General features: G+C 61.0%; 51 protein-coding genes, 3 tRNA genes and 3 rRNA genes (2 of these 57 only partly in view). 21 read left to right on the top strand and 36 right to left on the bottom strand.

The annotated features are described in order from the left end of the window. Nucleotides 1–60: the final stretch of an anhydro-N-acetylmuramic acid kinase gene (locus IEV38_RS12710; protein WP_188396632.1), read on the top strand. It extends 1,095 nt beyond the left edge of the window; 60 of the gene's 1,155 nt are visible here — the last part of the coding sequence; the start codon falls outside the window, past its left edge; it ends in the stop codon at nucleotides 58–60. A gap of 85 nt (nucleotides 61–145) precedes the next feature. Here IEV38_RS12710 and erpA read toward each other — a convergent pair whose 3' ends face one another. Genes erpA through argC form a run of 4 tightly spaced genes read right to left on the bottom strand, consistent with a single transcriptional unit; the run spans nucleotide 146 to nucleotide 2,774 of the window. Continuing rightward, nucleotides 146–496, bottom strand: a complete 351-nt coding sequence (gene erpA / locus IEV38_RS12705; RefSeq protein WP_188396630.1) for an iron-sulfur cluster insertion protein ErpA — start codon at nucleotides 494–496, stop codon at nucleotides 146–148. Nucleotides 497–546: 50 nt separating this feature from the next. After that, a complete protein-coding gene (locus IEV38_RS12700) occupies nucleotides 547–951 on the bottom strand; it encodes a bactofilin family protein (protein WP_188396628.1) in 405 nt (134 codons plus the stop codon). 10 nt (nucleotides 952–961) lie between these two features. Continuing rightward, nucleotides 962–1,717, bottom strand: a complete 756-nt coding sequence (locus IEV38_RS12695; protein WP_188396626.1) for a DUF6776 family protein — start codon at nucleotides 1,715–1,717, stop codon at nucleotides 962–964. 19 nt (nucleotides 1,718–1,736) lie between these two features. After that, nucleotides 1,737–2,774, bottom strand: a complete 1,038-nt coding sequence (gene argC / locus IEV38_RS12690) for an N-acetyl-gamma-glutamyl-phosphate reductase (RefSeq protein WP_188396624.1) — start codon at nucleotides 2,772–2,774, stop codon at nucleotides 1,737–1,739. On the opposite strand from argC, the gene IEV38_RS12685 reads away from it, so the two are divergent. Continuing rightward, on the top strand, nucleotides 2,767–2,949 hold the full coding sequence (locus tag IEV38_RS12685; protein WP_188396622.1) for a hypothetical protein: 183 nt from the start codon (nucleotides 2,767–2,769) through the stop codon (nucleotides 2,947–2,949). The two genes, argC and IEV38_RS12685, sit on opposite strands and share 8 nt — an antisense overlap. Here the strand turns inward: IEV38_RS12685 and rpsI are convergent. Further along, entirely contained in the window at nucleotides 2,946–3,338 is a 393-nt protein-coding gene (gene rpsI / locus IEV38_RS12680; protein ID WP_188396620.1) for a 30S ribosomal protein S9, read from the bottom strand. The genes IEV38_RS12685 and rpsI overlap by 4 nt on opposite strands. A gap of 9 nt (nucleotides 3,339–3,347) precedes the next feature. Continuing rightward, nucleotides 3,348–3,776, bottom strand: coding sequence for a 50S ribosomal protein L13 (gene rplM / locus IEV38_RS12675; RefSeq protein WP_188396618.1), 429 nt, complete (start codon nucleotides 3,774–3,776; stop codon nucleotides 3,348–3,350). A 297-nt stretch (nucleotides 3,777–4,073) separates the two neighbouring features. Here rplM and IEV38_RS12670 point away from each other — a divergent pair, with 297 nt between their 5' ends. After that, complete coding sequence (locus IEV38_RS12670) at nucleotides 4,074–4,511, top strand: OsmC family protein (protein ID WP_188396616.1); 438 nt, start codon at nucleotides 4,074–4,076, stop codon at nucleotides 4,509–4,511. 96 nt (nucleotides 4,512–4,607) lie between these two features. Here IEV38_RS12670 and coq7 read toward each other — a convergent pair whose 3' ends face one another. Next, entirely contained in the window at nucleotides 4,608–5,234 is a 627-nt protein-coding gene (coq7, locus tag IEV38_RS12665; RefSeq protein WP_188396614.1) for a 2-polyprenyl-3-methyl-6-methoxy-1,4-benzoquinone monooxygenase, read from the bottom strand. Between the two features lie 265 nt (nucleotides 5,235–5,499). On the opposite strand from coq7, the gene IEV38_RS12660 reads away from it, so the two are divergent. Both IEV38_RS12660 and IEV38_RS12655 read left to right on the top strand, forming a co-directional pair. Then, nucleotides 5,500–6,582 carry a porin gene (locus tag IEV38_RS12660; protein WP_229729037.1) on the top strand — a complete coding sequence of 361 codons (1,083 nt, stop codon included), beginning with the start codon at nucleotides 5,500–5,502 and terminating at the stop codon, nucleotides 6,580–6,582. Nucleotides 6,583–6,892: 310 nt separating this feature from the next. Next, entirely contained in the window at nucleotides 6,893–7,981 is a 1,089-nt protein-coding gene (locus IEV38_RS12655; protein WP_188396612.1) for a porin, read from the top strand. Between the two features lie 112 nt (nucleotides 7,982–8,093). Here the strand turns inward: IEV38_RS12655 and IEV38_RS12650 are convergent, their stop codons facing one another. The 7 genes from IEV38_RS12650 to IEV38_RS12620 form a co-directional block, all read right to left on the bottom strand. Then, nucleotides 8,094–8,906, bottom strand: a complete 813-nt coding sequence (locus tag IEV38_RS12650; RefSeq protein WP_188396610.1) for a DUF3025 domain-containing protein — start codon at nucleotides 8,904–8,906, stop codon at nucleotides 8,094–8,096. Between the two features lie 25 nt (nucleotides 8,907–8,931). Continuing rightward, entirely contained in the window at nucleotides 8,932–9,990 is a 1,059-nt protein-coding gene (gene pyrC, locus IEV38_RS12645; protein ID WP_188396608.1) for a dihydroorotase, read from the bottom strand. Between the two features lie 90 nt (nucleotides 9,991–10,080). Beyond that, the gene (locus tag IEV38_RS12640; protein WP_188396606.1) at nucleotides 10,081–10,806 is read right to left on the bottom strand and encodes an amino acid ABC transporter ATP-binding protein; all 726 of its coding nucleotides are present in this window, start codon (nucleotides 10,804–10,806) and stop codon (nucleotides 10,081–10,083) included. A gap of 30 nt (nucleotides 10,807–10,836) precedes the next feature. Further along, the gene (locus IEV38_RS12635; protein WP_188396604.1) at nucleotides 10,837–11,523 is read right to left on the bottom strand and encodes an amino acid ABC transporter permease; all 687 of its coding nucleotides are present in this window, start codon (nucleotides 11,521–11,523) and stop codon (nucleotides 10,837–10,839) included. Next, the gene (locus IEV38_RS12630; RefSeq protein ID WP_188396602.1) at nucleotides 11,516–12,259 is read right to left on the bottom strand and encodes an amino acid ABC transporter permease; all 744 of its coding nucleotides are present in this window, start codon (nucleotides 12,257–12,259) and stop codon (nucleotides 11,516–11,518) included. The genes IEV38_RS12635 and IEV38_RS12630 overlap by 8 nt, the downstream gene beginning before the upstream one ends. Before the next feature lie 57 nt (nucleotides 12,260–12,316). Next, the gene (locus IEV38_RS12625) at nucleotides 12,317–13,234 is read right to left on the bottom strand and encodes a transporter substrate-binding domain-containing protein (protein WP_371869883.1); all 918 of its coding nucleotides are present in this window, start codon (nucleotides 13,232–13,234) and stop codon (nucleotides 12,317–12,319) included. Between the two features lie 142 nt (nucleotides 13,235–13,376). After that, nucleotides 13,377–15,257 carry an ABCB family ABC transporter ATP-binding protein/permease gene (locus IEV38_RS12620; RefSeq protein WP_188396600.1) on the bottom strand — a complete coding sequence of 627 codons (1,881 nt, stop codon included), beginning with the start codon at nucleotides 15,255–15,257 and terminating at the stop codon, nucleotides 13,377–13,379. An 81-nt stretch (nucleotides 15,258–15,338) separates the two neighbouring features. Between IEV38_RS12620 and IEV38_RS12615 the strand changes: the two genes are divergently transcribed. After that, a complete protein-coding gene (locus IEV38_RS12615) occupies nucleotides 15,339–15,773 on the top strand; it encodes an acyl-CoA thioesterase (protein ID WP_188396598.1) in 435 nt (144 codons plus the stop codon). On the opposite strand, the gene IEV38_RS12610 is transcribed toward IEV38_RS12615, so the two are convergent. Further along, nucleotides 15,764–17,476, bottom strand: coding sequence for a long-chain-fatty-acid--CoA ligase (locus IEV38_RS12610; RefSeq protein WP_188397031.1), 1,713 nt, complete (start codon nucleotides 17,474–17,476; stop codon nucleotides 15,764–15,766). The two genes, IEV38_RS12615 and IEV38_RS12610, sit on opposite strands and share 10 nt — an antisense overlap. A gap of 256 nt (nucleotides 17,477–17,732) precedes the next feature. Between IEV38_RS12610 and IEV38_RS12605 the strand changes: the two genes are divergently transcribed. Next, nucleotides 17,733–18,926 carry a M20 aminoacylase family protein gene (locus IEV38_RS12605; RefSeq protein ID WP_188396597.1) on the top strand — a complete coding sequence of 398 codons (1,194 nt, stop codon included), beginning with the start codon at nucleotides 17,733–17,735 and terminating at the stop codon, nucleotides 18,924–18,926. Nucleotides 18,927–18,964: 38 nt separating this feature from the next. Here IEV38_RS12605 and IEV38_RS12600 read toward each other — a convergent pair whose 3' ends face one another. Both IEV38_RS12600 and IEV38_RS12595 read right to left on the bottom strand, forming a co-directional pair. After that, complete coding sequence (locus IEV38_RS12600) at nucleotides 18,965–19,426, bottom strand: hypothetical protein (RefSeq protein WP_229729036.1); 462 nt, start codon at nucleotides 19,424–19,426, stop codon at nucleotides 18,965–18,967. 154 nt (nucleotides 19,427–19,580) lie between these two features. Further along, nucleotides 19,581–20,492: an NAD(P)-dependent oxidoreductase gene (locus tag IEV38_RS12595; RefSeq protein WP_268234729.1), complete on the bottom strand. Its 912-nt coding sequence runs from the start codon at nucleotides 20,490–20,492 to the stop codon at nucleotides 19,581–19,583. 78 nt (nucleotides 20,493–20,570) lie between these two features. Between IEV38_RS12595 and IEV38_RS12590 the strand changes: the two genes are divergently transcribed. Both IEV38_RS12590 and glpK read left to right on the top strand, forming a co-directional pair. Next, on the top strand, nucleotides 20,571–21,455 hold the full coding sequence (locus IEV38_RS12590; protein WP_188396596.1) for an SMP-30/gluconolactonase/LRE family protein: 885 nt from the start codon (nucleotides 20,571–20,573) through the stop codon (nucleotides 21,453–21,455). A gap of 9 nt (nucleotides 21,456–21,464) precedes the next feature. Continuing rightward, on the top strand, nucleotides 21,465–22,979 hold the full coding sequence (gene glpK, locus IEV38_RS12585; protein ID WP_188396595.1) for a glycerol kinase GlpK: 1,515 nt from the start codon (nucleotides 21,465–21,467) through the stop codon (nucleotides 22,977–22,979). Between the two features lie 49 nt (nucleotides 22,980–23,028). Here glpK and IEV38_RS12580 read toward each other — a convergent pair whose 3' ends face one another. The 9 genes from IEV38_RS12580 to pepN all read right to left on the bottom strand — a co-directional run bounded on the left by IEV38_RS12580 (nucleotide 23,029) and on the right by pepN (nucleotide 33,810). Next, a complete protein-coding gene (locus IEV38_RS12580) occupies nucleotides 23,029–23,532 on the bottom strand; it encodes a universal stress protein (RefSeq protein WP_188396594.1) in 504 nt (167 codons plus the stop codon). A gap of 325 nt (nucleotides 23,533–23,857) precedes the next feature. Continuing rightward, nucleotides 23,858–23,933, bottom strand: a tRNA-Thr gene (locus IEV38_RS12575). A gap of 457 nt (nucleotides 23,934–24,390) precedes the next feature. Then, a 5S ribosomal RNA gene (gene rrf, locus IEV38_RS12570) occupies nucleotides 24,391–24,503 on the bottom strand. Nucleotides 24,504–24,638: 135 nt separating this feature from the next. Beyond that, nucleotides 24,639–27,515, bottom strand: a 23S ribosomal RNA gene (locus tag IEV38_RS12565). Nucleotides 27,516–27,795: 280 nt separating this feature from the next. Continuing rightward, nucleotides 27,796–27,871, bottom strand: a tRNA-Ala gene (locus IEV38_RS12560). Nucleotides 27,872–27,892: 21 nt separating this feature from the next. Further along, nucleotides 27,893–27,969: transfer RNA gene (locus IEV38_RS12555), tRNA-Ile, on the bottom strand. A 126-nt stretch (nucleotides 27,970–28,095) separates the two neighbouring features. After that, nucleotides 28,096–29,628 (bottom strand): 16S ribosomal RNA (locus IEV38_RS12550). The 16S, 23S and 5S rRNA genes sit together here with 3 tRNA genes alongside, the layout of an rRNA operon. Before the next feature lie 492 nt (nucleotides 29,629–30,120). Next, the gene (locus IEV38_RS12545; RefSeq protein WP_188396593.1) at nucleotides 30,121–31,122 is read right to left on the bottom strand and encodes a class 1 fructose-bisphosphatase; all 1,002 of its coding nucleotides are present in this window, start codon (nucleotides 31,120–31,122) and stop codon (nucleotides 30,121–30,123) included. Nucleotides 31,123–31,158: 36 nt separating this feature from the next. Continuing rightward, complete coding sequence (pepN, locus tag IEV38_RS12540) at nucleotides 31,159–33,810, bottom strand: aminopeptidase N (RefSeq protein WP_188396591.1); 2,652 nt, start codon at nucleotides 33,808–33,810, stop codon at nucleotides 31,159–31,161. 249 nt (nucleotides 33,811–34,059) lie between these two features. Between pepN and IEV38_RS12535 the strand changes: the two genes are divergently transcribed. Continuing rightward, nucleotides 34,060–34,689 carry a DUF4136 domain-containing protein gene (locus IEV38_RS12535; protein WP_188396589.1) on the top strand — a complete coding sequence of 210 codons (630 nt, stop codon included), beginning with the start codon at nucleotides 34,060–34,062 and terminating at the stop codon, nucleotides 34,687–34,689. Nucleotides 34,690–34,769: 80 nt separating this feature from the next. On the opposite strand, the gene IEV38_RS12530 is transcribed toward IEV38_RS12535, so the two are convergent. The 5 genes from IEV38_RS12530 to IEV38_RS12510 all read right to left on the bottom strand — a co-directional run bounded on the left by IEV38_RS12530 (nucleotide 34,770) and on the right by IEV38_RS12510 (nucleotide 38,366). Further along, entirely contained in the window at nucleotides 34,770–34,931 is a 162-nt protein-coding gene (locus IEV38_RS12530; protein WP_188396588.1) for a hypothetical protein, read from the bottom strand. Between the two features lie 7 nt (nucleotides 34,932–34,938). Then, on the bottom strand, nucleotides 34,939–35,913 hold the full coding sequence (locus IEV38_RS12525; RefSeq protein ID WP_188396586.1) for a quinone oxidoreductase family protein: 975 nt from the start codon (nucleotides 35,911–35,913) through the stop codon (nucleotides 34,939–34,941). A 128-nt stretch (nucleotides 35,914–36,041) separates the two neighbouring features. Beyond that, nucleotides 36,042–36,968: a DMT family transporter gene (locus IEV38_RS12520; RefSeq protein WP_188396584.1), complete on the bottom strand. Its 927-nt coding sequence runs from the start codon at nucleotides 36,966–36,968 to the stop codon at nucleotides 36,042–36,044. Between the two features lie 48 nt (nucleotides 36,969–37,016). Next, nucleotides 37,017–37,646 (bottom strand): GTP cyclohydrolase II, encoded by a 630-nt coding sequence (gene ribA, locus IEV38_RS12515; RefSeq protein ID WP_188396582.1) that lies wholly within the window; start codon nucleotides 37,644–37,646, stop codon nucleotides 37,017–37,019. Between the two features lie 105 nt (nucleotides 37,647–37,751). Then, entirely contained in the window at nucleotides 37,752–38,366 is a 615-nt protein-coding gene (locus IEV38_RS12510) for an FMN-dependent NADH-azoreductase (protein WP_188396581.1), read from the bottom strand. A 163-nt stretch (nucleotides 38,367–38,529) separates the two neighbouring features. On the opposite strand from IEV38_RS12510, the gene IEV38_RS12505 reads away from it, so the two are divergent. Continuing rightward, a complete protein-coding gene (locus tag IEV38_RS12505) occupies nucleotides 38,530–39,450 on the top strand; it encodes a LysR family transcriptional regulator (RefSeq protein ID WP_188396579.1) in 921 nt (306 codons plus the stop codon). 30 nt (nucleotides 39,451–39,480) lie between these two features. Here IEV38_RS12505 and IEV38_RS12500 read toward each other — a convergent pair whose 3' ends face one another. After that, nucleotides 39,481–40,995 (bottom strand): helicase HerA-like C-terminal domain-containing protein, encoded by a 1,515-nt coding sequence (locus tag IEV38_RS12500; RefSeq protein WP_188396577.1) that lies wholly within the window; start codon nucleotides 40,993–40,995, stop codon nucleotides 39,481–39,483. 211 nt (nucleotides 40,996–41,206) lie between these two features. On the opposite strand from IEV38_RS12500, the gene IEV38_RS12495 reads away from it, so the two are divergent. The 8 genes from IEV38_RS12495 (at nucleotide 41,207) to rng (ending at nucleotide 48,237) form a co-directional block, all read left to right on the top strand. Then, nucleotides 41,207–41,932, top strand: coding sequence for a YebC/PmpR family DNA-binding transcriptional regulator (locus IEV38_RS12495; RefSeq protein ID WP_188396575.1), 726 nt, complete (start codon nucleotides 41,207–41,209; stop codon nucleotides 41,930–41,932). A gap of 96 nt (nucleotides 41,933–42,028) precedes the next feature. Continuing rightward, nucleotides 42,029–43,300, top strand: coding sequence for a phosphoribosylamine--glycine ligase (purD, locus tag IEV38_RS12490; protein WP_188396573.1), 1,272 nt, complete (start codon nucleotides 42,029–42,031; stop codon nucleotides 43,298–43,300). A gap of 126 nt (nucleotides 43,301–43,426) precedes the next feature. Continuing rightward, nucleotides 43,427–44,338: an oxygen-dependent coproporphyrinogen oxidase gene (gene hemF, locus IEV38_RS12485; RefSeq protein WP_188396571.1), complete on the top strand. Its 912-nt coding sequence runs from the start codon at nucleotides 43,427–43,429 to the stop codon at nucleotides 44,336–44,338. A gap of 2 nt (nucleotides 44,339–44,340) precedes the next feature. After that, nucleotides 44,341–45,003, top strand: coding sequence for a nicotinate-nucleotide adenylyltransferase (locus IEV38_RS12480; protein ID WP_188396569.1), 663 nt, complete (start codon nucleotides 44,341–44,343; stop codon nucleotides 45,001–45,003). Next, the gene (gene rsfS, locus IEV38_RS12475; protein WP_188396567.1) at nucleotides 45,003–45,668 is read left to right on the top strand and encodes a ribosome silencing factor; all 666 of its coding nucleotides are present in this window, start codon (nucleotides 45,003–45,005) and stop codon (nucleotides 45,666–45,668) included. The genes IEV38_RS12480 and rsfS overlap by 1 nt, the downstream gene beginning before the upstream one ends. A 12-nt stretch (nucleotides 45,669–45,680) precedes the next feature. Beyond that, entirely contained in the window at nucleotides 45,681–46,151 is a 471-nt protein-coding gene (gene rlmH, locus IEV38_RS12470; protein WP_188396566.1) for a 23S rRNA (pseudouridine(1915)-N(3))-methyltransferase RlmH, read from the top strand. 5 nt (nucleotides 46,152–46,156) lie between these two features. After that, on the top strand, nucleotides 46,157–46,777 hold the full coding sequence (locus IEV38_RS12465; protein WP_188396564.1) for a Maf family protein: 621 nt from the start codon (nucleotides 46,157–46,159) through the stop codon (nucleotides 46,775–46,777). Further along, complete coding sequence (gene rng, locus IEV38_RS12460; RefSeq protein ID WP_188396562.1) at nucleotides 46,774–48,237, top strand: ribonuclease G; 1,464 nt, start codon at nucleotides 46,774–46,776, stop codon at nucleotides 48,235–48,237. Before IEV38_RS12465 ends, rng begins: the two co-directional genes overlap by 4 nt. Nucleotides 48,238–48,314: 77 nt before the next feature. Here the strand turns inward: rng and IEV38_RS12455 are convergent, their stop codons facing one another. From IEV38_RS12455 to dnaE, 3 genes are all read right to left on the bottom strand, one after another. Beyond that, complete coding sequence (locus tag IEV38_RS12455; RefSeq protein WP_371869882.1) at nucleotides 48,315–49,091, bottom strand: glycosyltransferase; 777 nt, start codon at nucleotides 49,089–49,091, stop codon at nucleotides 48,315–48,317. A gap of 62 nt (nucleotides 49,092–49,153) precedes the next feature. Next, the gene (msbA, locus tag IEV38_RS12450) at nucleotides 49,154–50,899 is read right to left on the bottom strand and encodes a lipid A export permease/ATP-binding protein MsbA (protein ID WP_188396558.1); all 1,746 of its coding nucleotides are present in this window, start codon (nucleotides 50,897–50,899) and stop codon (nucleotides 49,154–49,156) included. A 33-nt stretch (nucleotides 50,900–50,932) separates the two neighbouring features. Next, nucleotides 50,933–54,394, bottom strand: coding sequence for a DNA polymerase III subunit alpha (gene dnaE, locus IEV38_RS12445; protein ID WP_188396556.1), 3,462 nt, complete (start codon nucleotides 54,392–54,394; stop codon nucleotides 50,933–50,935). 142 nt (nucleotides 54,395–54,536) lie between these two features. Between dnaE and IEV38_RS12440 the strand changes: the two genes are divergently transcribed. After that, nucleotides 54,537–55,403 carry a sulfurtransferase gene (locus IEV38_RS12440; protein ID WP_371869881.1) on the top strand — a complete coding sequence of 289 codons (867 nt, stop codon included), beginning with the start codon at nucleotides 54,537–54,539 and terminating at the stop codon, nucleotides 55,401–55,403. 35 nt (nucleotides 55,404–55,438) lie between these two features. After that, a complete protein-coding gene (gene kdsA / locus IEV38_RS12435; protein ID WP_188396554.1) occupies nucleotides 55,439–56,281 on the top strand; it encodes a 3-deoxy-8-phosphooctulonate synthase in 843 nt (280 codons plus the stop codon). Between the two features lie 70 nt (nucleotides 56,282–56,351). Here kdsA and IEV38_RS12430 read toward each other — a convergent pair whose 3' ends face one another. Next, nucleotides 56,352–56,404 carry the end of a pirin family protein gene (locus tag IEV38_RS12430; RefSeq protein WP_188396552.1) on the bottom strand. Its footprint extends 646 nt past the window's final position, so the window shows 53 of its 699 coding nt (coding positions 647–699); its start codon lies off the right edge, out of view; the stop codon is at nucleotides 56,352–56,354.

Here is a 56,404-nt window from a genome sequence, read left to right as displayed (position 1 = left end):
ATGCCGGCCGTCACCGGCGCCGAAGGCCTGCGCATTCTGGGCGCGCTGTATCCGGCCTGATTTCTTCCCTATGCGCTCGCCGCTGCAGGCGAAGGACAAACAAAAAGCGCAGCCGAAGCTGCGCTTTTTTTATGGACGAAAAGACTTACGCGGAGAACGAGGAACCGCAACCGCAGGTCGTCGTCGCGTTCGGATTCTTGATCACGAACTGCGCGCCTTCCAGATCATCCTTGTAGTCGATCTCGGCACCGACCAGGTACTGATAGCTCATCGAATCGATGAGCAGCTGTACGCCGTTCTTGGTCATGGTGGTGTCGTCTTCGTTGGTGATCTCGTCGAAGGTGAAACCGTACTGGAAGCCCGAGCAACCGCCGCCCTGCACGAACACGCGCAGTTTCAGATCCGGGTTGCCCTCTTCCTCGATCAGCTCTGCGACCTTGGCTGCAGCGCTGTCGCTGAACTTGATCGGTGCTGGCATTTCGGCAATTGCATTCATTTCAGACTCCTGCTGGAAAACGTTGATCCATTATAGACCCAGTCGCGATTTCACGTGTTGTTTGCCGCGACGGCCGGGCTGGCCAGTTTCAGGACGGGTTGCTCCAGAACATCATGGGTCAGCTTGCCGGAGACGATCGCTCCGCCGTGCATCTCCAGCGCCTTGTAGGTCACATCCCCTGTTATGCGGGCTTTCGGCTGCAATTCAAGCAGCGCCGACGATATCACCGGTCCGACGATCTCGCCATTGACCAGCAGGTGCGCGACCCGCACCTCGCCCTCGACCCGCGCATGTTCGGAAATGACCAGCATGCTGACCTCGTCCGCCTCGGCGATCACGTCGCCCTTGACGATGCCGTCGATGCGCAGTCCGCCCTTGAAGTGGACGTCGCCGGTAATCGTGGTGGTGGCGCCGATCAGGCTGTCGATGGTGCTCTTGGCTTTCTTGCCGAACATGATGAACTCCTTACAGGTTTTCAGACTGTTGCGCGCGCACTGCACCACGCTCGAGGACCTTGATCTGCACGGACTTGACGACCGCGTCGGGCGGCACGTCCAGCACGCCCTCGACGCGCTGATAATGCTTGAATGACAAGCGATAGGCGCCGGCAGACTCGGGTTTGGGGAAGGTGATCATAGCACTTTTATCGTTCTGAACCAGCGTCACCACCAGTTGGTAACTGCCGTTGAACTCCCGCGTGCCGCGTCCGCCCTGCATCAGCAGCATGCGGTAGCGCAGGTGGGTGGGGTCTACCATCTCCGCCTTCAGGCGGCGGATCGTCAGGCCCGAGGAACCGGTCGCGGTCGGCAGCAGGCTGTCGAAAAAGGCCAGATCCTCCTTGAGCTTGCCGTTCTGCGCTTCCAGCGCACGCACCTGCTCGGCCAGTTGCGCCTGCATCGCCTTCTCGATGTTCAGGCGGCTTTCGGCGGCATTGACCGTGGCGCGGTAATCGTCGCGCTCCTTCTCGACCTGTTGCAATTCGCCCCGCAAAGCCTCGAACTGGCTTGCCGTCGGCCGGTCGCCAAACCCGGTGAAATTGCGTCCCGCGTCGTAGGCCCACATGGCCACCGCCCCGCCCAGGCCGACCACGATGGCGATGAAGATCGCGCGCAGCGGCCACGGCAGATGATTCCTGATCGTCATGCGCGGCGCGCCCACCGACCAGCGGCTCAGCCACAGCTTGCGCTTGAGGGATTTGAAAACCGGCTTGGGCGCGTTCATGCGTGGATGACCGCGCCGCTCACGGCAGCACGGGCACGTGCCGCAGGCCGGCGGTTTCTTCCAGGCCGAACATCAGGTTCATGCACTGCACCGCCTGGCCGGACGCGCCCTTGACCAAGTTGTCCTGCACCACCAGCACCACCACCGTGTCGCCATCGGCAGGACGGTGCAGCGCGATGCGCAGCATGTTGGAGGCGCGCGTCGAGCGCGTCTCGGGATGCGAACCGAAGGGCATGACATCGACGAACGGCTCGTCGGCATAGGCCTGCTCGAACAGCGCCTGCAGGCCGGCATTGTCGATGTCCGTGGTCAGGCGCGCATACAGCGTCGAATGCATGCCGCGGATCATCGGTGTCAGGTGCGGCGTGAAGATCAGGCCGACCTTGTCGCCGGTCAGCAGCGACAGGCGCTCCAGCGTTTCCGGCGAATGCCGATGGCCGGACACGCCATAGGCCTTGAAGTTGTCGCTCGCTTCCGAGAACAGCGTCGCCACCTCGGCCTTGCGGCCGGCGCCGGAAACACCCGACTTGCAGTCGGCGATCAGGTGCGAGGCATCGATCACGCCGGCCTTCAGCAGCGGCGCGAAGCCAAGCTGCATGGTGGTCGGATAGCAGCCGGGATTGCCGACGATGCGCGCCTTCCTGATCGCATCGCGGTTCAGCTCGACCAGGCCGTAGGCCGCTTCCTTCAACAGGTCGGGGCAGGTGTGCGGCTGCTTGTACCACTTCTCGAAGCTCGCCGTGTCCTGCAGGCGAAAATCCGCCGCCAGGTCGATCACCTTGACGCCGGCAGCCAGCAATTCCGGCGCCTGCGCCATCGCCACGCCATGCGGGGTGGCGAAGAACACCACGTCGCACTCGGTCAGCCTGGCCTTGTCCGGCGACGAGAACGCGAGATCGACACGGCCGCGCAGCGACGGGAACATGTCCGCCACCGGCATGCCATCTTCCTTGCGCGACGTGATGGCCGCCAGTTCGACTTCCGGATGCGTTGCCAGCAGACGCAGCAACTCCACCCCCGTGTATCCCGTACCGCCGACGATGCCGACCTTGATCATCTCGTTGATCCTCTCTTCTTCCAGCAAAAAATTGTCGATTATTTTAACAGGCGACGCCTTGCGTCTTCGTGACGCCTGTCCGGCGAAAAGCGCCGCTCGGCACAGGCCCCAAAAGAAAAAAGCCGCCGGGCGCAAACCCGACGGCTTTTCGATACTGCTGAAGACGGCAGATTAACGCTTGGAGAACTGCTTGGCGCGGCGCGCCTTGCGCAGACCAACCTTTTTACGTTCCACTTCGCGTGCATCGCGCGTGACGAAACCGGCTTTCGACAGTTCCGGCTTGAGCGCGGCATCGTAGTCGATCAGGGCGCGGGTGATGCCGTGGCGCACTGCACCTGCCTGGCCGGACTCGCCGCCGCCATGCACGTTGACCATGATGTCGAAGGTTTCGACGTTGTTCGTCAGTTCCAGCGGTTGACGGATGACCATCAGGCCGGTTTCGCGCGAGAAGTACTCGGCGGCCGGTTTGCCGTTGACGACGATCTGACCCGAACCCGATTTGATGAAGACGCGAGCCACTGCACTCTTGCGACGGCCGGTGCCGTAGTTGTAGTTACCGATCATGGCTGTTCCTTAGAAATCGAGTGCTTTGGGTTGCTGAGCGGCGTGCGGGTGCGAATCCTCTGCATACACTTTCAGCTTCTTGATCATCGCGTAACCGAGCGGGCCTTTCGGCAGCATGCCCTTGACGGCTTTCTCGAGTGCGCGGCCCGGAAAACGCTGTTGCATTTTCAGGAAGTTGGTTTCGTAGATGCCGCCCGGATAACCGCTGTGGCGATAGTAGGTCTTGTCGGTGGCCTTGGTGCCGGTCACGCGCAGCTTGCCTGCGTTGATCACGACAATGTAGTCGCCGGTATCGACGTGCGGAGTGAATTCGGGTTTGTGCTTGCCGCGCAGTCGGCGTGCCACTTCGCTGGCAACACGTCCGAGGACCTTGTCCGTCGCGTCAATCACGAACCAGTCGCGCTGGACTTCATGTCCTTTTGCGGAAAAAGTTTTCATGATGACTTTCCAAAAAATGAATCGCTCAAAAATGGCGGTTACGCGCAACCTTCCGCGTACACATCCTTGTTGTCTCTTCCTGAGCGAACGGAAGAACCGCAAATTATAGGCTTTTCAAGGACTTGGCGTCAAACATCACCGCATCCGGCCTGCGTTTGCGACGGTTTTTCGTCTCATCCGGGCGACATTTCCGTGCCGGCCGCTCCGGCAATGCGCTGCCCGTCGCACCGAGCACGGCGGCAAGGAGGATCCGCAGTTACAATGTCACAACTTTTCATCTGCAAGGAATCGATTCACATGGAATGCACCGTACGCTGGACCGGCCTCGCTGCCGGCATGACCTTTCTGGCTGAAACCGGCTCCGGCCACGTCGTCGCCATGGACGGCGCGCCCGAGGGAGGCGGCCGCAACCTCGCGCCGCGCCCGATGGAAGTCGTGCTGCTCGGCACCGGCGGCTGCACCGCCTACGACGTCGTCGTCATCCTGCGCAAGAGCGGCCAGGACGTGCGCGGCTGCGACGTCTCGCTCAAGTCCGAGCGCGCCGAGACCGATCCCAAGGTCTTCACCAAGGTGCATTTCCACTTCACCGTGACCGGCCGCAACCTCAAGCCCAACGTGGTCGAACGCGCGATCAAGCTGTCGCACGACAAGTACTGCTCGGCCTCCATCATGATGGAGAAAACCGCCGAGATCACCCACTCCTACGAGATCGTGGAAGACGCGCCGGCGGCCTGACGCACTGTTGTCTCATCAACAAAAAACGGGAGCATCGGCTCCCGTTTTTGCTTTGCCAACAACATGCCGGTGCCGACAGCAAGCCGGCAAAGTTCTCTATATATAGTAGGCAGTCGACGTCATGACTTTCGCCATGGCGCGCATGACGTGCTGCGCCGGCGTCGGCACCTCGCTGGCGCCCAGATCGCGCGCCGCGTTGCCGTGCTCGGCCTCGTCGACCGCCATCTGCGACACGATCGCGAGCGACTTCATATCCTGCGCCGGCAGGCGGCTCATGTGGTCGTTCAGATGCGCCTCCACCTGGCGTTCGGTTTCCACCACAAAGCCCAGACTGCGTGCATCGCCCAGCTTGGCCGCCACCACGCCCAGCGCATAGGCGCCCGCGTACCAGACCGGATTGAGCAGACTCGGTCGCGAACCCAGTTCGCGCAGACGCTGCGCGGTCCATGCCAGATGATCTTCTTCCTCTCGCCCGGCGTGTTCAAACTGTCTGCGCACCGATTCGGTATGCGCGAAACGCGACTGCGACTGATATAGAGCCTGCGCGCACACCTCCCCCACGTGATTGACCCGCATCAGCCCCGCGCTATGACGGCGCTCTGCACCGTCCATGGTCGCCTCTGCAATTCCGCCGGCAGGATTGGGACGCCCGGCAACGGACACGCCGCTGATGACGCGCAGCGCGCTGTCGAACTGCTGGATCAGGCGATCGGGAAACAACATGGGGAAATCCTCCGGGACAACAACAAAAGGTGAAAGACTGTGTCTTTTCCAAAATACTAACCGATATCAAATCATTTTTTTATTGCAGCATTTAATCTTCCGCCGCCCTGCCGTAACCGGAACATATCCGGGAAACCCGATCAATTGCGCCCCTGCCAAGGCGCCGTACCCCAAGACACCGGCCATTCGCCTCATGAAGAAGATTTGCCTGCTTTTCCTTCTCGCCAGCCTGTCATCGCTTTCGGCGCGAGCAGAACAACCGACCATGACCATTTACGGCACCTTCGATCCACAGGCGCCGAAAGGCCAGCCTCCCATCCTGGAAATCAAGCCAACCGAATCGTCGGTCAGCCTCTACGGCACCATCGACGCTGGCGTGCGTCACGTGACCAATGCCGCGTCCAATGGCGGCAGCCTGCTGTCGATGAGTTCCAACGGCAACTACTACAACAACCGTTTCGGCATCAAGGGAACGGAAGACATCGGCGGCGGCATGAATGCCCACTTCCATCTCGAAGCCGGCTTCAATTCCGGCACCGGCGAACTGGACAATACCCAAAACCGTCTGTTCAACCGCATTTCCTCGGTCGGCATCGCTGGAGCCTTCGGTTCGCTCGACTTCGGCCGTCAGCCATCGGTCGCCTGCAAGGTGGTGCACGCCTACGATCCGTTCTCCTATCGCTACGTGCAGTTGATCCCGCTGGCGGGCGCGGTCGCAGGTCATGCAGACCCGGACAATCCGTTCGGCAAGCTGGGCGGCACCCGCTTCAGCAACGCCGCGCAATACATCGGCAAGTTCGGCAACCTTTCGGTGCTGGGCGAATATGTCTTTGGCGAAGTCAGCGGCTCCAGCGAGGCCAACAGCGCCAAGGCGCTCGGCATCGTCTATCGCCCCGGCCCATACGCCTTCGGCATCGCCTATACCCGACAACAACCCAACGTCGCCAACAGCGGCACACCCGACTATGCCGACCAGGACCAGTTGACCTTCGGGGCCGCATATAAATCAGGCGCCTGGCGGATCGCCGGCGGGCACATCGGCGCCAACTCGGAAACAACAAGACCCGGCACCATGCGCCGGGCACGCAACAACTGGTTCGGTGGCAGCTACGACATTACTTCGGCCATCGGCATTACTGCTGCTCTTTACAAGACCAGCCTGGGTTCCGCCAGCGGCGCGACCGCCAAGCGGGACCTGTTCATCGTGGGTGCCACCTATGCGCTCTCGACCCGCACCAACCTCTATGCGGACGTGGATCGCGCCAAGACCACCGGCTTTGCCTCCGCCACACCCGGCAGGCCGAACCACCAAACCGGCATATCGTTGGGAATCAACCACATGTTCTAGTTTGACAACAAGCCCTTCTTCCAAGGCTTGCCCCCCTTCCTCCCTCTGAAGAACGGGTTTTTATCAAAAGCCGGCGACTCACCCACGCCCCTTTTTGATGCACTGCCGCACCGAGGTGTTGCAAATAAACGTCATTTTTTACTTTTTATAAGCAGGCGATTTGATATTTGGTTGTCACTGAACAGTTAATTTGTTTCAATCAACCCGTCGTCCTGTCGTTGTACAGGCAGGACAGGCAGCTCCGCATTGGACGTTGTGGTTGCTTGAAACAAGTAAGCACTTCCTAAAACAACATTTGAGGAACATTTAAATGAAAAAATCGCTTTTGGCTCTGGCCGTTCTGGGCGCATTTGCAGGTGCTGCATCGGCACAATCGTCGGTTACCGTCTACGGTATCGTTGATACCGGTATCGGCAGCGTTGACATCAACAACGGCGGTGAGCGCACCACCGGCCTGACTTCGGGCGCACAATCGCCTAGCCGTATCGGCTTCAAAGGCACGGAAGATCTGGGTGGCGGTCTGAAAGCCAACTTCCAATTGGAAGCTGGTTTCAACTCGGATAACGGCGGTAGCGCAGCTTCCAACCAAATCTTCAACCGTGTCGCTACCGTTGGCCTGAGCGGCGCATTCGGCAAGGTCGATCTGGGCCGTCAAACGACGATCCTGAAAGACGCACACGACCAAATCGATCCGTTCGGTGGTTCGGGTTCGATCGGTAACATCGCTCGCATCTTCTACAACGGCGGCGTTGCTACAAACGGTGCAGCAGTCGGCGATCGCGTTTCGAACACCATCAAGTACCAAACCAACAGCTACTCCGGCTTCAAAGCTGGTGCAGCTTACACCTTCGGCGAACAAGAAGGCGATAACGGTGCTCAACGTCAATACGGCGTCGGCCTGGGCTACGCAAATGGCCCGCTGAACGTTCAGTTTGCTTACAACAACGTCAACGCTGACACCGCAACCGGTGGCGTCGTTACCCCGGTTGGCGAAGCTAAGATCGCCTTCATCGGCGCAACCTACAACTTCGGCGCATTCAAACTGCACGGCGCTTATGCTGATGGCAAGTTTGAAAGCAACGCTGGTGGTACCGATGTCAAATACCGCAACGGCCTGATCGGTGTTTCGCTGCCACTGGGTCCTGGTTCGCTGGCTGCTTCGTACGCCATCAACGACAACCGCACGTTCGACGATGCTGATTCGCAACAAGTTGCGATCCAGTACAGCTACGATCTGTCGAAGCGTACCAACCTGTACGCTGGTTACGCTCGCACCAACAACGATATCGGTGCAGCACTCGGTGGCAGCCAACTGGGTAGCCTGAACGTTACCAACGCCAGCGTTGGTGGTGGTCAAGACGTTTCCATCATCGCAGTCGGTATCCGTCACAAGTTCTAATTTCTCGCAGGCTTTGCCTGCTTGATCTTGAACATCAAAAAGCGCCTCCGGGCGCTTTTTGTTTTTGGTATGGCCACTTCATTTAGATTAGAAGGCCCGCTATGCTGATCCCTCAGCGCTGTCGTGGCGGGCGGAATACAGAGGCATCAGCATAGAAGGTCTCGTCCTGATCGTGCCACCAGTCCGGCACACCGAGCACCGGCAACGGCGAAAAATCCGCGGTGCTCAAGCCGCCCGCCAGTTGCTGCGCAACGGCGGCGTCGATCTCTTCCAGACTTGCTGCGACGCCGTTTTCCACGCATGGCGCGACGATCCATGTATGGCCCGTGATCGCCTTGTAGGGTTGGACCAGCTTTTCCATCAACGCATGTCCGAACAGCAGCACGCGGCTTTGCGATTGCAGTGCGGCGCGGCGCGCGATGAACAGAGTATGCCAGTCATGCATGCGCAAGGCTTGGACCAGGGACGGATCGCTGGCGACGAACAGTACGGCATTCTCGTCGAAGATGGTGGCCGCATCACGTACCTTTCCGCGCACCTGCCCATGCGCCTGAGCGCGCGCTTCCTCGGCAGATGCAATACTGGCGCACCGTTCGATCTCGGCCGCCTGTATCGCGTTGAGCTGGACCTTGATGCGCGGGAAATGCAGCCACACCAGCGCGTTGAAGAAGTCGTGGAGATTGTCGCGCGTCGGCACGCCGCCAGTGTCGCTGATGAACTGTTCATAGGCGACGCCCGGCTGCAGAGCGGATTGCGGAACGAAGCGGATCGGGAGGCCACGATGATTGCGCACGCCGAGTGCTTCAACACATCGGTTCAGCGCGGCACGCCAGTCATCTGCATGCGCAATCACCTCGCCGCACTCGCGCACCTGCGCCAACCAGGGGCGTGTCCAGTCGATCTGCTGCAGGAATGCCGCGCTCATGCCAACTGCCGGCCCGCCATTGTCGTCAGGCGAACTTCCAGCCCAGCTTGGCGCCTGCGTCCAGCGGCACCACGGTCGCATTTCCCATCGGCAGTTCGGCCGGAATCTCCCACTCCTCGCGGTGCAGCGTCATCTTGTCGGTATTGCGCGGCAGGCTGTAGAAATCGGGACCGTTGAAGGCGGCGAACTGCTCGAGCTTGTCGAGCGCGCCGGCGCGCTCGAACGCCTCGGCATACAGTTCCATCGCATGCAGCGCGGTGTAGCAACCGGCACAGCCGCAGGCGTGTTCCTTCATGCCCTTGGGATGCGGCGCGGAATCGGTGCCGAGGAAGAACTTGCTGCTGCCGGAGGTGGCAGCCGCCACCAGCGCCTGGCGATGCAGCTCGCGCTTCAGGACCGGCAGGCAATAGTAGTGCGGCCGGATGCCGCCCGTGAAGATCGCATTGCGGTTGTAGAGCATGTGCTGCGGCGTGATGGTCGCCGCCACGTAGCGGTCGGCAGCGGCCACATAGTCGGCCGCATCCTTGGTCGTGATGTGTTCGAACACCACCTTCAGTTCCGGCATGTCGCGCCGCAGCGGCTGCATGACGCGCTCGATGAAGACTGCCTCGCGGTCGAAGACGTCGATGGCAGGATCGGTCACTTCGCCATGCACGAGGAAAGGCATATTGACCTTCTGCATCATCTCCAGCGTTTTCATGCACTTGGAGAGATTGCTGACGCCGGCATCCGAGTTGGTGGTGGCACCGGCCGGATACAGCTTGACCGCATGCACCACACCGCTGTCGCGCGCGCGCTGGATTTCCTCCGGCGGCGTGTTGTCGGTCAGATACAGCGTCATCAGGGGCTCGAAGCGCATGCCGGCCGGCAGCGCCGCCAGGATGCGTTCGCGGTAGGCGACGGCCTGCTCGGTGGTCGTCACCGGCGGCTTCAGGTTCGGCATGATGATGGCGCGCGCGAACTGGCGTGCCGTGTCGGGCAGGACGGAGGCGAGCGTTGCGCCGTCGCGCAGGTGCAAGTGCCAGTCGTCGGGGCGGGTGATGGTCAGGCTGGCGGGGTGCTGGCTGGCGTTTTGTGTGGTCATGGCAGTCTTTCGGTCAACCCTGCCATTTTACCTGTTCACAACGCAATGTCCCTGCATGCCGGCATGACCGGCTTGCACACGGAATTGTCGTCAGTGAATGATCTTGGCCAGGAAATCGCGTGCGCGCTCGGACTGCGCGCCGCCGAAGAACGCATCCTTGGCGCTGTCTTCGACGATCGCGCCCTTGTCCATGAAGATCACGCGGTTGGCGACCTTCTTCGCGAATCCCATCTCGTGCGTGACGACCATCATGGTCATGCCTTCCTGCGCCAGACCGACCATCACGTCCAGCACCTCGTTGATCATTTCCGGATCGAGCGCCGAGGTCGGCTCGTCGAACAGCATGGCGACCGGGTCCATGGACAGCGCACGCGCGATCGCGACGCGCTGTTGCTGGCCGCCGGAAAGCTGGCCCGGGAACTTCTCCTGGTGCGCGAGCAGACCGACGCGATCGAGATACTTGAGGCCACGCTCGGTCGCCTCTTCCTCGCTGCGGCCGAGCACCTTGACCTGGCCCAGCGTCAGGTTCTGGCGGATCGACAGATGCGGAAACAGTTCGAAGTTCTGGAACACCATGCCGATGCGCGAACGCAGCCTGGACATGTTGGTCCCCGGCGCGCCCACCGCGATGCCGTCAACCGTGATGCGCCCCTTCTGGAAAGGCTCGAGTCCGTTGACGGTCTTGATCAGCGTCGATTTGCCGGAACCCGACGGACCGCAAACCACCACCACGTCGCCTTTGGCTACCTGCGTCGTGCAGTCGGTCAGCACCTGGAAGCTGCCGTACCACTTGCTGACGTTGTCCATCTCGATCATGACTTGTTCTCCCGATTGATGTTCGTCCGCCTAGCGGATGATGGCGGTACGCTTGTGGATCTGCTTGACGATCAGCGACAGACCAAGGCTCAGCACGAAATAGACGACGGCGATGAACAGCGTCATCTCGACCACGCGGCTGTCGCGCTGCGCGATCTTGGTGGCGGCACCGACGAAGTCCGTCACGTTGAGCAGCGACACCAGCGACACGTCCTGGAACAGGATGATGGTCTGCGTCAGCAGCAACGGCAGCATGTTGCGCCATGCCTGTGGCAGGATCACGAGTCGCATCGACTGCCCGTAGGTCAAACCCAGCGCATAGCCCGCATTGACCTGCCCCCTCGGCACGCTCTGTATGCCGGCGCGCATGATCTCGCAGAAGTAGGCGGCTTCGAACAGGATGAAGGTGATATAGGCGGAGCGGTCGGCACCGACCGCGACCGGCCATTCCGACCCGCTGATCCATTGCAGGCCCAGCGGCAACAGGAAATAGAACCAGAAGATGACCAGCAGCAGCGGCACCGAGCGCATGACGTTCACGTAGCCGGCCGCCAGCATCGACAAGGTCTTGTTGCTCGACAGCCGCGCCATCGCGAGCAGCGTGCCGAAGATGACGCCGCCGATGGTGGCGACGATCGTCAGCTGTATCGTGTATTGCAGGCCAAGCAGCAGCAGCGGCCAGCTGTCGGTGATGACGGCGAAATCGAAATCAGACATGGCGCGCTCCCCCGCTTTGCCCCGTGCCTTGTCCCGGGATTGCCAGCCTGCGTTCGACCAGCGCCATCAACCTGTTGGCTGCCAACGCGATCAGCAGGTACATCAGCGTGGCGGCGGCAAATGCCTCGAAGTAGCGGAAGGTCATCTCGCCCATCTCGCGCGTGCGGAAGAACAGTTCGACCAGGCCGATCGAATAGGCAACCGCCGTGTTCTTGATCAGGTTCATGAGCTCCGAAGTCAGCGGCGGAATGATCATGCGGTAGGCCATCGGCAGCAGCACGTAGCGATAGGTCTGCATGGGCGTCAGTCCCAGCGCATAACCAGCATTGCGCTGACCGCGCGGCAATGCCCGTACGCCAGAACGCACTTGCTCGGCGATGCGCGCCGCCGTGAAGAAGCCGAGGCAGATGACGGCGGTGGCGAACTGGTGCTGGATCGGATCGAGCTCGATCACGATGGATTTGATGGGCGGGATCACGCTGGGTACCACGAAGTACCAGACGAAGAACTGCACCAGCAACGGGATATTGCGGAACACCTCGACATACGCGCCGCCCAGCATGACCAGCCAGCGTTTCTCGGTGGTGCGCGCGATGCCGATCAGCGAACCGAGCACGAAGGCCATGATCCACGAGAGTGCGGCGACCGCCAGCGTCCAGCCGAGTCCCGACAGCAGCATGGCGCCCCAGGTCGGATCGCCTTCAGCCATCGGCTCGAAGAATATGCTCAGGTCCATGTCGCACCGTCCTTCCTGTCGCGAGATGATGATCCGTTCGCCATGCGTACTCCCGTATCAGATGCCGTTGTCGTTCGGCTCGAGGAAGGCCTTGCGCAGGGATTCCTTGAGCGGGAAATGCAGATTCAAGCGGCGCGGCGGAATCGGCTGCACGAACCATTTGTCGTAGATCGCGTATATCTCGCCAGAACGCATCACGTCGCCCACGGCCTTGTCGACCAGTGTCTTGAATTGCGGATCGTCCTTGCGCAGCATCATGCTGTAGGGTTCCTCGCGCAGCGATTCCGGCAGGATCTTGTAGAGATCGGGCTTCTTGGCATTGGCGATCTGCCCGGCCAGCAGGATGTCGTCCATGACGAAGGCGGCAGCGCGATCCTCGGCCATCAGCAGGAAGGCTTCCGCATGGTCCTTGCCGTAGATTTCCTTGACGCGCACTTCCCTGCCGCGCTGGTGCGCGCGCAGCAACGGCACCGAGGTCGTGCCCGAGGTGGTGGAGACCGTGCGGCCATCGAGCTGGGCGATGCTGTCTATGCCGGAACTCTTCTTGACGGCGGCCGAAACATTGATGAGGAAATAGGTCGGGCCGAAAGCCACTTGCTGCTGGCGCCCCCTGGAATTGGTGGTCGAGCCGCATTCGAGATCGATGGTGCCGTTCTTCAGCAGCGGAATACGGTTGCTCGAGGTGACCGGCTGCACGCGCACCTCGAGATCGGGCATTGCCAGCTGCGTCTTCACCGCATCGACGATCTTCATGCAGAGGTCCATCGCGTAGCCGATGGGCTGCGCGCGATTGTCCAGATAGGAAAACGGAATCGACGATTCGCGATGGCCGAGCGTGATGGTGCCGGTCGCCTTGATCTTCTTCAGCGTGCCGGTCAATGGCTGTTCCGGCATCTGTCCGGCCTGCTGCGCCACTGCATTGCCGGCGACCAGCAACATGGCTGCCAGCGTCGTGCCAAGCCTGCTCCAGTTCATGCATTCTCCTTCAATGGAAAGTGCCGCGCTCCCGGCAACCATGGCAACTTTCAGGCCAGCAGGTGTCGTCCCATTTCTCAGGACGCGGCTCCCTGCATGGAGCCCTGGTTTTGCATTCGCGGTTCCGGCGATCGGATGGACTCTAGCGTAACGCAGAATCCGGTGAATCCGCCAGCGCGGCAAACAACTCGCCCGAACCCGGCTCCTCTTCCTGCACGACATGACGTTGCATCTGTTGGCGCTGCCACATCTGCGCATACAGCCCATTGGCATTCAGCAAGGCGGCATGCGTGCCGCGCTCGACGATGCGCCCCTGATCCATGACCAGAATCTGCGCAGCATCTGCAATCGTTGACAGCCGGTGCGCAATCACCAACGTGGTGCGGTCGCGCGCGATCTCCTTGAGCTGCGACTGGATAGCCTGTTCCGCATGCGTATCCAGTGCCGACGTTGCCTCATCGAAGATCAGGATGGCCGGATGCTTGAGCAGGGTGCGCGCAATCGCGACCCGCTGCTTTTCGCCACCCGACAGCTTGAGGCCGCGTTCACCAACCATGGTGTCATAGCCATCCGGCAGCGATTCGATGAAATCGTGAATATAGGCCGACTTTGCCGCCGCAACCACATCGGCACGCTGCGCGCCCGGCCGCCCATAGGCAATGTTGTACTCGATGGTGTCGTTGAACAGCACCGTGTCCTGCGGCACGATGCCAATGGCCTGCCGCAGCGAATGCTGCGTGACATGGCGAATATCCTGGCCGTCGATCAGGACCGCGCCGGCGCTCACGTCATAGAAGCGGAACAACAGTCTCGACAAGGTCGATTTACCGGCGCCGCTGTGTCCGACCACTGCCGTCGTGGTACCGGCCGCAATCGTGAAATCCACATCGAGCAGGATTTTCCGGTTCGCTTCGTAAGCGAAATCCACATGCGAGAAATGTACCTCGGCGCCACGTATCTGCAGCGGCACGGCATCCGGCGCATCGGCAATCTCGCGGTTTTCCTCGAGCAGCGAGAACAGGCGTTCCATGTCGGCCATGCTCTGCTTGATCTCGCGGTAGATCACGCCAAGGAAATTGAGCGGGATGTAGAGCTGGATCATGAAGGCATTGACCAGCACCAGGTCGCCCAGCGACATGCTGCCATCGATCACGCCCTGCGTGGCACGCCACAGGATCAGCGTGACGGCGACGGCGATGATGGCCGACTGGCCGGTATTGAGCAGCGACAGCGAGGTCTGCGACTTGACGGCGGCGCGCTCGTAGCGCTGCAGGCCTTCGTCGTAACGCCGCGCTTCCACCTCCTCGTTACCGAAGTATTTGACCGTCTCGTAATTGATCAGCGAATCGATGGCGCGCGTGCTGGCCTTCGATTCGAGATCGTTCATGGTGCGCCGGAAATGCGTGCGCCACTCGGTCACCACCACGGTGAAAACGATATAGCACAGCAAGGCGCCACCGGTGATCAGCGTGAACCAGATATCGTAGTGCAGCGCCAGATAGACCAGCACCAGTACGATCTCCACCAGCGTTGGCAGAATGCTGAACAGCGTATAGGACACCAGCGACGAAATGCCGCGCGTACCGCGTTCGATATCGCGCGTCATGCCACCGGTCTGGCGATTCAGATGAAAGCGCAGCGACAGCGCATGCAGGTGGCGGAACACCTTGAGCGCAATCGTGCGTACGGCCCGTTGCGTGACGCGTGCGAACAGATATTCGCGCAACTCGGTGAAGGCAGTCGTCGCCAGACGCAACGCACCATACGCCAGCAGGATACCGACCGGCAGCACCAGCATGGCCTGCACGCTGCCGGCCGGAATGGTGACGCCATCGATCAGTTCCTTGAGCACCAGTGGCACACCGACGTTCGCCATCTTGGCCGCGATCAGACACAGCAGTGCCACGCCAACCCGCCATTTGTAGGTCCATAGATAGGGAAGCAGCGTGGCCAGCGCAGCCCAGTCGTTGCGGCCGGCACGTGGCGGCATGGCTGGTTCGGAAGACGGAGAGGAACGACGCATGCGGCAGGATCGAGATGGATGGTTTATGCTGCGGAAGCAGAATTGTAGCGGTTAGCGCCGCTTTCCACCGGAGCCTCCCTCATGTCCAACGCGCCCAGCGAACATCACACCTGCCTGCCTTCAGGAAAAATCCCCCAGATGCGCGTGGTCGCCATGCCGCATGATGCCAACATGCATGGCGACGTGTTCGGCGGCTGGATCATGTCGCAGGTGGATCTGGCAGGCGCGGTCTGCGCCACGCGTCGTGCCAACGGCCGGGTGGCGACGGTGGCCGTCAATTCTTTTCTCTTCAAGCATCCGGTGTTCGTCGGCGACCTGCTGTCGATCTATGCCGACATCGTCCGGGTCGGCAATACCTCCATCACCGTCAATGTCGAGTGCTACGCAGAACGCAGCCAGCTGGAAACCGACATCGTCAAGGTGACCGAAGCCACGCTGACCTACGTGGCGACCGATGACCAGCGTCGTCCGCGCCCGCTGCCGCCGCTCATCGACGCAGTGGACGATCAGGCCTGAACTGCGGGCGCGGCCGGCTGCAACGCAGCCCTGGCCTCGTCGCGCAATTCGCGCCGCAGGATCTTGCCGACGTTCGACTTCGGCAACTCATCACGAAACTCGATGTGGCGCGGCTTCTTGTAGCCGGTGAACTGTTCGCGGCAATATTGCAGCAGCACTTCCTCGGTCAGCGCCGGGTCGCGTCGCACCACGAACAGCTTGACCGCCTCGCCCGTATGCGGATCGGGCACGCCGACGCAGGCGCATTCGAGCACGCCCGGATGCGCCGCCACCACGCCCTCGATTTCGCTCGGATAGACGTTGAAGCCCGACACCAGGATCATGTCCTTCTTGCGATCAACGATACGCACGTAGCCACGCTCATCCATGATGCCGATATCGCCCGACTTGAAGAAGCCGTCGGCCGTCATGGACAACGTCGTCTCCACCGGATTGTTCCAGTAACCGGCCATCACCTGCGGCCCCCGTATGGCGATCTCGCCCGGCTGCCCCGGCGAAACGTCGTTGTCATGATTGTCAATGATGCGGATCGCCGTCGAGGGTAGCGGCAGGCCGATCGTGCCGGAGAATTCGGTGGCGTCCACCGGATTGGAGGTCACCGCCGGCGAAGTCTCCGACAGGCCATAGCCTTCGATGATGGTCACCCCGGTGACTTCGCGCCAGCGGTCGCTGACCACTTTCTGCACCATCATGCCGCCGCCGTTGCACAGCAGCAGGCTGGAGAAATCGAGCTTGCCGAAGTCCGGATGATTGAGCAGACCGTTGTAGAGCGTATTGACGGCCGGAAGAAGATTGAACGGATACTTGCCGAGCTCCTTGATCATGCCGGCGATGTCGCGCGGATTGGGGATCAGGACGTTGATCGCACCAAGCCGCAAACCCGTCATGCAGCAGACCGTCAATGCAAAGATATGGTAGAGCGGCAGCGCGCAGACGAAGTTGAGCGCCTTGTCCGGCGGCTGACGGCGCAGCACCGGCATGATCCACGCCTCGTTCTGCAGGACATTGGCGATGATGTTCGCATGCGTGAGCACCGCGCCCTTGGCGGTGCCGGTAGTGCCTCCCGTATATTGCAGGAAGGCGATGTCTTCACGATGCAGCACCGGCTTTTGCAACGTCAGGCTGGCGCCCTGTCTGAGAATCTCCTTGAATGCAATCGCGCGCGGCAGCGAATATGCCGGCACCATCTTCTTGATGTGCCTGACTACCAGATTGACGATGCCGCCCTTCAGGCCACCCAGCATGTCGCCCATGGATGCCACCACCACATGCCTGACCTGGGTGCTGTCGATGATCTTCTCCAGCGTGGCGGCAAAGTTTTCCAGAATGACGATGGCTTCCGCACCGGAATCGATCAGTTGATGCTGCAGTTCACGCGGCTTGTAGAGCGGATTGACGTTGACCACCACATAACCGGCGCGCAGCACCGCAGCCAGCGCGATCGGATACTGCAGGACATTGGGCATCATCAGTGCCACGCGCGCGCCCTTCTGCAGGCCGGTGCTTTGCAGCCATGCGCCCACACATTGCGAATAGCGATCCAGCTCCCGATAGCTCAGGAACTTGTCCATGCAGACGAAGGCATGGCGATCGGCGTACTTGTCGAACGCCTCTTCCAGCAGCTGCACCAGCGAATCGTATTGGGTAAAGTCGATCTCTGCCGGCACGCCCTGCGGATACGATTGCAACCAGCCCTTGTCCATCTCCACCTCGCATCTGTGATTATTATCGGTGTCCCCACGCATGGGGGAAGCGATTCCTCATGGAGAAGATGCTATCGGTCGTACTTCTCCAGCGCAAGCATTATGCATGAGAAAGTCCGCCGGTCAGGCCTTGCGAACGGGACCTGGCGGCATGTCCCGTCCTCCTTTTTGACGTACCATAAAGGATCATTCACGCCTGTCGTCACGCGCCTTGCCGCGGTTTCCGACAGGCGGCATACGCTATCCGGAGTCACACATGAAACTGATCGATCCCATACTCCAGTTCCAGGCCGAACTGCAGGACATCCGGCGCGCCATTCATGCACGTCCCGAACTGTGCTTCGAGGAACACGACACCGCCGAACTGGTCGCTCGCAAACTCGGTGAATGGGATATTCCGGTCGTGCGCGGACTTGGCGTGACCGGCGTGGTCGGTATTCTCAAGCAGGGCAGCAGCGATCGCGCCATTGGCCTGCGCGCTGATATGGATGCGCTGCCCATGCAGGAACTCAACACCTTCCCGCACACTTCGCAGAACGAAGGGAAAATGCATGCCTGCGGCCATGACGGTCATACCGCGATGCTGCTGGGTGCGGCCCGCTATCTGTCGCAGCATCGTCATTTCGACGGCACGGTCTATCTGATCTTCCAGCCGGCCGAGGAAGGTGGCGGCGGCGCGAAGCGAATGATGGATGATGGCCTGTTCGAACGCTTCCCGATGGAAGCCGTGTTCGGCATGCACAACTGGCCCGGCATGCAGGCCGGCCAGTTCGGCGTGACGGCGGGGCCGATGATGGCCTCGAGCAACGAGTTCGAGGTGACCGTAACGGGCAAGGGCTGCCATGCCGCGCAACCGCACAAGGGCATCGATCCGGTCATGATCGCGGTACAGATCGCACAGAGCTGGCAGACCATCATCAGCCGCAACCGCAATCCGCTCGATGCCGCCGTGCTGTCGATCACGCAGATTCATGCCGGCAGCGCCACCAACGTGATTCCGGACGACGCCAGCCTGATCGGCACGGTGCGCACCTTCGATCTGAAGAATCTCGACCTGATAGAAGAACGCATGCGCGCGATTGCCGAACATACGGCACAGGCCTTCGATGCCAGCGTGGATTTTCGCTTCACGCGCAACTACCCGCCGTTGATCAACCACGCCAAGGAAACTGCCTTTGCCGCCAGGGTCATGCAGGATATTGTCGGCGTCGAGAACGTCGATACCCAAGTCGAGCCGACCATGGGCGCGGAAGACTTTGCCTTCATGCTGCAGGAAAAACCGGGCTGCTACGTCTTCATCGGCAATGGCGAGGGCGATCACCGCATGGCCGGCCACGGCCTGGGTCCGTGTAACCTGCACAATCCCAGTTACGACTTCAACGACGACCTGCTGCCGATCGGCGCCACCTACTGGGTCCGGCTGGCCGAAAGCTGGCTGGCACCCGCATAAAAAAGAGGCACGATCGGATCGTGCCTCTCTATGAATAGTCAGGCCAGAACGGCGACCATCTGCGTGCCATAGGCAACCAGATAGCCGCCATGCTCGCGCTGCCACGCCTGCGCGGTGGCGGCATCCGCAAACCAGTTGAGCTGATGATCGTTGAACATGCCGAGCTCGAGACGATAACCGTCCAGCAGGCTGTCCGGCCGATGCGCAATCTCCTGCTTGCACTTTTCCCACGCCGCAAAACCGAGTTCCCGCGCGAGCATGTGCAACACGTGCTTGAGCTGCAGCGAAGCGCGAATTTCAAGCAGTTCGCGCAACTGCAGTTCGGGCGTGACCCGCTGCGCAATCAATCGGCGCAGCACCGGCATGGCACGCGTCATGTCGTCGCCATGCACGTCGCGCAGCAATCGCCTCGCGTAGCGGCGCAGAAAAACAAGAGGATCGGGAGTGTTGCCGAGCGGGTTGCGGCCATCGGCAATGGCGGGAGCGTGTGTAGACCACATGACGTTTCCTTTCATCATTGTCGTTCTCGCGGCGACAGAAAAAAGGAGAGGTCGTGGATGAATCCAGGTACCACACGACAGGTGCATCGGCTTTTGCGAGAGCGGGCAGCCTGTCCTACCCGTGCAGCCATTCTAGCGCAAATGCGCGGTGCGTTCAGGGCAGTTGATCGGGAATGTCGCCCAGACGCAAGCCTGGATTGTCGTGCTCGAGCGCCAGCAGCACCGCCGACTGGTCGGCACGCGGCGCAGTCGGCATCAGCGACTGGTAGTGCTTCGTCACTAGCTCCGTCAATGGCAAGCGCAGACCTGCATCGGCAGCGGCAATCAATACGTTCTCGAGATCCTTGTGCTGGCTCATTACCTGTCCGCCAGGCAAGAAGTTGCGCTCCAGCATGCGCTGCCCATGGACTTCGAGAATACGGCTTTCGGCGAAGCCGCCGCGTATCGCCGTGCGCACGGCGGCAGGATCCGCACCGCCCGCCTGCGCCAGCAGCAATGCCTCGGCGACGATGTTCAATGTGCCACCGACAATCAACTGATTGCACAGCTTGGCCACCTGGCCGCAGCCGGCCGGCCCCACCAGCGTCGGCCTCCCCATCGCCTGCAACACCGGCTCGGCCTCGGCAAAGTCCTGCGCTTCGCCACCCGCCATGATCGCCAGCGTGCCGGCCTGCGCGCCCACCACGCCGCCAGAAACCGGAGCATCGATGAAGCGCACCCCTGCTGTTGCAAGCTGTGCATGACGTTCCTGCGCCTCGGACTGGCGCGTGGAACTCATGTCGATCACCAGAGCGCCGGTACGCAAGCCCGGTAACGCGGCATCGATGACCCGGGCAACAATGGGGCCCGCCTCCAGCATGGTGATGACGATATCGGCAGTACGCACGGCGTCGGCCACCTGCTCGGCAACCCGTGCGCCCAGCGGCGCCAGCTCGTCCGACTTGGCACGCGTACGGTTCCATACGGTTACGCCATAGCCGGCCTGCAAAAGACGGGTCGCCATGGGCTTGCCCATCAGACCGATTCCAAGAAAGGCGATGCGGGGCTGGGCTGGGGACTGCTTCACTTCTGACTCCTTGAACACATTTGTTAAGCAATATTTTGCCTGCATAATGGCCATTCCACCTTGAAAAGGCAACCGACGATGGAAAACTGCCAGCCCGCGCTCGACGTTCGCATGCAACTTGGCGAATGCCCCCTATGGCATCCGCACGAATCCGTTCTCTACTGGGTCGATATCGACGGATGTGCCGTTCATCGCCTTGCGCCATCCGACAACACGCATACCCGGTGGGACATGCCGAGCGAACCGGGCTGCATTGCCCTGCATGCGCAAGGCGGCCTGCTGGTGGCCCTGCGCTCGGGACTTGCGCATCTGCATACCGATAGCGGCGCGCTGACCATGCTCGACGAACCGCCGTACGACCAGAGCGTGATGCGCTTCAACGACGGCCGCACCGATGCGGCGGGACGTTTCTGGGTCGGCACGATCTATGAACCGCGCGACCATGCCGCCGCCGCGCTGTATTGCGTGGAGAACGACATTCTGCACGACAGCGGCAAGCGCGCCACGGTGTCGAACGGACTCGCCTTCAGTCCCGATCAGCGCACGCTCTATCACAGCGACACGACCACGCACCGCATCTTTGCGTACGACTATGATCCTGCCCATGGAGAAATAACGGGATCGCGCATATTGCGGCAATTCTCCACCGATCGCACCCATCACTACGGCGGCCGCCCCGACGGCGGCGCGGTCGATAGCGAGGGAGCATACTGGAGCGCCATGTACGAAGGCGGACGCCTGTTGCGTCTGTCACCACAAGGCGAGATCCTGCAGGAAGTTCCGCTACCGGTACGCTGCCCGACCATGATGGCATTCGGCGATGACGATCTGCGCACGCTGTACGTCACGACCGTGAGCAAGAATCGCCCGTCGGATGAACTCGCACGTTTCCCACACTCGGGATATCTGTTGAAACTGCGCGTCGAGGTTCCCGGCCTGCCCGAGCATCTGTACCGCTGCTAAGGAACATTGATGCAACGTTTCATCCTTGCGCTTGACCAGGGCACAACGAGTTCGCGCGCCATCCTGTTTGATCGGGCCGGACAGATAGTCGGTGCCGCCCAGCAGGATTTTCCTCAGCACTTCCCGCATCCCGGATGGGTGGAACACGATGCCGGCGTCATCTGGCAGAGCCAGCTTGCAGTCGCGCGACAGGTAATGCATGAGCAGAAGGTGAACGCCGCGGAAATCGCCGCCATCGGTATCGCCAATCAGCGCGAGACAACCGTCATCTGGGATCGCACAAGCGGCGAACCGATTGCCCCGGCCATCGTGTGGCAGGACAGGCGCACGGCCGGCCTCTGCGAGGAGCTGCGCCAGGCAGGGCACGAAGCGCTGTTCCGCGACAGGACCGGACTGGTGCTCGACGCCTATTTTTCGGGCACCAAGATCAAATGGCTGCTTGAACACGTGCCCGGCGCACGTGCTCGCGCGGAGCGCGGTGAACTGGCTTTCGGCACCATCGACAGCTGGCTGATCTTCAAACTGTGCGGTCGGCATGTGACCGACGTCAGCAACGCTTCTCGCACGCTGCTGTTCGACATCCATGCCCTGCGATGGGACGACGCACTACTCGAAGCGCTGTCTATTCCGCACAGCCTGCTGCCGGAAATCGTGCCCAGCAGCGGCATCGTGGCCGGTACCGATGCCGATCTGTTCGGCCTCTCGATTCCGATTGCCGGCATCGCAGGCGACCAGCAGGCCGCCACATTCGGACAGAACTGCTTTCAGCCGGGCATGGCGAAGAACACATACGGCACCGGCTGCTTCATGCTGCTCAATACCGGAACGCAACCGACCCGCTCGCGCAACAACCTGCTGACCACCGTCGGCTGGCATTGTGAACATGAAGCTGATGCCAGCTACATGCTGGAAGGCAGCGTCTTCATGGCCGGCGCCATCGTCCAGTGGTTGCGCGATGGCCTGGGCATGATTGCGCGTTCCGACGATATCGAGGCATTGGCACGCACGGAACCCGACAGCGCGGGCATCGTACTCGTCCCGGCCTTCAACGGCCTCGGCGCGCCCTACTGGGATCCCTATGCACGCGGCATGCTGATCGGCATGACGCGCGGCACCAACAAGGCACATATCGCGCGTGCCGCGCTCGAAAGCATTGCGTACCAGAGCGCCGATTTGATGCAAGCCATGCAGCGAGACGCCACCACGCCGTTGCTTGAGTTGCGGGTGGATGGCGGTGCCGCGCGCAACGATCTGCTGATGCAATTCCAGGCTGACATTCTCGACACGGCCGTGATTCGTCCGGTCGTCACGGAGACCACGGCGCTTGGTGCCGCCTATCTGGCCGGACTGGGAGTCGGCTTCTGGAAAAGCCGCGATGAAGTTGCCGCGCTATGGCAGATCGAACGCCGCTTCGAACCGGACATGAGCGCCAGCGAGCGTGAGGCCCGTCTGGAGCAGTGGCATCGCGCAGTACAACGCGCGAGTGATTGGGAACAGCCCGTTCTCCAGGACATGTCCACTTGACCATGAAAAAAGGCCGCCATCATGGCGGCCTTCAAGGTCGGACTATCAATCATTCGACAGCCAGCCACAGGAATGTCAACCCGATGCCTACCGGGATGCCAAAACGCTCGAGCCTGCTCGCTTCACCGCGTGCCACGACCTCCACCGGCGTATCGGTCAGGGCCATGACCTTGTTGACGATCGATCCCTGGAAGAACCGGGTCAATGCATTTTTTCTCGTCGTTCCCATGACGATCTTGTCCACCTGCGTTTGCAACGCGCTTTGCGCAAGTTGTTCGGCGACATCGCCCTTGCGCACGCTCACTTCATAATCGATACCAGCTTTCGACAGCAATGACATCGCATCCTTCATTGCGGCCTCGGCTCGTTCGGCCTGCAGCTGCCTGACAGCCGTTGCAGTCGCAAATCGTGTGATATGGCGCGGCAGGCGCGGCTGTACGTTTGCCAAAGTGACGCGCACGGGTTCGGCATGCAGCGCACGTTGCTGCATCACATGCTCTACCGCATGCAACGCACTGCGCGAACCATCGACCGGAATCATGATATTGAGCATGGTTGTCTCCTCCATGTTGTTATGCGTAGGGTGATCGGTATGTCCGCATCGTTTTCCCTGCTTTCAACATAGGCGACCGATCAATGAGCGTCAATGCATTTCTCAATTTTTTGTGAAGACTGCATTTCGATAAAATGGCGCTTTCCTTTTCAATGCCTGCCACGAAAGTAAGTACTCATTTTTATCGGTATTACAGGCCCGTCTTGCTGATGTCCATGCGCGTCATTTTTGAAAGATGCCACCATCGATTTGCATGGTACCCCGGAATCTGCAGCATCAGATATGAAAAAAGGGCAGTCCAATATGGACTGCCCTTTTTATTTTCTGGTGCCGCTTGCCGGATTCGAACTGGCGACCTTTTCATTACGAATGAACTGCTCTACCAACTGAGCTAAAGCGGCGAACAAGACTTCAGACATCTTGCGAAGCCGCATATTCTAGCAGCAAAAATGTTTTTTGTAACGCCCATTCTCCTTTGCGCGGCCGCTAACACCACCGATGATTAGCCGATGAACAGCAGCCTACATCAGTAACTGACACTTGCAAGACGTCTTGCACGATGTCGGGCCTGATTGCCCCAGCCCAGACAACTCGCGAGGTAACTACGTACGTTCATCGAGCAGCTGGAGGAAAGGCCAAACGAAGCACAAGGCAAACCGAGGCGTCCGTCGGTGTGTAGAGGAAGAAGAATCCAAAGGAAGGAGTGAGAGATTGGGCCGCAGCGGAAGAATGGGGAGGCCTGAAGCCCGAGCCAGAGTCCGCCCCCCAAGCTTGAATCTAAAAGCCCAAAGCCCCGAAGCTTAAGCCTCAAAGCAAAAACCCCCACCAACGCATGTTGATGGGGGTTTTCTAATAAAAGCCTGACGATGACCTACTTTCACACTGGTTGCAGCACTATCATCGGCGCAAAGTCGTTTCACGGTCCTGTTCGGGATGGGAAGGGGTGGTACCAACTCGCTATGGTCATCAGGCATAACTTGTAAAGCTGCCTGCGTCACCGCTGAACCTGGTGAATCGCAAACAACCCAATCTGGAAGAAGTAAATATGGGTAATGATCGTGTCGCACCTGGCGAACACTATACTGAACTATAACTGTCAATGTTATAGGGACAAGCCTTACGGGCAATTAGTACTGGTTAGCTTAATGCATTACTGCACTTCCACACCCAGCCTATCAACGTCCTGGTCTCGAACGACCCTTCAAGGAGCTCAAGGCTCCGGGAAATCTCATCTTAAGGCAAGTTTCCCGCTTAGATGCTTTCAGCGGTTATCTCTTCCGAACTTAGCTACCCGGCAATGCCACTGGCGTGACAACCGGTACACCAGAGGTTCGTCCACTCCGGTCCTCTCGTACTAGGAGCAGCCCCCTTCAAATTTCCAACGCCCACGGCAGATAGGGACCAAACTGTCTCACGACGTTTTAAACCCAGCTCACGTACCACTTTAAATGGCGAACAGCCATACCCTTGGGACCGGCTACAGCCCCAGGATGTGATGAGCCGACATCGAGGTGCCAAACTCCCCCGTCGATATGAACTCTTGGGAGGAATCAGCCTGTTATCCCCAGAGTACCTTTTATCCGTTGAGCGATGGCCCTTCCATACAGAACCACCGGATCACTATGTCCTACTTTCGTACCTGCTCGACTTGTCAGTCTCGCAGTTAAGCACGCTTATGCCATTGCACTATTAGCACGATGTCCGACCGTACCTAGCGTACCTTCGAACTCCTCCGTTACACTTTGGGAGGAGACCGCCCCAGTCAAACTGCCTACCATGCACTGTCCCCGATCCGGATAACGGACCAAGGTTAGAACCTCAAACAAACCAGGGTGGTATTTCAAGGATGGCTCCACGAGAACTGGCGTCCCCGCTTCAAAGCCTCCCACCTATCCTACACAGATTGGTTCAAAGTCCAATGCAAAGCTACAGTAAAGGTTCATGGGGTCTTTCCGTCTAGCCGCGGGTAGATTGCATCATCACAAACACTTCAACTTCGCTGAGTCTCGGGAGGAGACAGTGTGGCCATCGTTACTCCATTCGTGCAGGTCGGAACTTACCCGACAAGGAATTTCGCTACCTTAGGACCGTTATAGTTACGGCCGCCGTTTACTGGGACTTCAATCAAGAGCTTGCACCCCATCATTTAATCTTCCAGCACCGGGCAGGAGTCACACCCTATACGTCCACTTTCGTGTTTGCAGAGTGCTGTGTTTTTATTAAACAGTCGCAGCCACCAATTTTTTGCAACCTCTTCGTCCTTCTGGCGCAGGCCAGTCAAACTACAAAGGCGTACCTTATCCCGAAGTTACGGTACCAATTTGCCGAGTTCCTTCTCCCGAGTTCTCTCAAGCGCCTTAGAATACTCATCTCGCCCACCTGTGTCGGTTTGCGGTACGGTCTCGTTAGACTGAAGCTTAGAGGCTTTTCTTGGAACCACTTCCAATTGCTTCGCGGCACAAGGCCACTCGTCACATACCCTTGAATTGCGCTGCCGGATTTGCCTAACAGCCTTCTTCGATACATGAACCGGGACATCCAACACCCGGACAACCTTCCGCGATCCGTCCCCCCATCGCATCTAACGACGGTGCAGGAATATTAACCTGCTTCCCATCAGCTACGCATCTCTGCCTCGCCTTAGGGGCCGACTCACCCTGCTCCGATGAACGTTGAACAGGAAACCTTGGGCTTACGGCGTGGAGGCTTTTCACCCCCATTATCGCTACTCATGTCAGCATTCGCACTTCTGATACCTCCAGCATCCTTTACAAGACACCTTCGCAGGCTTACAGAACGCTCTCCTACCATATGCATAAATGCATATCCGCAGCTTCGGTGACTGGCTTAGCCCCGTTACATCTTCCGCGCAGGACGACTCGATCAGTGAGCTATTACGCTTTCTTTAAAGGATGGCTGCTTCTAAGCCAACCTCCTGACTGTTTTAGCCTTCCCACTTCGTTTTCCACTTAGCCAATCTTTGGGACCTTAGCTGGCGGTCTGGGTTGTTTCCCTCTTGACGCCGGACGTTAGCACCCGACGTCTGTCTCCCAAGCTCGCACTCATCGGTATTCGGAGTTTGCAATGGTTTGGTAAGTCGCGATGACCCCCTAGCCATAACAGTGCTCTACCCCCGATGGTGATACTTGAGGCACTACCTAAATAGTTTTCGGAGAGAACCAGCTATTTCCAAGTTTGTTTAGCCTTTCACCCCTACCCACAGCTCATCCCCTAATTTTTCAACATTAGTGGGTTCGGTCCTCCAGTGCGTGTTACCGCACCTTCAACCTGGCCATGAGTAGATCACTTGGTTTCGGGTCTACACCCAGCGACTGAACGCCCTATTCGGACTCGATTTCTCTACGGCTTCCCTATACGGTTAACCTTGCCACTGAATGTAAGTCGCTGACCCATTATACAAAAGGTACGCAGTCACCCCACAAGGAGGCTCCTACTGTTTGTATGCACACGGTTTCAGGTTCTATTTCACTCCCCTCCCGGGGTTCTTTTCGCCTTTCCCTCACGGTACTGGTTCACTATCGGTCGATATCGAGTATTTAGCCTTGGAGGATGGTCCCCCCATGTTCAGACAGGATTTCACGTGTCCCGCCCTACTTGTCGCAAGCCTAGTTCCACACTACTGATTTCGCATAAGGGGCTATCACCCTCTATGGCCGCACTTTCCAGAGCGTTCTGCTATCAATAATGCTAAATCTTGCAGGCTGTTCCCATTTCGCTCGCCACTACTTTGGGAATCTCGGTTGATTTCTTTTCCTGCAGCTACTTAGATGTTTCAGTTCGCCGCGTTCGCTTCACATACCTATGTATTCAGTATGTGATGACCTAAAAGGCCGGGTTTCCCCATTCGGAAATCTGCGGATCAAAGCTCGTTTGCCAGCTCCCCGCAGCTTATCGCAAGCTACTACGTCCTTCATCGCCTGATATCGCCAAGGCATCCACCATGTGCACTTATTCACTTGTCCCTATAACGTTGACCTCTGTTGCCAGAGACGTCATAGAGTCTTTGAGTTTAGCGTTTGCCGTATTTCCAAAGCGAATCTTCTAAAACTTAAGATCACTTCGTAATACTTGGTTGATACAATCATTACCCATCGACGCCACCAACAATGCTTGCGCATCATCGATCACATCGATCAATAATCTTTACTTCTTCCAGATTGTTAAAGAACAAAAACAGCCAATGATCGTTAAACGATCAAACCTAAATCCAATCGCATCGCGATCGACTTAGGTTTGATGTCTTGGTGGAGGTTGACGGGATCGAACCGACGACCCCCTGCTTGCAAAGCAGGTGCTCTCCCAGCTGAGCTAAACCCCCAAATCCTGTACCACACATTCTTGGTGGGTCTGGTTGGGCTCGAACCAACGACCCCCGCGTTATCAACACGGTGCTCTAACCAACTGAGCTACAGACCCGTTCGGATCAGTACCAACCAGCATGCACAGACTTCACTGCTTGCCTGCACACTGCCGACATTCACTGTTCTTCTTCTACTCAACAGACCGATAAGTGTGAACGCTTGACTTTCGTGCGTACTCTAGAAAGGAGGTGATCCAGCCGCACCTTCCGATACGGCTACCTTGTTACGACTTCACCCCAGTCACGAATCCCACCGTGGTGAGCGCCCTCCTTGCGGTTAGGCTACCCACTTCTGGTGAAACCCGCTCCCATGGTGTGACGGGCGGTGTGTACAAGACCCGGGAACGTATTCACCGCGACATGCTGATCCGCGATTACTAGCGATTCCAACTTCATGCAGTCGAGTTGCAGACTGCAATCCGGACTACGATACACTTTCTGGGATTAGCTCCCCCTCGCGGGTTGGCGGCCCTCTGTATGTACCATTGTATGACGTGTGAAGCCCTACCCATAAGGGCCATGAGGACTTGACGTCATCCCCACCTTCCTCCGGTTTGTCACCGGCAGTCTCATTAGAGTGCCCTTTCGTAGCAACTAATGACAAGGGTTGCGCTCGTTGCGGGACTTAACCCAACATCTCACGACACGAGCTGACGACAGCCATGCAGCACCTGTGTTCCGATTCTCTTTCGAGCACTCCCTGATCTCTCAGGGATTCCGGACATGTCAAGGGTAGGTAAGGTTTTTCGCGTTGCATCGAATTAATCCACATCATCCACCGCTTGTGCGGGTCCCCGTCAATTCCTTTGAGTTTTAATCTTGCGACCGTACTCCCCAGGCGGTCAACTTCACGCGTTAGCTGCGTTACCAAGTCAATTAAGACCCGACAACTAGTTGACATCGTTTAGGGCGTGGACTACCAGGGTATCTAATCCTGTTTGCTCCCCACGCTTTCGTGCATGAGCGTCAGTGTTATCCCAGGGGGCTGCCTTCGCCATCGGTATTCCTCCACATCTCTACGCATTTCACTGCTACACGTGGAATTCTACCCCCCTCTGACACACTCTAGCCGTGCAGTCACAAATGCAATTCCCAGGTTAAGCCCGGGGATTTCACATCTGTCTTGCACAACCGCCTGCGCACGCTTTACGCCCAGTAATTCCGATTAACGCTCGCACCCTACGTATTACCGCGGCTGCTGGCACGTAGTTAGCCGGTGCTTATTCTTCAGGTACCGTCATTAGCAAGCGATATTAGCGCTCGCCGTTTCTTCCCTGACAAAAGAGCTTTACAACCCGAAGGCCTTCTTCACTCACGCGGCATTGCTGGATCAGGGTTGCCCCCATTGTCCAAAATTCCCCACTGCTGCCTCCCGTAGGAGTCTGGACCGTGTCTCAGTTCCAGTGTGGCTGGTCGTCCTCTCAGACCAGCTACTGATCGTCGCCTTGGTGAGCTCTTACCTCACCAACTAGCTAATCAGATATCGGCCGCTCCAATAGCGCGAGGTCCGAAGATCCCCCGCTTTCATCCGTAGATCGTATGCGGTATTAATCCGGCTTTCGCCGGGCTATCCCCCACTACTGGGTACGTTCCGATATATTACTCACCCGTTCGCCACTCGCCACCAGGAGCAAGCTCCCGTGCTGCCGTTCGACTTGCATGTGTAAGGCATGCCGCCAGCGTTCAATCTGAGCCAGGATCAAACTCTTCAGTTCAATCTCTGTTTTGTGGCTTTCGCCAGCTTCTTTCGAAGCGTCGCTCACTCAAAATACTGACAGATAATTTCTTACCTATATTCTTCGTGAGCATTTAATGTTTTGAGCTTCGGCAAAACTGCACCGCGCACTTCCATCAAACGCCCACACTTATCGGCTGTTAGTTTTTAAAGAACCTGTCTGCCAGACCTTCCGGCCTTCGCTGCGAAGCGTTGTGTTCGTCAGCAGCAGAGAAACGAGATTATGCGGTAGGTTTCGGTTCTCGTCAACATCTTTTTTAAAAGATTCGCTTCAAATTTCCTTCAAAGCGCCGCTGACCCAAAACCCCAACCACCCATCGAAAAAAGCCGCCCTCCTCTCGGAAAACCACCTCTTTCAACCCCCGTCTCGCAACGGGAGGCGAACTATATCAAACACCTTTGAAACTTGGCAAGCGCTTTTCAGAAAATACTTTAAGTTTTCCGAAAAGCGCCGTGCAGAGCCCGGCTTCTCTTATTGAAGGTGATAGCCAGTAACGCGCTCGACCTCGTTCTTGGAGCCGAGGAAGACCGCCACGCGCTGATGCAGCTTCTGCGGCTGGATGTCGAGGATGCGCTGCTTGCCGTCTGTTGCGGCACCGCCGGCCTGCTCGACCAGGAAGGCCATCGGGTTGGCCTCATACATGAGACGCAGCTTGCCCGGCTTGTCCGGATCGCGTGCATCGGCCGGATACATGAAGATGCCGCCGCGCGTGAGGATGCGATGCACATCAGCCACCATGGATGCGATCCAGCGCATGTTGAAGTCCTTGTCGCGCGGGCCGGTGCTGCCCTGCTGCAGTTCGTCCACGTAGCGCTTGACCGGAGGAAACCAGTGGCGCGCATTCGAGGCATTGATTGCGTATTCCTTGGTATCAGCCGGAATCTGCATGTTCTTCTGCGTCATGACCCAGGCGCCCATCTCGCGATCGAGCGTAAATGCCTGCACGCCGTTGCCGGTGGTCAGCACCAGCAGCGTTTGCGGGCCATAGACCGCATAGCCGGCCAGCACCTGCTTGCTGCCGGGCTGCAGGAAATCGGCCTCGGTCGGATTCTTCATGCCGGCCGGTGCCTTCAATACCGAGAAGATGGTGCCGATCGAGACGTTGACGTCGATATTGCTGGAGCCGTCGAGCGGATCGAACAGCAGCAGGTATTCGCCCATCGGGTAGCGGTTGGGGATCGGATGGATCTCTTCCATCTCTTCCGATGCCATGGCTGCCAAGTGACCGCCCCATTCGTTGGCTTCGAGCAGGATCTCGTTGGAGATGATGTCGAGCTTCTTCTGCACCTCGCCCTGGACGTTCTCGCTTTCGGCGCTGCCGAGCACCTCGCCGAGCGCGCCCTTGCCGACCGCGTGGCTGATGGTCTTGCAGGCGCGGCCGACGACCTCGGTCAGCAGGCGCAGCGATTCGGGGATGTTGTTGTGCTGGCGCTGCTCTTCGATCAAGTACTGCGTAAGGCTGATGCGTTTCATGAGATCCCTTGTTTGTTTATTCGTAATTGACGAAATTCATTCTGCCGCCAGCGACTTGCCGACGACTTCCTTGGTGTCCTTGGAAAGCGCAGGCGCCGCAGCGACGCGCTCGAGCGCGCTGCGCATGCGGTCGCGCAGCGCCGGCGCGTACTTGCGCCAGCGGTCGAGGCTGCGCGCGAGGCGTGCCGCGACCTGCGGATTGAGCGCATCCAGCGCGATCACCTGCTCGGCCCAGAAATCGTAGCCGCTACCGTCGGCCGCGTGGAACTGCGAGGGATTGCCGTTGCAGAAGCTGAAGATCAGGCTGCGGGCGCGATTCGGGTTCTTGAGCGAGAACGCCGGATGCTGCATCAGCTTGCGCACGGCAGCGACGTCAGTGGTGCGGGCTGAGGCCTGCAGGCTGAACCATTTGTCGATCACCAGCGGCTCGTCTTCGAAATCCTGATAGAAGCGTGCCAGCGCCGCCGCCCGGCCGGGTGCGCTGCCATTGGCGAGCGCGGCCAGCGCGGCGAAGCGATCGGTCATGTTGTCGGCACCGTCGCACTGGGTCTGCGCCAGCGCGTGCGCCGCGGCGTCGTCGAGTTCGCCTATATAAGAGAGTGCCAGGTTCTTCAGGGCGCGCTTGCCGGCCGATACCGCGTCCGGACTGTAGGCGCCGGGCGTCTGGTTGTTCCTGTAGGCGTCAACCAGATCGGCACGCAGGGCCTGCGCCAGCGCATGCCGCAGGAAGCGGCGCGCCTGGTGGATCGCCTGCGGATCGATGACGTCCATCTGCTCGGCGATCACCGTTTCCGACGGCAGCGTCAACGCGATCTCGCGGAAGGCCGGGTCGAGCGCATCGTCGGTCAGTGTCAGGCGCAGGCTTTCGCCCAGCGCGGGATCCACTGCCATCCCGCCGCCCGCCCGGACCGCGGCCGTCAATGCCAGCAGGCGGCGCAGCGCCAGGCGCTGGCCGGCTTCCCAGCGGTTGAAGGGATCGCTGTCGTGCGCCATCAGGAAGGCGAGCTCGTCGTCGCGATAGTCATATTCCAGCACGACTGGTGCCGAGAAATTGCGCAGCAGTGAAGGCACGGGCAGGTCAGCCACGCCGTCGAAGACGAAAGTCTGCTGCGCCTCGGTCAGCTCCAGCACCACGGTCGTGCCCTGCAGGTCGCTGCCGCGCAGCTTGAGCGGCAGGTCCTTGCCGTCCTGGCCCAGCAGGCCGACCGCGACCGGAATATGGAAAGGCTGCTTGGTCTTCTGTCCGGGCGTCGATGGGCACGACTGCTGCAAGGTGATCGCATAGGTGCGGGCCGCGGCGTCATGAGCCACGCTGGCGACCACGCGCGGCGTGCCGGCCTGGCTGTACCAGCGTTCGAACTGCGTGAGGTCGCGGCCGTTGGCATCCGCCATGGCGGCGCGGAAGTCGTCACATTCGACCGCCTGCCCGTCGTGCCGCTCGAAATAGAGGTCCATGCCCTTGCGGAAGCCGTCGCGGCCCAGCAGGGTCTGGTACATGCGCACGACCTCGGCGCCCTTCTCATAGATGGTGACCGTGTAGAAGTTGCTGATCTCGACGAAGGAATCGGGGCGCACCGGATGTGCCATCGGCCCCGCATCCTCCGGGAACTGCGCCTGGCGCAGCACACGCACGTCGTCGATGCGCTTGACGGCGCGACCGCTGTCGGTGCCGATCATGTCGGCCGAGAATTCCTGGTCGCGGAAAACCGTCAGGCCTTCCTTCAGCGAGAGCTGGAACCAGTCGCGGCAGGTCACGCGGTTGCCGGTCCAGTTGTGGAAGTATTCGTGGCCCACCACGGCTTCGATGTTGCCGTAATCGACGTCGGTGGCAATGCGCGGATTGGCGAGCACGAACTTGGTGTTGAAGATGTTGAGGCCCTTGTTCTCCATCGCGCCCATGTTGAAGTCGCCGACGGCGACGATCATGAAGCGGTCGAGATCGAGCTCGAGGCCGAAGCGCTCCTCGTCCCAGCGGATGCTGTTGATCAGCGAATCCATCGCGTGCTGGGTCTTGTCGAGATTGCCTTCCTCGACCCATACCTGCAACAGCGCCTCGCGGCCCGACTTGAGCTTGATCTTCTCTTCCTGGCACACCAGTTGACCGGCGACCAGCGCGAACAGGTAGGACGGCTTCTTGAACGGGTCTTCCCACAGCGCGTAATGGCGGCCGTCGCCGAGATCGCCCTGTTCGATCAGGTTGCCGTTCGACAGCAGCACCGGGTATTTCTTCTTGTCGGCGCGCAGCATGACCTTGTAGGTCGCCATGACGTCGGGCCGGTCCGGGAAATAGGTGATCTTGCGGAAGCCTTCGGCCTCGCACTGCGTGAAGAAATTGCCGTTGGAAACGTACAAACCCATCAGCGATGTATTCCGATCGGGCCGCAGCAGCGTTTCTATCTCCAGCGTGACCCGCTCCGGCGCGTCGGCGATGCGCAGCACACCGTCCTTCAGCGCATAGGCGTTCTTGCCCAGCGCCTTGCCGTTGAGCCGAATCTGCACCAGTTCGAGCTCTTCGCCGTAGAGCGTCAGCGTGCGGTCGCGGCCGGCGCGGTTGCGCTCGAGCGTCATGCGGGTCGCCACGCGGGTGGCGGACGGCTCGAGATCGAAACCCATCTCGACGGTGCGCACCCAGTAGGCTGGCGGCGTGTAATCCTTGCGGTAGATGGTGGGGGAAGTGTCGGTGCGCATAAGAATAGGAGGGCCGGGAGCAAAGTGCCATTTTACCAATCATGGCATTGAAATTGGAAAGTGGCCGCCACATCTGGAACGGACCTGGATGCGCGGCAGGACTGCATGCAGGACCGTATATGACAGCGCCGACCCGCTGCGGTTCTAGACCCTTATCGTCACAGGGTTTTATTGCCGCGGAGTTACAAAATGTAACGGCTCTTTTTACGAATACGTCTATGCTGTGAGCATGGATCAAGGAGAACAACAATGCGCCGTACCCTACTGATATTGATTGCGCTGTCGAGCGTGCTGCTGAGCGGCTGCGCCTCGTTCATCCGCAGCGACGTGATCGCCTTCCACGACTGGCCGGCGGACATGCCCAACAAGGTCTATGCCTTCGACCGCAAGCCCGACCAGCAGAACAACCTCGAACACCAGAACTACGAAAACCTGGTGCGTGCCGAGCTGAATCGCCTCGGTTTCGTCGAGGCACAGAATCCGCGCGGCGCGATCCTGAAGGTGGCACTGGATTACCGCGTCGATGCGCGTGACGTGCGCGTGGTCGAGCCGGTCGCCGATCCGTACTGGCCCTATTACTATGGTCATCCCTATTACGGCCCCTACTGGCGCGGTTATTACGGCCCGTTCTACGACCCGTTCTGGTATGGCGCACCGGTGCGCTACCGCGAAGCCTATTACGAAGTCTTCAAGCGCCAGCTGAATGTGCAGATCACGCAGATACGCGACGGCAAGAAGCTTTACGACGTGACCGTCGATAGCGATGGCGGCAACGGCTCGCTGGCCTTTGCAATGCCCTACATGGTCAAGAGCGCGTTCGAGGATTTCCCCGGTCGCAACGGCATTCCGCGCCGTGTGAAGCTCGAGATCAAGGAATGACTGCGGCAGACATTCAAACGAAACGGCGGCCCGCAAGGCCGCCGTTTTTTATTTGCGCATCACACGCAGATATCCACAGGTCAGGTGTACCACGCCAGCGACCCGAAGGTCAGCGCCACCACGATGCCAACGCCGGCAGCCAGTACCAGCAGCAGGCGGCCGAATTTGGGCTGGCCGTCGGCGCCGGACGGCAATTCCTCGGGATGCTGCATCGGATTGCGCGCGCGATCGTCGTCGGACATGGGCGCCTCACGGAATCAGGATCGACGAGCCGGTCGTCAGGCGCGCCTCGAGGTCGCGGTGCGCCTGCTGCGCATTGTCGAGCTCGTAGCGCTGGCGGATCCTGATCTTGATCTTGCCGCTTTCGACCATGCCGAACAGCTCGGCTGCCATCAGTTCCAGCTCGTCGCGCTTGGCCGTGTAATGGAACAGCGTGGGCCGCGTGATGAACAGCGAGCCGCGCGACGACAGCTCCTTCAGCTCGAAGGCCGGCACCGGTCCCGATGCATTGCCGTAACTGACCATCATGCCCAGCGGCGACAGGCAGTCGAGCGAATCGAAGAAGGTTTCCTTGCCGACCGAGTCATACACCACCGGCACGCCCTGGCCGTCGGTCAGTTCGCGCACACGCTCGACGAAGTTTTCCTTGCGGTAGTTGATGACGTGCGCGCAGCCGTGCGCCTTCGCCAGTTCGGCCTTTTCGTCGGAACTGACGGTGCCGATCATGGTGACGCCGAGCGCACGCGCCCACTGGCAGGCGATCAGGCCGACGCCGCCGGCGGCCGCGTGGAACAGGATGGTCTCGCCGCCCTGCAGACGATAGGTGCGACGGAACAGGTATTGCACCGTCATGCCCTGTAGCATCATGGCGGCGGCGGTGTCGAACTCGATGGAACGCGGCAGCTTGACCAGCACATGCGCCGGCAGCACGCGTGCCGATGCGTAGGCGCCCGGCGGGCCGCCGGCATAGGCCACACGCTCGCCGACATGGATGTGCGTGACGCCGGGACCGACCGCCTCGACCACGCCCGCGCCCTCGAGTCCGAGTCCGCCGGGCAGCGGCTGCGGATACAGGCCGCTGCGGTAATAGACGTCGATGTAGTTGAGGCCGCAGGCCATCTGCCGGATGCGCGCCTCGCCCGGACCGGGCGTCGGCAGATCGACGTCGAGATACTCCATTACTTCCGGACCGCCGGTAGCGGCAATCCTGATTGCTTTCGTCATGCTGCCTCACCTCCAAGGATCGGGTTCTTCTGTTGTTGCAAGGATAGAACCACGAAATGCCGATAAGTGCCGTGCTCAACTGTTCTTTTCGTAATGTACCTGCCTGCCGTACTACGTGCCGCTTCCCGTCACGCCTTTTTCCGCGACAGCAGATAGATTCCGCACAGCACCAGCGCGGTACCGGCGAGCTGAATGCCGGTGATCGGCTCGTCCAGCAGCATGGCACCGAGGAACAGCGTAGAAACCGGTCCGATCATGCCGGCCTGCGAAGCGCTCGCCGCGCCGATGCGCTGCACCGCGATCATGGTCAGGAACACCGGCAGCACGGTGCAGAAAAAGGCATTGACCAGCGACAGGCCATAGACCGCCTGGGGCTGCACCAGGAAGGATAGCGGACGCAGCAGAAAGAACTGCACAATGCAGGCCACGCTCGACACGCACATCGCATACGCGACCAGGCGCAGCGAACCGACGCGCTTGACCAGTTCACCCGAAGCCAGCAGATAGACCGCGTAACAGACTGCGCTACCCAGCACCAGCAGTCCGCCGAGCGTGACGTTACTGCCGCCCAGACGCACGTCGTGCACGAACACCAGCACCGTGCCCAGATAGGAAATGCCGAGCGCCGACCACTCGACCAGCGTGATCCGGCGTTTCATCAGGAACACCGACAACAGCAGTACGAAGGATGGCGTGAGAAACAGGATCAGGCGCTCGAGCCCGGCCGAGATGTATTGCAGGCCGAGGAAATCCAGAAAACTCGACAGGTAATAGCCGAGCAAGCCCAGTATCACGATCTGCCCTTTCTCCTTGCCGGAGAGTGACGCCGCCTTGCGCGCCTGCCAGACCGCCATGACGGCGAAGAATGGCAGCGAGAACAGCATGCGGAAGGCGATCAGCGTGACCGCATCGACCTGGTAGCGATAGATCAGCTTGGCGACGATCGCCTTGGCGGAAAACAGGATGGCGCCGACGATGGCGATGGCGAGTCCGATCAGCAGTTGCCGGCGCGCGGCAAGGGAGGCATCGTCTGCGGAAGAGGCGGGATCGGGCATCCACCGATTGTAGCGGCTGCGCGCAAAGTCTGCCGGCCGCACAACAGATCAGAACAGGTGGCCGAGCTTGACCGCCTTGGTCGTCAGGTAGCGTTCGTTGTGCGGGTTGCGCGAAATGATGAGCGGCACGCGCTCGGAGATCTGGATGCCGATCTGTTCCATCGCTGCGATCTTGCGCGGATTGTTGGTCATCAGCCGCAAGGTCGAGATCCCCAGGTGCCGCAGCATCGGCAGGCACAGGCGGTAGTTGCGCTGATCGGCCTTGAAGCCGAGCTGCTCGTTGGCTTCCACCGTGTCGGCGCCGGCGTCCTGCAACTGATAGGCGCGGATCTTGTTGACGAGACCGATGCCGCGCCCTTCCTGGCGCAGGTAGAACAGCGCGCCGCGTCCTTCCTCGGCGATGCTGCGCAGCGCCGCCTCGAGCTGCGGACCGCAGTCGCAGCGCAGGCTGAACAGGCCGTCGCCGGTCAGGCATTCGGAATGGATGCGCGACAACACCGGCTTGCCGTCGGCCACATCGCCCAGCGTCAGCGCCACGTGTTCCTTGCCGGTTGACGGTTCGACGAAGGCATGCAGGCGAAAGGTCGCCCACGGCGTCGGCAAATCGCACGAGGCGACGTGGTCGAGATCGGAATCGGGAACGGCGACCACTCCGGCCGCGCTGGGACTTGTATTCATGAACGATGTACTTCCAGTCAACGGGAAAGGCGAAAACATGCGAAAAACGCAGCGGGCGCCGACCATCGGCACCCGCTGCCATTTATTCCCGAAAGACGAAGGATATCAGGCCGGCAGCAATTCGTTGATGGTTGCCCCGGTTTGCGCCAGCGCCTTCTCGACGCCGGCCTCGCCCATCGCCAGTCCTTCGCTGTGCACGAAGGTGACGTCGGTCAGGCCGATGAAGCCCAGCACCGCGCGCAGATAGGTGCCGAGGAAATCCATGCCCTGCGCGGGGCCCGAGGTATAGACGCCGCCGGTCGCCGTGAAGATATAGACCTTCTTGCCGGTCAGCAGGCCGACCGGGCCCGACTCCGCATACTTGAAGGTCACGCCGGCGCGCGCCACGTGGTCGATCCATGCCTTCAGGCCCGAGGTGATCGAGAAGTTGTACATCGGCGCGCCGATCACGATGACGTCGGCGTCGAACAGTTCCTGCACCAGCGTTTCCGACAGCCTGGCGATCTCTGCCTGCTCGGGCGTGCGCTGCTCGGGCGGCGTGAAGAAAGCGCCCAGCGTCTGTTCGTTCAGGTGCGGCAGGGGTTGCGCGGCGACGTCGCGCTCGACGACCACGGTGCCGGGTTCGCGCGCCTTCCACTTGGCGACGAACTCGCCGGTCACCTTGCGGGAAACGGAATCGGTACGACGCACGCTGCTGTTGACGAGAAGAATCTTGGTCATGATGCACTCACTTTCTGTTGGATGCGCCGGACGCCCATGGCGGCCGGCAGTTGTTCAGGAAACACGATGAAAAGCAGTCATCGCGTTGTTGAAAGCATCGTAGAACAGGTTTAGCATCAATAAAACCCACTTTATTTATCTTAATTTAATCGAAAATATCGATATGAGAGATCCCGGCCTGCCTACCCTGGACCAGTTGCGCGTCTTCGTCGCCGTCATCGATTGCGGCAGTTTCTCGCGCGCTGCGGAAGAACTGCATCGCACGCAGTCGGTCGTCAGCTACACGATTGCCAACCTGGAGGCGCAACTGAACGTCGCGCTGTTCGACCGCAGCAAGCGCAAGCCGGTGCTCACGGAAGCCGGCAAGGCGCTGCTGGCCGATGCGCGCAGCGTCGGCATGAAGGTCGATGCGATGCGGGCGCGCGCCAAGATGATGTCGCTGGGACTGGAAGCCGAGGTCTCGCTGGCGGTCGATGTCATGTATCCGAACTGCTCGCTGGTGATGGCGTTGAAGGCCTTTCAGGAGCAGTTTCCGACCGTGGCGCTGCGCCTGCGCATCGAGGCGCTGGGCGCCGTCAAGCATCTGGTCGGCGAGCGCATCTGCCAGATCGGCATCACCGGACCGATGCTCGACTTCCCCGACACCTACCAACACCTGCAGCTCGGCCACATCACCATGATCCCGGTGGCCGCGCCCTCGCATCCGCTGGCGCGCATGGATGGCGTGATCCCGACCGAAGCGGCGCGCGACCACACCCAGCTGGTGCTGACCGACCGCAGCCAGCTGACCGCCGGCCAGAACTTCGGCGTGATCGCCCTGCGCGACTGGCGGCTCGGCGACCTCGGTGCCAAGCACATGCTGCTGCTCAATGGACTGGGTTGGGGTTCGATGCCCGAGCACATGGTGCGCGACGACCTGGCCGCAGGGCGGCTCGTGCATCTGCACCTGGCGCATCTGAACAGCGGCCAGTACAGCCTGCACATGATCAACCGCGCCGACGATGCGCCGGGACCGGCCGGCAGATGGCTGATGCAGTATCTGGCCGATCAGGCACTGACGTTCGCGCCGCCGGCAACGGCGTGAATCATTGGCGGCCGCGATGAGGGCAGCGTCTTATTTCTTCTTCAGGATGGAACCGAGGATGCCGCGAATGATTTCGCGGCCGACCGTGGAGCCCATGGTGCGCACGGTGGATTTGACCATGGCCTCGACCACCGTGTCGCTGCGGCGCGCGGCCGGCTTCTTGCCGTTGCCGGTCTTGCTGCCGCCGTTGCCGAAGATGCCGCCCAGCATGTCCGAAAAGCCGCCCTGTTCCTCGGCCGTTGCTTCGTCTGCTTGCTTGGCTTGCGCGGCGGTGCGGGCCTTGAGTTTTTCGTAGGCCGATTCGCGGTCCACCGCCTTTTCATACACACCGGCCACCACCGAGCGCGCGATCAGCGTCGTGCGTTCGGCCTCGCTGATCGGGCCGATCTGCGAGGCGGGCGGCAGGATGAAGGCACGCTCGACAATGTTGGGGCGGCCCTTCTCGTCGAGGAAGGACACCAGCGCCTCGCCGACGCCGAGTTCGGTGATGGTCTGCGCGGTATCGAGCGCCGGATTCGGGCGGAAGGTCTGCGCCGCCGCCTGCACCGCCTTCTGGTCGCGCGGCGTGTAGGCGCGCAGCGCGTGCTGCACACGGTTGCCGAGCTGGCCGAGCACGGTGTCCGGAATGTCGAGCGGATTCTGCGTGACGAAATAGACGCCGACGCCCTTGGAGCGGATCAGGCGCACCACCTGCTCGATCTTCTGCAGCAGCACCTTGGGCGCTTCGGCAAACAGCAGGTGCGCTTCGTCGAAGAAGAAGGCGAGCTTGGGCTTGTCGAGATCGCCGACCTCCGGCAGCTTCTCGAACAGTTCCGACAACATCCACAGCAGGAAGGTCGAATACAGGCGCGGCGCGTTCATCAACCTGTCGGCGGCGAGGATGTTGACCACGCCCTTGCCGCCGGCATCGGTTTGCAGCAGATCCTCGATGTTGAACATGGGTTCGCCGAAGAAGAGGTCGCCGCCCTGCTCGTCAATCGCGATCAGGCCGCGCTGGATGGCGCCGATGCTGGCGGCCGAAATATTGCCGTATTCGGTCTTGAAGTCGGCCGCGTTGTCGCCGACGTATTGCAGCATCGCGCGCAGATCCTTGCTGTCGAGCAGCAGCATGCCCTGGTCGTCGGCGATCTTGAACACCAGTTGCAGCACGCCCTGCTGGGTGTCGTTGAGGTTGAGCATGCGCGACAGGAGCAAGGGGCCGAGATCCGAGATCGTGGCGCGCACCGGATGGCCCTTCTCGCCATACACATCCCAGAACGTGACCGGCGCGCCGCTCCATACCGGCTCTTCCATGCCGAGCGAGGCGAAACGCTCCTTGACCTTGCCGGCGCTGACGCCGGGCATCGCAATGCCGGACAGGTCGCCCTTGATGTCGGCCATGAAAACCGGCACGCCGATGTCGGACAGCGCCTGCGCCATCGCCTGCAGCGTGACCGTCTTGCCGGTGCCGGTGGCACCCGTGATGCAGCCGTGCCGATTAGCGAGCGCCGGCAGCAGCGTCAGGTCGTGTTCCGGGTTCTTGGCGATCAGCAAGGGATTCGGCATGGTTTTGTCCGTAAAAGAAGGGAGATGGCGCCAATCAGATAGGCAAGGCGATATGTTAAAATCCGCGCCTCATTATAGCCAAGAGTGGCTGGCAAAAATCGTCGATGACAAGGCGCGTCAGCGCAGACAGCAGGCTTGGTCGGCAGGCTGGCGCAACGCCGCAAGCGGCGATTTTTACCCGCCACGCAACTCATCTGGAAAGAAATTCGGCATGGCAGGACACAGTAAATGGGCCAATATCCAGCATCGCAAGGGCCGTCAGGATGAAAAGCGCGGCAAGATCTGGACCCGTCTGATCAAGGAAATCACTGTGGCGGCCCGCATGGGCGGCGGCGACCCCGACGCCAATCCGCGCCTGCGCCTGGCCGTCGACAAGGCAGCCGACGCCAACATGCCCAAGGACAACGTCACGCGCGCGATCCAGCGCGGCACTGGCACCCTGGACGGCGTGGACTACGAGGAAATCCGCTACGAAGGCTACGGCATCAACGGCGCCGCCATCATTGTCGATTGCATGACCGACAACCGCGTGCGCACCGTGGCCGAAGTGCGCCATGCCTTTTCCAAGTTCGGCGGCAACATGGGCACCGAAGGTTCGGTGGCCTTCCTGTTCAAGCACTGCGGCCAGTTCTTCTTTGCGCCGGGCACCGACGAGGACAAGCTGATGGAAGCCGCGCTCGAAGCCGGCGCCGAGGATGTCGTCACCGATGACGAAGGCGGCATCGAGGTGCTGTGCGCGCCCAACGATTTCACCGCCGTCAAGAATGCGCTGGAAGCCGCCGGCTTCAAGGCCGAACTGGCCGAAGTCGTCATGAAGCCGGCCACCGAAACCGTGTTCGAGGGCGACGATGCGGTCAAGATGCAGAAACTGCTCGACGCGCTCGAAAACCTCGACGACGTGCAGGAGATCTATACCAACGCGGTCATCCAGGGCTGATGCACGGCGACGCATCCGCGTCGCACATCGTGTCCCGACCGCACCCGATTCCGTCCGCTGTCATGCGGCCACTCAATCAAGCAATCATATAAATCGATGAAAATTCTGGTAGTCGGCTCAGGCGGCCGCGAACATGCCCTGGCTTGGAAACTGGCGCAATCCGAACGGATTCAGAAGGTATTCGTGGCACCCGGCAACGGCGGCACCGCGCTCGACGACCGGCTCGAGAACGTCGCCATCAACGATCCGCAGGCGCTGGCCGAATTCGCGCAGAAGGAAAACGTCGCGCTGACCGTGGTCGGCCCCGAAGTGCCGCTGGCGGCAGGCATCGTCAACATCTTCCGCAGCCACAACCTCAAGATCTTCGGCCCCAGCAAGGAAGCCGCGCAGCTCGAAAGCTCCAAGGATTTCGCCAAGGCCTTCATGCAGCGCCACGCGATCCCGACCGCCGCATACCAGACCTTCGCCGATCTGCAGGGCGCGCACGATTACATCGATCAGAAAGGCGCACCGATCGTCATCAAGGCCGACGGCCTGGCTGCCGGCAAGGGTGTGGTGGTCGCCATGACGGCCGAGGACGCGCATGCGGCGGTCGATATGATGTTGTCCGACAACAAGCTCGGCGATGCCGGCGCGCGCGTCGTGATCGAGGAATTCCTGGCCGGCGAGGAAGCCAGCTTCATCGTCATGGTCGACGGCAAGAACGTTCTGCCGCTGGCCACCAGCCAGGATCACAAGCGCCTGCTCGACAACGACGAAGGCCCGAACACCGGCGGCATGGGCGCCTATTCGCCCGCGCCCATCGTTACGCCTGCGCTGCATGCGCGCGTGATGCGCGAGATCATCCTGCCAACCGTGCAGGGCATGGCCAAGGACGGCATCGTCTTCACCGGCTTCCTCTACGCAGGCCTGATGATCGACGACAAGGGCAATCCGCGCACGCTGGAATTCAACTGCCGCATGGGCGATCCCGAAACGCAGCCGATCATGGCGCGCCTGAAGACCGATCTGACGGTCGTGATGGAACACGCGATCAACGGCACGCTGGACGCGATCGAACTCGAATGGGACCGCCGCACCGCGCTCGGCGTGGTGCTGGCCGCCGCCGGTTATCCGGATGCACCGCGCAAGGGCGATACCATCACCGGCATCCCGGCCGCCACGCCCGACAGCGTGACCTTCCACGCCGGCACCACGCTCGACGGCACGCAACTGAAGACCTCGGGCGGCCGCGTGCTGTGCGTGGTCGGCCTTGGCGACAACGTCAAGATGGCGCAGAAGAAAGCCTACGACGTCGCCGACCAGATTCATTTCGACGGCGTGCAGTTCCGTCGCGACATCGGCTGGCGCGCCCTCAAGCGTCCATAATCGGCATCACCCTCTCCGCCGCGCCAGCCTGACAGGCGCGGCGGATTGCAGCAACCCGCGATGCCGGCATCGGCATCATCGAAGCACCGTCATTCGCGACCGGAGCGCCTCGACAAACTGGAAACCATGCCTGTGACTTCCCTCCCGTCCGCCGCCGTCAAGCAGTATCTGCAAGACCTGCAACAGCGCATCGTGAGCGCGCTCCAGCAGGCCGACGGCAAGGAATTCCTTGCCGACGAATGGCAACGCCCAGAAGGCGGAGGCGGTATCTCGCGCATCATCGAGAACGGCAATCTGTTCGAGCGCGGCGGCGTCGGCTTTTCGCATGTGACCGGCAGCAACCTGCCGCCGTCGGCGGCAGCCAACCGTCCCGGCATTGCCGGTCGCCAATGGGAAGCGATGGGCGTGTCGCTGGTGCTGCATCCGCACAACCCCTATGTGCCGACCGTGCACATGAACGTGCGCTTCTTCATCGCCACCGCCGACGGCCAGGAACCGATCTGGTGGTTCGGCGGCGGCATGGACCTCACACCCTACTACGGCTTCGAGGAAGATGCGCAGCATTTCCACCGCACCTGCCGCGATGCCTTGCAGCCTTTCGGAAGCGGTCTGCATGCGCGCTACAAGACATGGTGCGACGAATACTTCTATCTCAAGCACCGCAAGGAACCACGCGGCGTCGGCGGCATCTTCTTCGACGATCTCAACGAAGGCGGCTTCGAACATTGCTTCGCCCTGCAACGCAGCGTCGGCGACCATTTTCTCGATGCCTATCTGCCCATCGTGGCACGCCGTCGCGACATCGCCTTCGGCCAACGCGAACGCGACTTCCAGACCTACCGGCGCGGCCGCTACGTGGAATTCAATCTCGTGTTCGATCGCGGCACGCTGTTCGGCCTGCAATCGGGCGGACGCACCGAATCGATCCTGATGTCGATGCCGCCGGTGGTGACCTGGCGCTATGACTGGCAGCCCGAGCCCGGATCGCCGGAAGCGCGACTCCATTCCGACTTCCTGATCCACAGGGACTGGCTCTGACCATGCACGGCGAACCACGGCAATGCATCCTGCTGCTGGGCGGCAGCTTCGATCCTGTGCACCGCGCCCACGTTGCCTTGGCGCAGCACTTCATCGATCTGTTGCGACCCGACCTGCTGCGCATCATTCCGGCCGGCAATCCATGGCAGAAGAATGGCCTGCAGGCCTCGGCCGAGGATCGCGTCGCCATGCTCGAACGCGCATTCGCCGATTGCCCTATACCGGTCGCCATCGATCGCCAGGAAATTCTGCGCGACCGGCCCAGCTACAGCGTCGAGACCCTGCGCGCGATCCGCGCCGAACTGGGTCCCGAGGTTTCCCTGGTGTTTCTGATCGGCGCCGACCAGTTGCAGCATCTGGATACCTGGCAACACTGGCGAGAACTGTTCGAGCACGCCCATGTCTGCGCCGCGTCGCGGCCGGGCTTTGCCACGGATGCCGCACACATACCTGCCGCGGTGACGGAAGAGTTCGCCCGACGCGCCGCCTCCGCCGAACGCATCCGGCAAACCGCCGCCGGACTGGCCCTGCTGGCAACCGACCTCTCGCTCGACATTTCCGCCACCGCCATTCGCACCGCACTACAGGGCGGCCACCACGCGATTCCTCAGCTCCCTTCCGGGGTGCTAGACTATATCGAACAACATCACCTCTACCGACATTAATGGATATCAAAAAACTGCAAGCCCTCGTCATCGACGCGCTGGAAGACGTCAAGGCACAAGACATTCAGGTCTTCAACACCGAGCACCTGACCAGTCTGTTCGATCGCATCGCGATCGCCTCCGGCACCTCGAACCGCCAGACCAAGGCGCTTGCGTCGTCGGTACGCGACAAGGTCAAGGCGAACGGCGGCAACATCGTCAGCATCGAAGGCGAAGACACCGGCGAATGGGTGCTGGTCGATCTGGGCGACATGATCGTCCACATCATGCAGCCGGCAATCCGCGCCTACTATCGCCTCGAGGAAATCTGGGGTGAAAAGGAAGTGAAGTTCGGCGCAGCCAAGCGCACGTCGAAACGCACCGCCGCCGAAGACACCGATGCGCCGAAGAAAACCAGCCGCCATCTGGCTGCCAGCCAGACCACGCTGGACGACGATGCACCGAAGAAGCCGGCACGCAAGACAGCCGCCACCAAAACCGCGGCGAAGAAGGCACCGGCCAAGAAAGCCGTCGGCAAGACCGTGAAGGTCGCCGCCAGCAAGACGGCAGAAGCCTACAAGAAGGAAAAAGCGCCTGCGCGCAAGACTCCTGCGAAAAAGGTGGCTGCCAAGGCACCGGCCAAAAAGGTTGTCGCCAAGCGCGCTGCCAAGAAATCCGCCGAGTAAGCGGCGCGCGGCATGCAGTTCGTCATCGCTGCGGTCGGGCACAAGATGCCTGCCTGGATCGAAAGCGGCTTCGGCGAATATGCCAAACGCATGCCGCATGACTGCCGCATCGTCCTCAAGGAAATCAAGCCCGTCGAACGTTCCGGCAGCAAGACCGCCGAGACGGCGATGGCGCTCGAGCGCGGCAAGATCGAGGCCGCCATTCCCAAGGGGGCGCGCATCGTCGCCCTCGACGAGCACGGCAAGGATCTGACCAGCGTGCAGCTGTCGCAATCGCTGACGCAATGGCAACAGGACGGACGCGACGTCGTCTTTGTCATCGGCGGTGCCGACGGCCTCGATCCCGAATTCAAGCGCAACGCCGACATGCTGATACGCCTGTCGAGCATGACGCTGCCGCACGGCATGGTGCGCGTGATGCTGGCCGAGCAGTTGTACCGTGCCTGGTCGATCACGCAGAACCATCCCTACCATCGCGTCTGATCAGCATGAAGACGCCCGTCCGGAAAATCTATCTCGCTTCCAAGAGCCCGCGCCGCCGCGAATTGCTGCGCCAGATCGGCGTCGAATTCGAGCTGCTGATCCTGCGTGACCACGCCGCGCGCGGTCCCGACGTCAGCGAAGAGGTGTTGCCCGACGAACGTGCCGAAGACTACGTGGCGCGCGTCACGCTGGAAAAGGCGCAGTTTGCGCGGCAGACCATGCAGTGGCGCAAGCTGCCGCCGCGTCCGGTGCTGGCGGCCGACACTACCGTGGTGCTCGACGGCCGCATTCTCGGCAAGCCGGCCGACGAGGCCGAGGCGATCGCGATGATGCAGGCGCTTTCCGGCCGCACGCATCAGGTGCTCACCCATGTGGTCGTGCTGCATGGAGAAGCCACCTACCAAGTCACGCAACGCTCGGACGTCGCCTTCGCAAGCCTGTCGGAACAAACCATTCGTCGCTACTGCGCGACCACCGAACCCTACGACAAGGCCGGCGGCTATGGCATCCAGGGCCAGGCTGCGCTGTTCATCGAAGACATCGCCGGCAGCCATTCGGGCATCATGGGCCTGCCCTTGTACGAAACCGGACAATTACTGAAACAGGCAGGCATGCAGATCCTATGAGCGAAGTCATTCTGGTCAACGTCACCCCGCAGGAAACCCGCGTCGCCCTGGTGTTGCAGGGCGCGGTACAGGAACTGCACGTCGAACGTACGCTGTCGCGCGGCATGGCAGGCAACATCTATCTGGGCAAGGTCGTACGCGTGCTGCCCGGCATGCAGTCGGCCTTCGTCGATATCGGACTCGAACGCGCGGCCTTCCTGCACGTGGCCGACATCTGGAGCGCACGCACGCAGGACGGACAGCCCGCTTCGCCGATACCGATCGAACGCATGCTGCACGATGGCCAGTCGATCACGGTGCAGGTCATCAAGGACCCGATCGGCACCAAGGGCGCGCGGCTGTCGACGCAGATCTCGATCGCCGGCCGCATGCTGGTCTATCTGCCGCAGGAATCGCACATCGGCATCTCGCAGCGCATCGAGAACGAGGCCGAACGCGAGAGCCTGCGCGAGAAGGTGCAGAAGCTCACGCAGCCCGGCGAGAAAGGCGGCTTCATCATCCGCACCATGGCCGAGGATGCGTCCGAAGAAGACCTCAAATCCGACATCGACTACCTGCGCAAGACCTGGAGCAACATCACGCAGCAGGCGCAGACCAGACCTGCGCCGAGTCTGCTGTACCAGGACCTCGATCTCGCACAGCGCGTGCTGCGCGACTTCGTCAACGAGAACACGCCGCGCATCCAGGTCGATTCGCGCGAGAACTACCAGAAGCTGGTCGTCTTCGCCGAGCAATATACGCCGTCCATCCTGCCCAAGCTCCAGCATTATCCGGGCGAGCGGCCGCTATTCGACCTGTACGGCGTGGAAGAGGAAATCCAGCGCGCGCTCGGCCGCCGCGTCGATCTCAAGTCCGGCGGCTACCTGATCGTTGACCAGACCGAGGCGATGACCACCATCGACGTCAACACCGGCAGCTTCGTCAACGGCCGCAATTTCGACGACACGATCTTCAAGACCAATCTCGAAGCCTCGCATGCGATCGCGCGCCAGCTGCGGCTGCGCAATCTCGGCGGCATCGTGATCCTCGATTTCATCGACATGGAAAACGATGATCACAAGGCGGCGGTGCTCAACGAACTCAAGCGCGCGCTGGCGCGCGACCGGACCAAGGTGTCGGTCTCGGGATTTTCCGCACTGGGGCTGGTGGAAATGACACGCAAGCGCACGCGCGAATCGCTCGCGCACATCCTGTGCGAACCTTGCCCGGCCTGCAGCGGCAAGGGACAGGTCAAGACCGCGCGCACCATCTGCTACGAAATCCTGCGCGAACTCACGCGCGAGGCCAAGCAGTTCAACCCGCGCGAGTTCCGCATCCTTGCCTCGCAGGTCGTGATCGACATGTTCCTCGAGGAGGAATCGCAGCATCTGGCGATGCTCAGCGCCTTCATCGGCAAGCCGGTCTCGCTGCAGGTGGAAACCACCTACCACCAGGAACAGTACGACGTGATCCTGATGTGATCCTGCCGTAAACGGCAAGCGGGGCGACCGATCAGCGCGCCCCGCTCGTCATTCCTGTCGTTTCCGCCCTGTCCCGCTCATTCCTTCCAGTAGTCCGCAATCCACGGCGCCTTGCGCACGTAGCGGAAGGCACGGTTGCGCCGGCCTTCGAGCGCGTCGGGCGGATTGACCTCGCCGTGGAAGATCACGATCTTGGTGCCCGCCGGCACGAAAGGATCGCGCCAGTAGTTGGTCGGCCAAGGCGGGATGCAATGGTATTTGTAGCTCGCGCACCACGAGGCCGGCCAGTAGGCAAGCTTGCCCTGCTTGTGCAGCACGTCCGACAGGAAAGCCTGCTCGTTGCGGAAACTGGCGCGCGCCTCGGCCTGCGTGGCACGGAACTGCGCGAGCACGTCGGCATGCACGCCGAGGCGGAAGCGATAGACCGAGGAATTGCCGGTCACGCGCCATGGCCGTTTCCAGTCGTGGATGATGAGGAATTCGCCCGGATGCTCGAAGAAGGCGTCGATGCTGTCGGTGATGACGATGTCGATATCGAGGAACAGCGCCGTGCCCCTGAGTCCGTGCAGATCGGCCTCGAAGGTCGTCAGCTTCTTCCAGCCGCGCTCGGGCAGACCGTCCGGCAGGCGCAGATCGGGAATCGGCAGGCATTCGACCTCGGAACGGATGCCGCTGCTGTCGTCGGTCAGGCAGACGAAGCGGAAATCGCCGCGCAGATTGCGGCGCACCATGCCGTACAGCCGATTGATGTATTCGGGACCGTACTTAGTGCCCCATTTCATGCAGAGGATCACACGATCATCGTCGCGCGTTTCCCTCGTCGCATTTGCAGTGTTGTCCAATATATCCGCCATTTTTTATTCTCCCGCCCGTTGCGGCCTCGTGATGATGTGTGCGCAGACATCCTGCGCGGCGCTCAACCCTGCGACTCTTCTTCCTTAGCGAACTGCAGGTGGTACAGGTTCGCATAGACTTCGTTGCGCGCCAGCAGCTCGGCATGCGAACCGAGTTCCACGATGCGGCCTTCGTCGAGCACGGCGATGCGGTCGGCGCGCTCGATGGTCGAGAGACGATGCGCGATGACCAGCGTGGTGCGGCCCTTCATGAGTTCGTCGAGCGCGGCCTGCACCGCGCGTTCCGATTCGGAATCGAGCGCCGAGGTCGCCTCGTCGAGGATCAGGATCGGTGCATCCTTGTAGATCGCGCGCGCGATCGCCAGGCGCTGGCGCTGGCCACCGGACAGGCGGCCGCCGTTGTCGCCGATCATGGTCTGCAAGCCTTGCGGCAGGCCGGCGATCACTTCTTCCAGATGCGCGGCGCGCGCGGCAGCCAGTATGCGCTGCGGATCGGGCTGCGCATCACCATAGGCGATGTTGGCGGCAATCGTGTCGTCGAACAGCACCACGTGCTGGCTGACCATGGCGATCTGCTGGCGCAGGCTGGTCAGCGCGATGTCGTCGATCGCCTCGCCGTCGAGACGGATCTCGCCCTCGGCGACGGGATAGAAGCCCGGCACCAGGTTGACCAGCGTCGATTTGCCGCCGCCCGACATGCCGACGAAGGCGATGGTTTCGCCCGGCATCACGGTCAGGTTGATGTCGTGCAGCGCGCGAGACTGCTGACCCGGATAGGTAAACGACAGGTTGACGAAATCGAGCCGGCCGGCAGCACGGCCCGGCAGCATCTTGCCGGTGGTGCGTTCGGGCTGGGCGTCGATCACGGCGAACACGGCTTCGGCCGCCGTCAGGCCGCGTTGCAGCGGGCCGTTGACCTCGGCGATGTTCTTCAGCGGAGTGAGCAGCATCAGCATGGCGGTAATGAAGGAAACGAAACCGCCGACCGTGGTTTCGTTGTTGCCGGACTGGATCAATGCAATCACGATCACGATCGCCACCGCAAACGCCGCCATCACCTGCGTCACCGGCGTGGTTGCCGCCAGGGTGCTGGCCATGCGCATGGTGTAGCTGCGCAGCTTGTCGGCGCGCTGTTCGAAGCGGTTGATCTCGTACTGATGGCCGCCGAAGATCTTGATGACCTGGTTGGCACGCGTGGTTTCTTCCATCACCTGCGTCATCTCGGCGTTCACGGTCTGGTACTCGCGCGTCAGGCGCCGCACGCGCTTGCCGGTCATGCGCACCACGACCGCGATCAGCGGCAGCAGCACAAGCGCCACCAGCGTCAGGCGCCAGTTGAGCCAGAACAGGAAGGACAGCAGCACGATCACGGTCAGCGAATCGCGGATCAGCGAGGTGAAGACCTTCGTCACCATCTCGACGATCTGCTGCACCTCGAACATCATCGAGTTGATGACGCGGCCGACCGAATGATTGGCATAGAAGCCCAGCGGCACGTCGAGGATGCGCGCGAACATCTGGCGCCGCAGCGTGTTGAGCAGTCGCGACGAGACCCACGTCATCATGTAGGTGGTGGTGAAGGTCGATATGCCGCGCAGCACGAAGATGCCGACGATGGCAATCGGCACCAGCCACAGCGAGAACGACGGCTTGCCGCCGAATCCCTTGTCGAGCAGCACGCGCATGACGGCCGGGAACATCGGTTCGGTCAGCGCCGTCATGATCATGCCGCCGAAGGCCACGGCGAGCCGGCCCTTGTACGGGCCGAGCATGCCGAACAGGCGGCGCAGATGGGCAGGAAATCTCATTCAGTTTTCTCGGTTGAGGGACGGCGCGGCGCGTCAGTCATAGACGATGTCCACGTTGTTTTCCGAATAGAGCTCGATCAGCTTCTGCCGGACGCCATCGTCCGGGTTGATGCGCCACTGTTCGGCCAGCGACAGTTCCGAGACGCCCTTGTCGTTCCGGTACTCGACGAACACGGGGCTGCCGTCGGCGCGCGCGGCGGCCTGCAGCGTCGCCATCAGCACGCCGACGTCGGCCGACGCCTGCAGCGACACGCGCACGCACCTGGCATACTGGATGCGCGCGGCGGCGATGTCCATCACCTTTTCCGCCGTCACGCGCAGGCCGCCCGAGAAGCGGTCTTCCGATACCTTGCCGACCACGGCGAGGAATTCGTCTTCCTTGAACATGCCGCGATTGGCATCGAACACTTCGTTATAGACCGTGACATCGACCGTGGCGCTGCCGTCGTCGAGCGTGACGATGACCATGCGGCCGCGCTGTGTCATCTGCGTGCGCAGGCCGGAGATGACGCCGGCGATCAGGCGCGGCTCGCGCGACGGCTCCAGGCTCGACAGCTTGGCGCGCGCGAAGCGTCTCACCTCGGGCGCATAGGCGTTGAACAGATGGCCGGACAGATAGAAGCCGAGCGCGGCCTTTTCCTCGGTCAGCTTCTGTTTCTCGCTCCACGGCTGCGCCTTCACGTATTCGGGCGGGCATTCAAGGTCGCTGTCGTCGCCGCCGAACAGGCTGACCTGATTGGCCGACGCTTCTGCCTGCTCCGCGCACTCGATCGCGAAGCCGACCGAGGCCAGCAGGATGCCGCGGTCAACGCTGAAGCAGTCGAAGGCACCGGCGCGGATCAGCGATTCGATGGTGCGGCGGTTGATCTGTTTCTTGTCGACACGCTTGCAGAAATCGAACAGGTCGGTGAACGGCTGGCCCTGGCGCGCAACGATGATGGCATCGATCGCGCCCTTGCCCGACCCCTTGACCGCGCCCAGGCCATAGCGAATCTGCGTGGCCTTCTTGCCCGGCTCGCCGACCGGCGTAAAGCGGTAGTCGGACTGGTTGATGTCCGGCGGCAGCATGGTCAGGCCGCAGATGTCGATCGCATCCTCGACCAGGATCTTGACCTTGTCGGTGTCGTCCATCGCGAGCGACATGTTGGCTGCCATGAAGGCGGCCGGATGATGCGCTTTCAGATAGGCGGTGTGATACGACAGCAGTGCATAGGCGGCCGCGTGCGACTTGTTGAAGCCGTAGCCGGCGAACTTCTCCATCAGGTCGAAGATCTCGTCGGCCTTGTCCTGCGTCAGGCCGTTCCTGGCCGCGCCCTGGCGGAAGATTTCGCGATGCTCGGCCATTTCCTCGGCCTTCTTCTTGCCCATCGCACGGCGCAGCAGATCGGCGCCGCCCAGCGAGTAGCCGCCGATGACCTGCGCCATCTGCATGACCTGTTCCTGATAGACCATGATGCCGTAGGTCTCGGACAGGATGCTCTCGGTACGCGGATCGGGATACTCGAACTTCTCGCCGTGCTTGCGGCGGCAGAAGTCCGGGATCAGGTCCATCGGGCCCGGACGGTAGAGCGCGACCAGCGCGATGATGTCCTCGAAGCGGTCGGGCCGTGCATCCTTGAGCATGCCTTGCATGCCGCGGCTTTCCAGCTGGAACACGGCGACCGTCTTGGCCTTGGTCAACAGATCGTAAGAAGGGCGGTCGTCGAGCGGCAGCTTCTCGAGCGCAAAGTCGGCCATGGCCGGATCGAGATCCTTGATGTAGCGCACCGCGCGGTCCAGGATCGTCAGCGTGGTCAGGCCCAGAAAGTCGAACTTGACGAGGCCGACCGCTTCCACGTCGTCCTTGTCGTACTGCGAGACCACGCCGGAGTCGCCGCCCTGCGTATAGAGCGGGCAGAAATCCGTCAGCTTGCCCGGCGCGATCAGCACGCCGCCGGCATGCATGCCGATGTTGCGCGCGATGCCTTCGACCTGCTGCGCCAGTTCGAGCAGCTGCTTGACCTCTTCTTCCTTCTCGATGCGCTCGGCCAGCAACGGCTCTTCCTTGATCGCATCCTCGATGGTCACCAGCTTGCCCGGCTTGAACGGGATCAGCTTGGAAATGCCGTCGCAGAAGTTGTAGCCGAAATCGAGCACGCGGCCGACGTCGCGCACCGCGCCCTTGGCCGCCATGGTGCCGAAGGTCGCGATCTGCGAGACCGCTTCCTTGCCGTAGCGCTCCTTGACGTACTGGATCACGCGGTCGCGGCCTTCCTGGCAGAAGTCGATGTCGAAGTCGGGCATCGACACGCGCTCCGGGTTCAGGAAGCGTTCGAACAGCAGGTTGTACTTGAGCGGATCGAGATCGGTGATCAGCAGCGAATAGGCGACCAGCGAACCGGCACCCGAGCCGCGGCCCGGACCGACCGGCACGCCATTGTTCTTGGCCCACTGGATGAAGTCGGCCACGATCAGGAAGTACCCGGGGAAACCCATCTGGATGATCGTGTCGGTCTCGAACTTCAGGCGCTCCTCGTAGCGCGGGCGCTGACGTTCGCGCTCGGCCGGATCGGGGTACAGGTGTGCGAGCCGCGCCTCGAGGCCGCGTTTGGCTTCCAGCACCAGGAAGTCGTCGATCGACGAACCGTCGGGCGTCGGGAAATTCGGCAGCTTGGGCTTGCCGAGCTCCAGCATCAGGTTGCAGCGCTTGGCGATCTCGACCGAATTGCGCAGCGCGTTCGGCATGTCGGCGAACAGCTCAGCCATCTCGGCCTGCGAGGTGAAACGCTGGCGCTCGTTGAAACGCTTGACGCGGCGCGGGTTGGCGAGGATTTCGCCTTCGGAGATGCAGGTACGCGCCTCATGCGCCGTGAATTCCTCGTCGGTCAGGAACTGGATCGGATGCGTCGCCACTACCGGCAGGCCGAGCTTGGCCGCCAGTTGCGTCGCCTGCCGCACGTGCGCTTCCATGTTGGGCTGACCGGCGCGCTGCACCTCGATGTAGAAATGGCCGGGGAACAGTTCGGCCCAGCGCTGCGCGGCACGCTCGGCAGCCGCGATGTTGCCGTTGTCGATGGCGATGCCGACGTCGCCGAAATGCGCGCCCGACAGCACGATCAGGTGCTTGTCCGGCGTCGATTGCGCGATCTCTTCCAGCCACTCGGGCCGGATCTCGGCGCGCCCGCGATGCAGGTTGGTCAGCCACGCGCGCGACAGCAGGTCGCACAGCTGCAGGTAACCGGTACGGTCCTTGACCAGCAGCAACAGGCGCGAGGGCTTGTCGCGGTCGTTGTCGTTGCTGATCCACGCGTCGCAGCCGACGATCGGCTTGACGCCCTTGCCGCGCGCTTCCTTGTAGAACTTGACCATGCCGAACAGGTTGGCGAGGTCGCTGATGGCCAGCGCCGGCTGGCCATCCTTGACGGCGGCCTTGACGGCATCGTCGATACGGACCAGGCCGTCAACGATCGAATACTCGGAATGCAGGCGGAGATGGATAAATTGGGGGGAACTCATGGGTCGGTATTCTACCGCGCAGGGGGACCTCGGGCCATTGGCAATGCAAGGTCGTGAATCGGGCGTGGGAACGCGCAGAGGTTTTATAATGGACGACTTTCCATCCGCCGCCCGCGGCGAACAAGGCACTTGTCATCCTGACATGCCACGATCAGCACAGAACACCATGCAAGCCAGCACCACCTTCGTCAACATCGCCGCCTACAAGTTCGTCACCCTGGACGACACCGCCGGGCAGCGTCCGGTCTTTCTCGACAAGTGCAACGCGCTGTCGCTGAAAGGCACCATCCTGCTTAGCCCGGAAGGCATCAACCTGTTCCTGGCCGGTACGCGGCACGACATCGACGCCTTCCTGAATTGGCTGCGCAGTGATGCGCGCTTCGCCGATCTCGAGGTCAAGGAAAGCCTGTCCGACGGGCAGCCGTTCAACAAGATGCTGGTCAAGCTCAAGCGCGAAATCATCACCATGAAGCACCCGCTGATCAAGCCCGAGCTCGGCCGCGCGCCGGTGGTGGAAGCGCACACGCTCAAGCGCTGGCTCGACCAGGGCCACGACGACGACGGCAAACCCGTGGTCATGATGGATACACGCAACGATTTCGAGGTCGATGTCGGCACCTTCGACAACACGCTCGACTACCGCATCACCAAGTTCAGCGAATTCCCGGACGTGGTTGCCGCGCACCGCGAGGAGCTGAAGGACAAGACCGTGGTTACCTTCTGCACCGGCGGCATCCGCTGCGAGAAGGCGGCGATCTACATGAAAGACGTTGGCTACGACAGCGTCTATCAGCTCGAAGGCGGCATCCTCAAGTATTTCGAGGAAGTCGGCGGCGCACACTACACGGGCGACTGCTTCGTGTTCGACCAGCGCACCGCACTCAATCCGCAACTGGAACCGAGCAGCGCCCCGACCGTCTGCCCGAATTGCCAATCCGTCGTCAGCACACGCGAACAGCTGTCGCCCGCCTATGTGGCCGACACTTCCTGCCCACACTGCGCAACCTGAGCAGACCATCCTCACAGAGAACGCGACCACCCACCATGATCAAGATCAACGACACCATCCACGTCGGCAACGAACTGCCCTTCGTCCTGTTCGGCGGCATCAACGTGCTCGAATCGCGCGACCTTGCGCTGAAGTCCTGCGAGGAATACGTACGCGTCACGCAGAAACTCGGCATTCCCTACGTGTTCAAGGCATCGTTCGACAAGGCCAATCGCTCGTCCATCCATTCGTATCGCGGCCCCGGCCTCGAGGAAGGCCTGCGCATCTTCGAAGAGGTGAAGAAGACCTTCGGCGTTCCCGTCATCACCGACGTGCACGAGCCGCACCAGGCCGCACCGGTGGCGGAAGTGGTCGATGTGCTGCAACTGCCGGCCTTTCTCGCGCGCCAGACCGACCTCGTCGTCGCGCTGGCCAAAACCGGCCGCGTCATCAACATCAAGAAGCCGCAATTCCTGAGCCCGTCGCAGATGGGCAACATCGTCGAGAAATTCAGGGAAGCCGGCAACGAGCAACTGATCCTGTGCGACCGCGGCAGCAACTTCGGCTACGACAACCTGGTGGTCGATATGCTTGGCTTCGGCGTCATGAAAAAGACCTGCAACAACCTGCCCGTGATCTTCGACGTTACGCACGCGCTGCAGCAACGCGATCCGGGCGGCGCCGCATCCGGCGGCCGTCGCGAACAGGTGCTCGATCTGGCACGCGCCGGCATGGGCGTCGGCCTCGCCGGCCTGTTCCTCGAAGCGCATCCCGATCCGAACGTCGCCAAGTGCGACGGCCCGAGCGCGCTGCCGCTGGACAAGCTCGCGCCTTTCCTCACGCAGCTCAAGCGGCTTGACGATCTGGTCAAGTCGTTCGAGCCGTTGCAGATCGATTGATTTGCCTACGCAAAAAAGCCCCGAACATTCGGGGCTTTTTCATACCGGCGACACACGCGGCGCTACCTCGCTATGCCAGATCGAACACCAGCACCTCGGCCTGGCTGCCTTTTGAAATATCGA

It is taken from the genome of Oxalicibacterium flavum, assembly GCF_014635065.1.
In the GTDB taxonomy this organism is placed as follows: Bacteria; Pseudomonadota; Gammaproteobacteria; order Burkholderiales; family Burkholderiaceae_D; genus Oxalicibacterium; species Oxalicibacterium flavum.
The sequence above is the reverse complement of the archived record's forward strand: the minus strand, read 5'-3'. Positions and strand labels throughout refer to the sequence as shown.

What these genes read in the sequence shown, in the direction of transcription:
- rng (WP_188396562.1), top strand. Translation starts at nt 46,774, where the DNA reads ATGAGCGAAGTCATTCTGGTCAACGTCACCCCGCAGGAAACCCGCGTC.
- IEV38_RS12525 (WP_188396586.1), bottom strand. Translation starts at nt 35,913, where the DNA reads ATGACGAAAGCAATCAGGATTGCCGCTACCGGCGGTCCGGAAGTAATG.
- IEV38_RS12520 (WP_188396584.1), bottom strand. Translation starts at nt 36,968, where the DNA reads ATGCCCGATCCCGCCTCTTCCGCAGACGATGCCTCCCTTGCCGCGCGC.
- IEV38_RS12580 (WP_188396594.1), bottom strand. Translation starts at nt 23,532, where the DNA reads ATGCTCAATATCATGATTCCGGTCGATGGTTCGCGCAGTGCGTTGCAT.
- IEV38_RS12535 (WP_188396589.1), top strand. Translation starts at nt 34,060, where the DNA reads ATGCGCCGTACCCTACTGATATTGATTGCGCTGTCGAGCGTGCTGCTG.
- msbA (WP_188396558.1), bottom strand. Translation starts at nt 50,899, where the DNA reads ATGAGATTTCCTGCCCATCTGCGCCGCCTGTTCGGCATGCTCGGCCCG.
- IEV38_RS12510 (WP_188396581.1), bottom strand. Translation starts at nt 38,366, where the DNA reads ATGACCAAGATTCTTCTCGTCAACAGCAGCGTGCGTCGTACCGATTCC.
- IEV38_RS12625 (WP_371869883.1), bottom strand. Translation starts at nt 13,234, where the DNA reads ATGAACTGGAGCAGGCTTGGCACGACGCTGGCAGCCATGTTGCTGGTC.
- IEV38_RS12655 (WP_188396612.1), top strand. Translation starts at nt 6,893, where the DNA reads ATGAAAAAATCGCTTTTGGCTCTGGCCGTTCTGGGCGCATTTGCAGGT.
- IEV38_RS12615 (WP_188396598.1), top strand. Translation starts at nt 15,339, where the DNA reads ATGTCCAACGCGCCCAGCGAACATCACACCTGCCTGCCTTCAGGAAAA.
- IEV38_RS12545 (WP_188396593.1), bottom strand. Translation starts at nt 31,122, where the DNA reads ATGAAACGCATCAGCCTTACGCAGTACTTGATCGAAGAGCAGCGCCAG.
- pepN (WP_188396591.1), bottom strand. Translation starts at nt 33,810, where the DNA reads ATGCGCACCGACACTTCCCCCACCATCTACCGCAAGGATTACACGCCG.
- purD (WP_188396573.1), top strand. Translation starts at nt 42,029, where the DNA reads ATGAAAATTCTGGTAGTCGGCTCAGGCGGCCGCGAACATGCCCTGGCT.
- pyrC (WP_188396608.1), bottom strand. Translation starts at nt 9,990, where the DNA reads ATGACCACACAAAACGCCAGCCAGCACCCCGCCAGCCTGACCATCACC.
- IEV38_RS12630 (WP_188396602.1), bottom strand. Translation starts at nt 12,259, where the DNA reads ATGGACCTGAGCATATTCTTCGAGCCGATGGCTGAAGGCGATCCGACC.
- IEV38_RS12455 (WP_371869882.1), bottom strand. Translation starts at nt 49,091, where the DNA reads ATGGCGGATATATTGGACAACACTGCAAATGCGACGAGGGAAACGCGC.
- dnaE (WP_188396556.1), bottom strand. Translation starts at nt 54,394, where the DNA reads ATGAGTTCCCCCCAATTTATCCATCTCCGCCTGCATTCCGAGTATTCG.
- ribA (WP_188396582.1), bottom strand. Translation starts at nt 37,646, where the DNA reads ATGAATACAAGTCCCAGCGCGGCCGGAGTGGTCGCCGTTCCCGATTCC.
- IEV38_RS12640 (WP_188396606.1), bottom strand. Translation starts at nt 10,806, where the DNA reads ATGATCGAGATGGACAACGTCAGCAAGTGGTACGGCAGCTTCCAGGTG.
- erpA (WP_188396630.1), bottom strand. Translation starts at nt 496, where the DNA reads ATGAATGCAATTGCCGAAATGCCAGCACCGATCAAGTTCAGCGACAGC.
- IEV38_RS12670 (WP_188396616.1), top strand. Translation starts at nt 4,074, where the DNA reads ATGGAATGCACCGTACGCTGGACCGGCCTCGCTGCCGGCATGACCTTT.
- IEV38_RS12600 (WP_229729036.1), bottom strand. Translation starts at nt 19,426, where the DNA reads ATGTGGTCTACACACGCTCCCGCCATTGCCGATGGCCGCAACCCGCTC.
- IEV38_RS12695 (WP_188396626.1), bottom strand. Translation starts at nt 1,717, where the DNA reads ATGAACGCGCCCAAGCCGGTTTTCAAATCCCTCAAGCGCAAGCTGTGG.
- IEV38_RS12465 (WP_188396564.1), top strand. Translation starts at nt 46,157, where the DNA reads ATGAAGACGCCCGTCCGGAAAATCTATCTCGCTTCCAAGAGCCCGCGC.
- argC (WP_188396624.1), bottom strand. Translation starts at nt 2,774, where the DNA reads ATGATCAAGGTCGGCATCGTCGGCGGTACGGGATACACGGGGGTGGAG.
- IEV38_RS12605 (WP_188396597.1), top strand. Translation starts at nt 17,733, where the DNA reads ATGAAACTGATCGATCCCATACTCCAGTTCCAGGCCGAACTGCAGGAC.
- IEV38_RS12530 (WP_188396588.1), bottom strand. Translation starts at nt 34,931, where the DNA reads ATGTCCGACGACGATCGCGCGCGCAATCCGATGCAGCATCCCGAGGAA.
- IEV38_RS12620 (WP_188396600.1), bottom strand. Translation starts at nt 15,257, where the DNA reads ATGCGTCGTTCCTCTCCGTCTTCCGAACCAGCCATGCCGCCACGTGCC.
- IEV38_RS12650 (WP_188396610.1), bottom strand. Translation starts at nt 8,906, where the DNA reads ATGAGCGCGGCATTCCTGCAGCAGATCGACTGGACACGCCCCTGGTTG.
- hemF (WP_188396571.1), top strand. Translation starts at nt 43,427, where the DNA reads ATGCCTGTGACTTCCCTCCCGTCCGCCGCCGTCAAGCAGTATCTGCAA.
- coq7 (WP_188396614.1), bottom strand. Translation starts at nt 5,234, where the DNA reads ATGTTGTTTCCCGATCGCCTGATCCAGCAGTTCGACAGCGCGCTGCGC.
- IEV38_RS12700 (WP_188396628.1), bottom strand. Translation starts at nt 951, where the DNA reads ATGTTCGGCAAGAAAGCCAAGAGCACCATCGACAGCCTGATCGGCGCC.
- IEV38_RS12440 (WP_371869881.1), top strand. Translation starts at nt 54,537, where the DNA reads ATGCCACGATCAGCACAGAACACCATGCAAGCCAGCACCACCTTCGTC.
- kdsA (WP_188396554.1), top strand. Translation starts at nt 55,439, where the DNA reads ATGATCAAGATCAACGACACCATCCACGTCGGCAACGAACTGCCCTTC.
- IEV38_RS12610 (WP_188397031.1), bottom strand. Translation starts at nt 17,476, where the DNA reads ATGGACAAGGGCTGGTTGCAATCGTATCCGCAGGGCGTGCCGGCAGAG.
- rsfS (WP_188396567.1), top strand. Translation starts at nt 45,003, where the DNA reads ATGGATATCAAAAAACTGCAAGCCCTCGTCATCGACGCGCTGGAAGAC.
- IEV38_RS12480 (WP_188396569.1), top strand. Translation starts at nt 44,341, where the DNA reads ATGCACGGCGAACCACGGCAATGCATCCTGCTGCTGGGCGGCAGCTTC.
- glpK (WP_188396595.1), top strand. Translation starts at nt 21,465, where the DNA reads ATGCAACGTTTCATCCTTGCGCTTGACCAGGGCACAACGAGTTCGCGC.
- IEV38_RS12590 (WP_188396596.1), top strand. Translation starts at nt 20,571, where the DNA reads ATGGAAAACTGCCAGCCCGCGCTCGACGTTCGCATGCAACTTGGCGAA.
- IEV38_RS12500 (WP_188396577.1), bottom strand. Translation starts at nt 40,995, where the DNA reads ATGCCGAATCCCTTGCTGATCGCCAAGAACCCGGAACACGACCTGACG.
- rpsI (WP_188396620.1), bottom strand. Translation starts at nt 3,338, where the DNA reads ATGATCGGTAACTACAACTACGGCACCGGCCGTCGCAAGAGTGCAGTG.
- rlmH (WP_188396566.1), top strand. Translation starts at nt 45,681, where the DNA reads ATGCAGTTCGTCATCGCTGCGGTCGGGCACAAGATGCCTGCCTGGATC.
- IEV38_RS12495 (WP_188396575.1), top strand. Translation starts at nt 41,207, where the DNA reads ATGGCAGGACACAGTAAATGGGCCAATATCCAGCATCGCAAGGGCCGT.
- rplM (WP_188396618.1), bottom strand. Translation starts at nt 3,776, where the DNA reads ATGAAAACTTTTTCCGCAAAAGGACATGAAGTCCAGCGCGACTGGTTC.
- IEV38_RS12660 (WP_229729037.1), top strand. Translation starts at nt 5,500, where the DNA reads ATGACCATTTACGGCACCTTCGATCCACAGGCGCCGAAAGGCCAGCCT.
- IEV38_RS12635 (WP_188396604.1), bottom strand. Translation starts at nt 11,523, where the DNA reads ATGTCTGATTTCGATTTCGCCGTCATCACCGACAGCTGGCCGCTGCTG.
- IEV38_RS12505 (WP_188396579.1), top strand. Translation starts at nt 38,530, where the DNA reads ATGAGAGATCCCGGCCTGCCTACCCTGGACCAGTTGCGCGTCTTCGTC.